The sequence below is a fragment of the Chelatococcus caeni genome, from assembly GCF_014196925.1.
Lineage (GTDB): Bacteria > Pseudomonadota > Alphaproteobacteria > Rhizobiales > Beijerinckiaceae > Chelatococcus_A > Chelatococcus_A caeni.
In genome coordinates this window covers 558,777-615,482 of record NZ_JACIEN010000002.1, presented here as the reverse complement: position 1 = coordinate 615,482, position 56,706 = coordinate 558,777, and the positions used below count along the sequence as shown (strand labels likewise).

49 protein-coding genes (1 of these 49 cut by a window edge) are annotated in these 56,706 nt (G+C 70.2%); 20 read left to right on the top strand and 29 right to left on the bottom strand.

Annotated elements, in window-relative coordinates; translation table 11 throughout:
- The first annotated feature begins 29 nt into the window (after positions 1-29).
- Positions 30-731 (top strand): response regulator transcription factor CtrA, encoded by a 702-nt coding sequence (gene ctrA / locus GGR16_RS11580; protein WP_019401585.1) that lies wholly within the window; start codon positions 30-32, stop codon positions 729-731.
- A 120-nt stretch (positions 732-851) separates the two neighbouring features.
- On the opposite strand, the gene GGR16_RS11575 is transcribed toward ctrA, so the two are convergent.
- The 6 genes from GGR16_RS11575 to chpT form a co-directional block, all read right to left on the bottom strand.
- Positions 852-1,682 (bottom strand): CheR family methyltransferase, encoded by an 831-nt coding sequence (locus GGR16_RS11575; RefSeq protein ID WP_019401586.1) that lies wholly within the window; start codon positions 1,680-1,682, stop codon positions 852-854.
- Positions 1,675-2,712 (bottom strand): chemotaxis-specific protein-glutamate methyltransferase CheB, encoded by a 1,038-nt coding sequence (gene cheB, locus GGR16_RS11570; protein ID WP_183316680.1) that lies wholly within the window; start codon positions 2,710-2,712, stop codon positions 1,675-1,677. The genes GGR16_RS11575 and cheB overlap by 8 nt, the downstream gene beginning before the upstream one ends.
- An 82-nt stretch (positions 2,713-2,794) precedes the next feature.
- Positions 2,795-3,160 (bottom strand): response regulator, encoded by a 366-nt coding sequence (locus GGR16_RS11565; protein ID WP_019401588.1) that lies wholly within the window; start codon positions 3,158-3,160, stop codon positions 2,795-2,797.
- A 61-nt stretch (positions 3,161-3,221) separates the two neighbouring features.
- The gene (locus tag GGR16_RS11560; RefSeq protein ID WP_183316679.1) at positions 3,222-3,707 is read right to left on the bottom strand and encodes a chemotaxis protein CheW; all 486 of its coding nucleotides are present in this window, start codon (positions 3,705-3,707) and stop codon (positions 3,222-3,224) included.
- On the bottom strand, positions 3,704-6,256 hold the full coding sequence (locus tag GGR16_RS11555) for a hybrid sensor histidine kinase/response regulator (RefSeq protein WP_183316678.1): 2,553 nt from the start codon (positions 6,254-6,256) through the stop codon (positions 3,704-3,706). Before GGR16_RS11555 ends, GGR16_RS11560 begins: the two co-directional genes overlap by 4 nt.
- A 135-nt stretch (positions 6,257-6,391) precedes the next feature.
- Positions 6,392-7,039 (bottom strand): histidine phosphotransferase ChpT, encoded by a 648-nt coding sequence (gene chpT / locus GGR16_RS11550; protein WP_019401591.1) that lies wholly within the window; start codon positions 7,037-7,039, stop codon positions 6,392-6,394.
- A 193-nt stretch (positions 7,040-7,232) separates the two neighbouring features.
- Here chpT and GGR16_RS11545 point away from each other — a divergent pair, with 193 nt between their 5' ends.
- The 3 genes from GGR16_RS11545 (at position 7,233) to GGR16_RS11535 (ending at position 10,174) form a co-directional block, all read left to right on the top strand.
- Positions 7,233-8,084, top strand: coding sequence for a 3'(2'),5'-bisphosphate nucleotidase CysQ family protein (locus GGR16_RS11545; RefSeq protein ID WP_183316677.1), 852 nt, complete (start codon positions 7,233-7,235; stop codon positions 8,082-8,084).
- A gap of 207 nt (positions 8,085-8,291) precedes the next feature.
- Positions 8,292-8,882, top strand: a complete 591-nt coding sequence (locus GGR16_RS11540; RefSeq protein WP_019400228.1) for a DUF1134 domain-containing protein — start codon at positions 8,292-8,294, stop codon at positions 8,880-8,882.
- A 125-nt stretch (positions 8,883-9,007) separates the two neighbouring features.
- Positions 9,008-10,174, top strand: a complete 1,167-nt coding sequence (locus GGR16_RS11535; protein ID WP_183316676.1) for a coiled-coil domain-containing protein — start codon at positions 9,008-9,010, stop codon at positions 10,172-10,174.
- 25 nt (positions 10,175-10,199) lie between these two features.
- On the opposite strand, the gene cysN is transcribed toward GGR16_RS11535, so the two are convergent.
- The 8 genes from cysN to GGR16_RS11495 form a co-directional block, all read right to left on the bottom strand.
- Positions 10,200-12,119: a sulfate adenylyltransferase subunit CysN gene (cysN, locus tag GGR16_RS11530; protein ID WP_183316675.1), complete on the bottom strand. Its 1,920-nt coding sequence runs from the start codon at positions 12,117-12,119 to the stop codon at positions 10,200-10,202.
- A complete protein-coding gene (gene cysD, locus GGR16_RS11525) occupies positions 12,119-13,084 on the bottom strand; it encodes a sulfate adenylyltransferase subunit CysD (RefSeq protein WP_183316674.1) in 966 nt (321 codons plus the stop codon). Before cysD ends, cysN begins: the two co-directional genes overlap by 1 nt.
- Positions 13,085-13,107: 23 nt before the next feature.
- Complete coding sequence (locus tag GGR16_RS11520; protein ID WP_183316673.1) at positions 13,108-13,632, bottom strand: DUF934 domain-containing protein; 525 nt, start codon at positions 13,630-13,632, stop codon at positions 13,108-13,110.
- Positions 13,632-14,384 carry a phosphoadenylyl-sulfate reductase gene (locus tag GGR16_RS11515; protein ID WP_019400223.1) on the bottom strand — a complete coding sequence of 251 codons (753 nt, stop codon included), beginning with the start codon at positions 14,382-14,384 and terminating at the stop codon, positions 13,632-13,634. Before GGR16_RS11515 ends, GGR16_RS11520 begins: the two co-directional genes overlap by 1 nt.
- Positions 14,371-16,032, bottom strand: coding sequence for a nitrite/sulfite reductase (locus GGR16_RS11510; RefSeq protein WP_183316672.1), 1,662 nt, complete (start codon positions 16,030-16,032; stop codon positions 14,371-14,373). Before GGR16_RS11510 ends, GGR16_RS11515 begins: the two co-directional genes overlap by 14 nt.
- A gap of 28 nt (positions 16,033-16,060) precedes the next feature.
- Positions 16,061-16,390 carry a DUF2849 domain-containing protein gene (locus tag GGR16_RS11505; protein ID WP_183316671.1) on the bottom strand — a complete coding sequence of 110 codons (330 nt, stop codon included), beginning with the start codon at positions 16,388-16,390 and terminating at the stop codon, positions 16,061-16,063.
- Positions 16,391-16,401: 11 nt separating this feature from the next.
- Complete coding sequence (cysG, locus tag GGR16_RS11500; RefSeq protein WP_183316670.1) at positions 16,402-17,832, bottom strand: siroheme synthase CysG; 1,431 nt, start codon at positions 17,830-17,832, stop codon at positions 16,402-16,404.
- An 85-nt stretch (positions 17,833-17,917) separates the two neighbouring features.
- Complete coding sequence (locus GGR16_RS11495) at positions 17,918-18,100, bottom strand: hypothetical protein (RefSeq protein WP_019400219.1); 183 nt, start codon at positions 18,098-18,100, stop codon at positions 17,918-17,920.
- A 517-nt stretch (positions 18,101-18,617) separates the two neighbouring features.
- Here GGR16_RS11495 and GGR16_RS11490 point away from each other — a divergent pair.
- From GGR16_RS11490 to GGR16_RS11465, 6 genes are all read left to right on the top strand, one after another.
- A complete protein-coding gene (locus tag GGR16_RS11490; protein ID WP_183316669.1) occupies positions 18,618-19,424 on the top strand; it encodes a MetQ/NlpA family ABC transporter substrate-binding protein in 807 nt (268 codons plus the stop codon).
- A 102-nt stretch (positions 19,425-19,526) separates the two neighbouring features.
- On the top strand, positions 19,527-19,739 hold the full coding sequence (locus GGR16_RS11485) for a hypothetical protein (protein WP_019400217.1): 213 nt from the start codon (positions 19,527-19,529) through the stop codon (positions 19,737-19,739).
- Positions 19,740-19,774: 35 nt separating this feature from the next.
- Positions 19,775-20,887 carry a methionine ABC transporter ATP-binding protein gene (locus GGR16_RS11480; RefSeq protein ID WP_019400216.1) on the top strand — a complete coding sequence of 371 codons (1,113 nt, stop codon included), beginning with the start codon at positions 19,775-19,777 and terminating at the stop codon, positions 20,885-20,887.
- On the top strand, positions 20,877-21,542 hold the full coding sequence (locus GGR16_RS11475) for a methionine ABC transporter permease (RefSeq protein WP_019400215.1): 666 nt from the start codon (positions 20,877-20,879) through the stop codon (positions 21,540-21,542). The genes GGR16_RS11480 and GGR16_RS11475 overlap by 11 nt, the downstream gene beginning before the upstream one ends.
- Before the next feature lie 40 nt (positions 21,543-21,582).
- Positions 21,583-22,365 (top strand): MetQ/NlpA family ABC transporter substrate-binding protein, encoded by a 783-nt coding sequence (locus GGR16_RS11470; RefSeq protein ID WP_019400214.1) that lies wholly within the window; start codon positions 21,583-21,585, stop codon positions 22,363-22,365.
- Between the two features lie 136 nt (positions 22,366-22,501).
- Complete coding sequence (locus GGR16_RS11465; RefSeq protein WP_019400213.1) at positions 22,502-24,079, top strand: adenylate/guanylate cyclase domain-containing protein; 1,578 nt, start codon at positions 22,502-22,504, stop codon at positions 24,077-24,079.
- A 32-nt stretch (positions 24,080-24,111) separates the two neighbouring features.
- Here GGR16_RS11465 and efp read toward each other — a convergent pair whose 3' ends face one another.
- Positions 24,112-24,678, bottom strand: a complete 567-nt coding sequence (efp, locus tag GGR16_RS11460; protein ID WP_019400212.1) for an elongation factor P — start codon at positions 24,676-24,678, stop codon at positions 24,112-24,114.
- Positions 24,679-24,852: 174 nt separating this feature from the next.
- Between efp and epmA the strand changes: the two genes are divergently transcribed.
- Positions 24,853-25,917 (top strand): EF-P lysine aminoacylase EpmA, encoded by a 1,065-nt coding sequence (gene epmA, locus GGR16_RS11455; protein ID WP_019400211.1) that lies wholly within the window; start codon positions 24,853-24,855, stop codon positions 25,915-25,917.
- Positions 25,914-26,987 carry a lysine-2,3-aminomutase-like protein gene (locus GGR16_RS11450; protein ID WP_183316668.1) on the top strand — a complete coding sequence of 358 codons (1,074 nt, stop codon included), beginning with the start codon at positions 25,914-25,916 and terminating at the stop codon, positions 26,985-26,987. The genes epmA and GGR16_RS11450 overlap by 4 nt, the downstream gene beginning before the upstream one ends.
- Here the strand turns inward: GGR16_RS11450 and GGR16_RS11445 are convergent.
- The 4 genes from GGR16_RS11445 to mscL all read right to left on the bottom strand — a co-directional run bounded on the left by GGR16_RS11445 (position 26,975) and on the right by mscL (position 30,324).
- Positions 26,975-27,304, bottom strand: coding sequence for a DUF5983 family protein (locus tag GGR16_RS11445; protein WP_156332696.1), 330 nt, complete (start codon positions 27,302-27,304; stop codon positions 26,975-26,977). The genes GGR16_RS11450 and GGR16_RS11445 overlap by 13 nt on opposite strands.
- Positions 27,305-27,438: 134 nt before the next feature.
- Positions 27,439-28,491: an AbrB family transcriptional regulator gene (locus tag GGR16_RS11440; RefSeq protein WP_183316667.1), complete on the bottom strand. Its 1,053-nt coding sequence runs from the start codon at positions 28,489-28,491 to the stop codon at positions 27,439-27,441.
- 107 nt (positions 28,492-28,598) lie between these two features.
- Positions 28,599-29,771, bottom strand: coding sequence for a pyridoxal phosphate-dependent aminotransferase (locus tag GGR16_RS11435; RefSeq protein ID WP_343059672.1), 1,173 nt, complete (start codon positions 29,769-29,771; stop codon positions 28,599-28,601).
- Between the two features lie 130 nt (positions 29,772-29,901).
- Complete coding sequence (gene mscL, locus GGR16_RS11430; protein WP_019400206.1) at positions 29,902-30,324, bottom strand: large conductance mechanosensitive channel protein MscL; 423 nt, start codon at positions 30,322-30,324, stop codon at positions 29,902-29,904.
- A 209-nt stretch (positions 30,325-30,533) separates the two neighbouring features.
- Here mscL and GGR16_RS11425 point away from each other — a divergent pair, with 209 nt between their 5' ends.
- Positions 30,534-34,058, top strand: coding sequence for a hybrid sensor histidine kinase/response regulator (locus GGR16_RS11425; RefSeq protein ID WP_053193376.1), 3,525 nt, complete (start codon positions 30,534-30,536; stop codon positions 34,056-34,058).
- Positions 34,059-34,061: 3 nt separating this feature from the next.
- Here GGR16_RS11425 and GGR16_RS11420 read toward each other — a convergent pair whose 3' ends face one another.
- The 5 genes from GGR16_RS11420 to GGR16_RS11400 all read right to left on the bottom strand — a co-directional run bounded on the left by GGR16_RS11420 (position 34,062) and on the right by GGR16_RS11400 (position 40,806).
- Positions 34,062-34,682, bottom strand: a complete 621-nt coding sequence (locus GGR16_RS11420) for a 2-hydroxychromene-2-carboxylate isomerase (protein ID WP_019402547.1) — start codon at positions 34,680-34,682, stop codon at positions 34,062-34,064.
- A gap of 34 nt (positions 34,683-34,716) precedes the next feature.
- On the bottom strand, positions 34,717-35,307 hold the full coding sequence (locus tag GGR16_RS11415) for a thioesterase family protein (protein ID WP_019402548.1): 591 nt from the start codon (positions 35,305-35,307) through the stop codon (positions 34,717-34,719).
- Between the two features lie 146 nt (positions 35,308-35,453).
- On the bottom strand, positions 35,454-37,670 hold the full coding sequence (locus GGR16_RS11410; RefSeq protein ID WP_183316666.1) for a 3-hydroxyacyl-CoA dehydrogenase NAD-binding domain-containing protein: 2,217 nt from the start codon (positions 37,668-37,670) through the stop codon (positions 35,454-35,456).
- Positions 37,671-37,677: 7 nt separating this feature from the next.
- Positions 37,678-38,886, bottom strand: a complete 1,209-nt coding sequence (locus GGR16_RS11405) for an acetyl-CoA C-acetyltransferase (RefSeq protein WP_019402550.1) — start codon at positions 38,884-38,886, stop codon at positions 37,678-37,680.
- 129 nt (positions 38,887-39,015) lie between these two features.
- Positions 39,016-40,806 carry an acyl-CoA dehydrogenase C-terminal domain-containing protein gene (locus GGR16_RS11400; RefSeq protein WP_183316665.1) on the bottom strand — a complete coding sequence of 597 codons (1,791 nt, stop codon included), beginning with the start codon at positions 40,804-40,806 and terminating at the stop codon, positions 39,016-39,018.
- 276 nt (positions 40,807-41,082) lie between these two features.
- Between GGR16_RS11400 and GGR16_RS11395 the strand changes: the two genes are divergently transcribed.
- The 3 genes from GGR16_RS11395 (at position 41,083) to GGR16_RS11385 (ending at position 46,102) form a co-directional block, all read left to right on the top strand.
- Positions 41,083-44,190 (top strand): SEL1-like repeat protein, encoded by a 3,108-nt coding sequence (locus GGR16_RS11395; protein WP_183316664.1) that lies wholly within the window; start codon positions 41,083-41,085, stop codon positions 44,188-44,190.
- 191 nt (positions 44,191-44,381) lie between these two features.
- A complete protein-coding gene (locus GGR16_RS11390; RefSeq protein WP_019402553.1) occupies positions 44,382-45,308 on the top strand; it encodes a sulfite exporter TauE/SafE family protein in 927 nt (308 codons plus the stop codon).
- Positions 45,305-46,102, top strand: a complete 798-nt coding sequence (locus GGR16_RS11385; protein ID WP_019402554.1) for a TIGR02186 family protein — start codon at positions 45,305-45,307, stop codon at positions 46,100-46,102. Before GGR16_RS11390 ends, GGR16_RS11385 begins: the two co-directional genes overlap by 4 nt.
- Before the next feature lie 6 nt (positions 46,103-46,108).
- Here GGR16_RS11385 and pdeM read toward each other — a convergent pair whose 3' ends face one another.
- From pdeM to GGR16_RS11370, 3 genes are read right to left on the bottom strand one after another with little or no spacing between them, the layout of a single operon-like run.
- The gene (pdeM, locus tag GGR16_RS11380) at positions 46,109-46,807 is read right to left on the bottom strand and encodes a ligase-associated DNA damage response endonuclease PdeM (RefSeq protein WP_019402555.1); all 699 of its coding nucleotides are present in this window, start codon (positions 46,805-46,807) and stop codon (positions 46,109-46,111) included.
- A gap of 5 nt (positions 46,808-46,812) precedes the next feature.
- Positions 46,813-49,314 (bottom strand): ligase-associated DNA damage response DEXH box helicase, encoded by a 2,502-nt coding sequence (locus GGR16_RS11375; protein ID WP_183316869.1) that lies wholly within the window; start codon positions 49,312-49,314, stop codon positions 46,813-46,815.
- Between the two features lie 48 nt (positions 49,315-49,362).
- On the bottom strand, positions 49,363-50,292 hold the full coding sequence (locus GGR16_RS11370; RefSeq protein ID WP_183316663.1) for a class I SAM-dependent DNA methyltransferase: 930 nt from the start codon (positions 50,290-50,292) through the stop codon (positions 49,363-49,365).
- Between the two features lie 149 nt (positions 50,293-50,441).
- Here GGR16_RS11370 and GGR16_RS11365 point away from each other — a divergent pair, with 149 nt between their 5' ends.
- From GGR16_RS11365 to GGR16_RS11355, 3 genes are read left to right on the top strand one after another with little or no spacing between them, the layout of a single operon-like run.
- Positions 50,442-51,491: a ligase-associated DNA damage response exonuclease gene (locus GGR16_RS11365; RefSeq protein WP_183316662.1), complete on the top strand. Its 1,050-nt coding sequence runs from the start codon at positions 50,442-50,444 to the stop codon at positions 51,489-51,491.
- A complete protein-coding gene (locus GGR16_RS11360) occupies positions 51,488-53,176 on the top strand; it encodes a cisplatin damage response ATP-dependent DNA ligase (protein ID WP_183316661.1) in 1,689 nt (562 codons plus the stop codon). Before GGR16_RS11365 ends, GGR16_RS11360 begins: the two co-directional genes overlap by 4 nt.
- Positions 53,173-53,661, top strand: a complete 489-nt coding sequence (locus GGR16_RS11355) for a secondary thiamine-phosphate synthase enzyme YjbQ (RefSeq protein WP_019402560.1) — start codon at positions 53,173-53,175, stop codon at positions 53,659-53,661. The genes GGR16_RS11360 and GGR16_RS11355 overlap by 4 nt, the downstream gene beginning before the upstream one ends.
- On the opposite strand, the gene GGR16_RS11350 is transcribed toward GGR16_RS11355, so the two are convergent.
- On the bottom strand, positions 53,640-55,151 hold the full coding sequence (locus tag GGR16_RS11350) for a hypothetical protein (protein WP_183316660.1): 1,512 nt from the start codon (positions 55,149-55,151) through the stop codon (positions 53,640-53,642). The two genes, GGR16_RS11355 and GGR16_RS11350, sit on opposite strands and share 22 nt — an antisense overlap.
- 194 nt (positions 55,152-55,345) lie before the next feature.
- Between GGR16_RS11350 and GGR16_RS11345 the strand changes: the two genes are divergently transcribed.
- Positions 55,346-56,029, top strand: a complete 684-nt coding sequence (locus GGR16_RS11345) for a response regulator (RefSeq protein WP_019402562.1) — start codon at positions 55,346-55,348, stop codon at positions 56,027-56,029.
- Between the two features lies 1 nt (position 56,030).
- On the opposite strand, the gene GGR16_RS11340 is transcribed toward GGR16_RS11345, so the two are convergent.
- Positions 56,031-56,706, bottom strand: partial view of an alpha/beta hydrolase gene (locus tag GGR16_RS11340; RefSeq protein WP_026015200.1) — the 3' portion only. The gene runs 266 nt beyond the window's last position; 676 of the gene's 942 nt are visible here — the last part of the coding sequence; the start codon falls outside the window, past its right edge; the stop codon is at positions 56,031-56,033.

Genomic DNA, 56,706 nt, shown 5'->3' with positions numbered 1-56,706 from the left:
GGGCCTCGGGGCGAGGTTGGGGACCTGACATGCGCGTATTGCTCATCGAAGACGACAGCGCCACCGCGCAGAGCATCGAGCTGATGCTCAAATCCGAGAATTTCAACGTCTACACGACCGATCTCGGCGAGGAGGGCGTGGATCTCGGCAAGCTCTACGACTACGACATCATTCTCCTCGACCTCAACCTGCCGGACATGTCCGGCTACGAGGTGCTGCGGAGCCTGCGTGTCGCCAAGGTCAAGACGCCGATCCTGATCCTGTCGGGCCTCGCCGGCATCGAGGACAAGGTCAAGGGCCTCGGCTTCGGCGCCGACGACTACCTGACCAAGCCCTTCCACAAGGACGAGCTCGTCGCGCGCATCCACGCCATCGTGCGCCGCTCCAAGGGCCATGCCCAGTCGGTCATCACGACCGGCGACCTCGTGGTCAACCTGGACACCAAGACGGTGGAGGTGGCGGGCAACCGCGTGCACCTCACCGGCAAGGAATACCAGATGCTGGAGCTCCTCTCCCTGCGCAAGGGCACCACGCTGACCAAGGAGATGTTCCTCAACCATCTCTACGGCGGCATGGACGAGCCGGAGCTCAAGATCATCGACGTGTTCATCTGCAAGCTGCGCAAGAAGCTCGCCAACGCCTCGAGCGGCAAGAACTACATCGAGACCGTCTGGGGCCGTGGCTACGTGCTGCGCGAGCCCGGCGAGATCGAGGAGCGCATCTCCGCCTGAGGCCGCCTCCCGACCGGCAAGAGGCGCCACGACGAAAAGCCCCGCATCGCGGGGCTTTTTTCTTGTCCGCCTCTCATCATGGAGGCCGGCAGCGACGATGGCCCCTGCCGGCTGCCCTGTTCACGCAGCCCGGGTGGCGCCGCGCCGCCGCGGCACGTAGACGCCGCGCAGGGTGGGATGCATCTCGACCTCGTCGCCAAGGCCGATCACGGTTTCGGCCGCGCCGAGGAACAGGCATCCGTCCGGCGCGATCTGCCGCCCGATCCGTGCCAGAATGTCCGCCTTCATCGCCATGTCGAAATAGAGCAGCACGTTGCGGCAGAAGACGATGTCGAAGGTGCCGAGCGGCGAGAAGTCGCGCATCAAGTTGAACGGCCGGAAGGTGATGCGCTGGCGCAGCTCCGGCGCGATCTGCCACGAGTCGCCAGTTTGCGTGAAATAGCGCAGGAGGAGCTGGACGGGCAGGCCGCGCTGCACCTCGAACTGGCTGTAGAGCCCGGCGCGGGCACGCTCCAGCGCCTGGGTGGAGAGGTCCGTGCCCAGGATCTCGATGCGCCAGCCGGCAAGCCGCTCGCCCATCTGGTCGAGCATCATGGCGAGCGAATAGGGCTCCTGGCCCGTGGAGGCCGCCGCGCACCAGATGCGCAGCGCCCGCGTGCTCGCCCGCGCCTCCAGAAGCCGGGGCAGGATGTCGTTGCGCAAGGTATCGAAGGGTGTCTTGTCGCGGAAGAAGAAGGTCTCGTTGGTCGTCATCGCCTCGACGACGGCGCGCTCGAGCTCCGCATCGCCGGCCCGCAACGCCCTTACGAGCGCCTCCAGCGTCTCGAAGCCGCGCTTGCGGCCGAGCGGCTGCAGCCGGCTTTCGAGGAGATAGCGTTTCTCCGGCGTCAGCGCGAGGCCGGAACGGGCGCGGACGAATGTGCACAGGTAATCGAAATCGGCGTCAGTCATCGGCGCCCCCCTCCATGAAAACGCAAATCGCCGGCGCGATGCCGTCGAGCGGCAGAATGGCGCGCGCCAGCCCCTCGCGCGCGATCGCACCCGGCATTCCCCAAACGGTGCTGGTCGCCTCGTCCTGCACGATGACGGGCGCGCCGGCGGCAGCGAGGCTGCGCGCCCCGGCGAGCCCGTCCCGCCCCATGCCCGTGAGCACGACGGCGAGCGCCGCCGGGCCGTAGACGGCGGCCGCCGTCTCGAACAGGACGTTGACGGCCGGCCGGCAGACGTTGGTCGGCGGGCCGTCATGGACATGCAGGAAAACGTCAGCCCCCCTTCGCACGAGCCCGGTGTGCCGCCCGCCCGGCGCGACGTGGATCACCCCCGGCCGCACGGCCTCGCCGTCCTCGGCCTCGCGCACCTCGCAGCCCGCGATGGCGGCCAGATGCTCGGCGAAGACGGCAGTGAAGATCGGCGGCATGTGCTGCACCACGACGACCGGCAAGCGCCGCAGCACCGATGCCGGCAGCTGGCTGAACAGCCGCATGACGGCCCGCGGGCCGCCGGTCGAGGCGCCGACGACGAGGCAGGCAGGCCTCGCGGCCGCAGCCGCGGGCGCGGCAAGGCGCGGGGGCACGACGATGTCGGGCTTCTGGCCCCGCCCCGCAACCGCACGGATCTTCTCGACGAGTTCGCTCCGGAAGGTGGCGAGCGCGTCCGCGTCCCCGCGCGAGGAGGGCTTCGGCACGTAGTCCGCCGCGCCGAGCGCCAGGCAGTGCAGGGAGATCTCCGCATTGCGTCGCGTGAGCGTCGAAACGACGAGAACGGCGACGCCGGGCCTTGCCGCCAGCAGTTCCGGCAGGGCCGTCAGCCCGTCCATGTCCGGCATGTCGAGATCGAGCACGATGACGTCGGGAGCGGCGCGCGCGACGAGCGCTAGCGCGACGCGGCCGGTCTCGGCCTCCGCCACCACGTCGATGCCCGGCTCCTCGCTCAGCCAGCGCAGCGCAAGGGCGCGCGCAACGGCCGAATCGTCGACGACCATGACCCGTATCACGACACCGCCCCCGCCGATGCTCCGGCACCCGGGCCGGCCGCAGCCGTTCCCGCCGCCCGCGCGCAGCGCCTCAGACCAGCCCGACCTCCTGGAACTTCGCTTCCACGATGTCCTTGTCGAAGGGCTTCATGATGTATTCGTCCGCGCCGGCCTGCAGGGCCTTGGCGATATGGGCGACGTCGTTCTCGGTGGTGCAGAAGATGACCTTCGGCCTGTCGCCGCCGGGCAGCTGGCGCAGCGCCTTCAGGAACTCGTAGCCGTCCATCACCGGCATGTTCCAGTCGAGCAGCACCGCCTCGGGCATCGCCTCCTGGCATTTGGCGAGGGCCTGGGCGCCATCCTCGGCCTCGCTCACCTCGAAGGCGAGCGCCTCGAGGATGCGGCGTGCCACCTTGCGAATGACCGCCGAGTCATCGACGACAAGACAATGCTTCATGTTGCGAGACTCCCAGTCAACGCTCGATCATAGCCGGCCATGGCGCCGCGCGGGACAAAGATCAACCGCCCCCTCCATCGCCATCGAAGGAAAGCACCGCATCCACATCGAGCACGACGAGAAGGCGGTCGTGCAGCCTGTGGATGTGCGACGCGAGAGATGCCCAGCGGCCGTCGAGATGGGGCGGCCTGGGTTCGCGCGTGTCGGCCGGCACGCGCAGCACCTCGCCCACCCCGTCGACGATCAGGCCGAAGCTCTCGTCGCCCTGCTCCAGGCCGACGGCCATCACCGTCCCCACCGTCCGCTCCCGTGCCGGTAGGCCGAGGCGCCGGCGCATGCACACCGCGGTGACGACGCGGCCCCTGAGATTCACGAGCCCCCGGACCTCGGGCGGTGCGAGCGGAACGGGCGTCAGCCCGCCGACGACGAACACGTCGCGCACCCGTGCGATGGGGATGCCGAACAGCTGCTCCCCGACGGTTACCGTGACGTATTGGATGCCGTCGTCGACGGCGCTGGCGCTGATGGCGGGATCGATCGCGCTCATGCCGCCGCTCCATAGCCGTCGATGCTCGCCGCGAGCGCGGCGAGAAGACCGCCGCGGTCGAACTTCGCCACGAATTCCACGCCGCTGTAGCGTCTCGCCCGCTCGACGATGGCCGGGCTGATGTAGGAGGACAGCGCGATCACCGGCAGATGCCGCGTGCGCTGGTCGATGCGCATGCTCTCGATGAGATCGAAGCCCGTCTTACCGGGCATTTCGATGTCGCTCACCACGACGTCGATGATGCGTTGCGAGGCGAGCACGTCGAGGGCTTCGTCAACGCTGCCGGCAAGGGCCAGGCGATAGCCGGCCGCCCTGAGGACCGGGGCCAGCATGCCGCGGAAGAAGTCGGAATCGTCGACGAGCAGCACGGTGCGCACCGGCGCGTTGGGCACCGCCGCCCGGCGCAGCCAGTCCTCGTGCGCGAGCGGCAGGAAATACGCGACGTTGATGAGTTCGGTCGCCTGCCCGCGCACGACGGCCGAGCCGACCAGGTCCGGCCGCTGGGGCACCGGGTCGATGGTGAGCCGCTCGTCGACGATGTCGACGATCTCGTCGACGATCAGCCCCATGGCGCGTTCGGCATCGGAGAAGACGAGGATGGGCTGCATGCCCTCCTTGCGGATCACGAGGCGCTCGTGCGCGGTGACGAGCGGCATCAGCCGGCCCCGGTACTGCACGAACGGGCGGTCGCCGATCCACTCGATCCGGGTCGCATCGATCTCCTCGAGCCGCGTGACGAGGGACAGCTGCACCGCCTTCTGCCCCGGCCCGCCGGCCCGGAAGACGAGGAGCGCCGTGGCCTCGATCTCCTCTTCCCGCTCCTCCTCCATTTCCGCCAGGGCATCGGCAAAGGCCGCCGCATCGACGCCTTGCGCGCCGAGGATGCGCGAGACGCCGTTGGGATCGATGATGAGGACCACGGCCCCGTCGCCAAGGATGGTATTGCCGGAGAACACCTGCAGATGCCGCAGCTTGCGCGACATCGGCTTGACCACGATCTCCTCCGTGTGGAAGACGGCGTCGACGAGAAGGCCGAAGCGCTGCCGCCCGACCTGGATGACGACGATGAAGCCGTCGTCATCCTCCTTTGCCCCGGCGCGGCCGAGCAGGCGCGCGAGGGACATCACCGGCAGGAGCCGCTCGCGCAGCCTGAGCACGGGCGCGCCGTTGACGGTCTCGATGCGCTGCTCGGAGCCGGGGCGCACGCGCACCAGTTCGAGCACCGCCATCTGCGGAATGGCGAAGCGCTGGTCGCCGACGCTGACGATGAGCGCCGCGATGATGGCGAGCGTCAGCGGGATCTTCACCGTGAAGACCGTGCCGCGACCGGGCTCGGAATGGATGTCGATGACGCCGCCGATGAGCTCGATGTTGGTCTTGACTACATCCATGCCGACGCCGCGCCCCGACACGGCCGTCACCGCCTCGGCGGTCGAGAAGCCGGGATGAAAGATGAACTTGGCGACCTGCGCCTCGCTCATGCGCTCCACCTCGGCCGCCGGCGCAAGGCCGCGGGCGATCGCCTTGGCCCTGATGGCGGCGAGGTCGAGGCCGCGCCCGTCGTCGGCGATCTCGATGGTGATCGTGCCACCCTCGTGATAGGCGCCGAGGCGGATGGTGCCGCGCTCCGGCTTGCCGAGCGCCCGCCGCTCGGCAAGGCTTTCGAGCCCGTGGTCGGCCGCGTTGCGCACCATGTGCGTCAGCGGATCCTTGATGACTTCGAGCACCTGGCGGTCGAGCTCCGTATCGGCGCCGCGCATCACGAGGTCGATCGGCTTGCCGAGCTCGGACGAGAGGTCGCGCACGAGCCGCGGCAGCTTCTGCCAGGCGCTGCCGATGGGCTGCATGCGCGTCTTCATGACGCTCTCCTGCAGCTCGGCCGTCACGTGCGACAGGCGCTGCAACGGCACGTTGAAGGTGTTGTCCTCCTGGCGGCGGGCGATGTCGAGCAGCTGGTTGCGGGTCAGCACCAGCTCCGAGACCATCGTCATCAGATGCTCGAGCGTGTTGACCGCCACGCGGATGGTCTGCTGCCGTGTGCCGGCCGCGGCGTCCGCACCTTCGGCGGCGGCTGCGCCCTGCGGCGACGGCGCCGGTCGCTCCTCGCCGGGAGGCTGCGCCTCGGGCTCGTCGAAGGCGGCCAGGATGGCGGGATCGATGCCGCGCCGCCCGGGGCCGCCGCTGGAGCGTTCGAGCGGAAGGATGAGGTCGTCGTCGCGGCCCGGCGGCTCCACCGACGTGCGCTCGAGCTCGGTGATGATGTGCTTGATCCGGTCGATCGTGGCCAGGATCAGCGTGACGTCGCGGCTCGTGACCGCCTGCTCGCCGTCGCGGAAGCGCCCCATCAGCGTTTCTGCGGCATGGGCGAGCGCCTCGAGCCGCGGCAGGCCGAGGAAGCCGCAGGTGCCCTTGATGGTGTGAACGAGGCGGAAGATGTTGCGCAGGATGGCGCTGTCGTTCGGGTTGCGCTCAAAGCGCACGAGTTCCACGTCGACGGTGTCGAGATACTCGCTCGTCTCCGTCAGGAACTCGCGCAGCAGTTCATCCATGACGCACACCCGAAAAGCGCGCGCACGGCCGATGATGGCCGCCCGCGCCTCTGCGATCCGACGGGCAGTGTCAGGGGTAAGAGTTTAAGTTAGGTTGAAATCCCGCGCCATCCTGCACGGATGGCGCGCAGGCGCTCAGCCAGCCACCGGGCCGGCCTTGATCAGCACCGTGTCGTCCTCGAGCGAGAAGCGCGCATCCATGCCGGCCGCCCGCGCCACGAGCCCGGTGTAGAACGGCTGGATCGCATGCGCGTCGACGCTGCCGCCTTCCGCCTTGCCGGCCAGAAGCTGCTCCGCATGGGTCGGAATGCGCGCGCTCACGCCCTTGGCGGCGATGGTGAAGCGCGCATCGTCGCCGTCCACCTCGGCATCGACCGTGATGGAGCCGCCGCGCGGGATCGCATTCGTGGCGAGAAGGATGAGGTTGAGCAGCAGCTTGACCTTGTTCTTCGGCAGCAGCAGGCGCGGCACGTTCCAGACGAGGGAGACCTTGTCGTCCTGGATGAAGCCCTTGGCGACGTTCTCGGCATCGCCGAGATCGATCGAGGCCCCGGCGGAGCCGGCCGCGCCGAAGGCGAGGCGCGCGAACTGGAGGCGGGCCGAGGCCTGCCGGGCGCTCTTCTTGATGAGGTCGAGCGCGAATTCCTGCATCGAGGTGTCGTTCTCGTCCTCGAGCACCTCGAGCCCGTTGACGATGGCCCCCACCGGGCTGATGACGTCGTGGCACACGCGGCTGCACAGGAGAGCGGCGAGATCGAGCGCATCGAGCGTAACGGCGGTCATGGCGGCTCCGCGGAAGGGGCTAACGCGAGGTGAATGCACCCCGGAACGGGGCGCGAACGATTTTCGGTGATACACTGCTTCGCGCGGGGCAGGAAGCCCCGAGACCACCGAGCATCGCACCCGGTGCGCTGCTTGCAATTCGTTGCCGTTTTGCGCACAACCGCCCTCGTTCCGTCACGACCCAGCGCCCCTGATGCCGCCCTTTTCTCCCGACGCCGACGCCCTCGCCATCACCCTCGCCGCCATCGCCCACGGCGCCGGCGCAAGGATCCTCGAAAGCCGTGCCAAAGGCTTCGCCACCCGCACGAAGGAGGACGGCAGCCCCTGCTCGGATGCCGATATGGCGGCGGAGGCGTTCATCGCCGCCGCGCTGGCCCGCGCCTTCCCGCAGGTGCGCGTGATCTCGGAAGAGAGCGCCGATACGGCGGCACCGGTCGGCCGGGAAGAGGCCTTCTTCCTCGTCGACCCGCTCGACGGCACGCGTGATTTCGTGGCCGGCGGGTCGGAATTCACGGTCAACATCGCCGCCATCGTCGCGGGCCGCCCGATCGCCGGCGTCATCCACACGCCCGCGGACGGCCGGTTCTGGATCGGCGGCGCAGCCGCCTACGCGACGATCGCGCCGGCCGGCGGCCCGCCGCCGGCGCGGGATAGCCTGCGGCCCATCCGCACCCGGCCGGCCTCCCGCAAGGCGCTGACGGCGCTCGCCAGCGCCCGCCACGGCGATCCGGAAACGGACCGCTTCCTCGCCGCCCTTGCCCCGCACGAGCGGCGCAATGCCTCCTCGGCCCTCAAGTTCTGCCTCGTCGCTGCGGGCGAGGCGGACGTCTATCCGCGCTTCGGGCGGACCATGCAGTGGGACGTCGCGGCGGGCGACGCCCTGGTCAGCGCGGCGGGCGGCATGGTGACGACGCCGGACGGCACGCGTGTCACCTATGGCGACATGACGGACGGCTTCGCCAACGGCCCGTTCATCGCCTGGGGCGATCCGGCCCTCGCCCGCGACACGGCGCTGCTCGCCGCCGCAGTCGGCGGCCGGACCTGAGCGGGCGCCGCCTGCGCCCGCCTTCGCCCCGACATTTTTGACGCAGAACGTCCCGCCGCGATTCGCTGCGGCACCGCCTCCGGGTAGGCTGCCGCGGGCGGTTATTTCCGGGAAATGAGCAGCTTTCCGCTTCCGTTTAGCAATCTCGTTAACGATTTGTGTTCCATGATGGGGAGCGGGCGGGCTTTAGTGCATGGAGTATTGCTGATGCGAGCCAGCTGGAAAGCGGCCTGGCGTGCCGCCATGACGATCGTCGCGGCGCTCCTTCTCGTCGCGCCCGGTGTCGCCCTCGCCCAGGGCGCGCCGGCACAGCAGGACACGTTCTCCCCCCAGGAACTCGTCCAATCGGGCCATAAGGCCTTCGGCAACGTCTCGCGCGGGCTCGCGCTGACGATCGAGGAGGCCGTGCGCCGCTGGGGCGAGCCCAACGGCTACATCGTCGGCCAGGAGGCCTCGGGCGCCTTCGTCGGCGGCCTGCGCTACGGCGAGGGCGTGCTCTACACGCGCAACGCCGGCGACCAGCGCGTTTACTGGCAGGGCCCCTCGGTCGGCTTCGACTTCGGCGGCGACGGCGCGCGCACCATGATGCTCGTCTACAACCTGCCGACGGTGAACTCGCTGTTCCAGCGCTTCGCAGGCGTCAACGGCTCGGCCTATCTGGTCGCCGGCTTCGGCATGACGGCGCTGAACGCCAATGGCATCACCATCGTGCCGATCCGCACCGGCGTCGGCGCCCGCCTCGGCCTCAACCTCGGCTACCTGAAGTTCACGCCGGAGGCGACCTGGAATCCCTTCTGAGCGTTCAGCCGGAGCGATTCGAATGACGGGTCCTTGACTGGAAAGACCGGTCAAGGCGTGCCATTTTCATGAAAAGCCGGCTCGGGGCCGGCCGGCTGCAACGGGCGTGAAGGGGAAGCGGGGCCGTGATCGAAGCGCTGATGATCTTCGCGCTCGGGTTCCTCGCGGCCACGCTCCTGGCGATCGTCGTGCTTCCCGCCGTCAACCGCCGCGCCGAGCGCCTGATCCGCCGCCGGCTTGAGGCGCAGTTTCCCCTCTCGATCGCGGAGCTGACGGCCGAGAAGGACCATCTGCGGGCCGAATTCGCCGTCGCGCTGCGCCGTCTCGAGCAGCAGCTCGAACGGGCGCGGGACCGGCATGCGTCGGCGCTCGCGGACATCGGCCGGCGAACGGCGGAGCTGAAGCAGCTCGAGGACGAAGGCGCGACCCTCGCCGCCACCATCGCCGATCTCGAAAGCCGCCTCGCCGAAACCCTCGCCACGCTCGAGGCGACGCGCGCGGAAGCGGCGCGGCTCGAGGCGGCCCTCAAGGAGACGACCGACAGGCTCGGCGCCCGCGACGAGGCCTACCGTGTGCTCGAGACGGCCCACAAGGACGCGCTGATCGACATCGATACGAAGCGCATCGCCGTCGCGGGGCTCGAGACCCAGCTCGCCAACCACGTCGACCGCATCGCCGACCTCGAACAGGTGCTCGCCGCCACGCGGGCCGATCTCGTCGCCGCGCAGGCCGGCCTTGCCGAGCGCGACAAGCTGCTGGAGAGCGCGCGCACGCACGAGGAGGTGCTGTCGGCCCGCATCCGTTCGCTCGACGACATGCGCCGCGAGCAGGCGACGCGCATCGAGGTGCTGGAGGCGAGCGAGGTCGATTATGCCGCACGCCTGACCGAGGCCTCGGCCGCCGCGTCGCGGCGCGAGACCGTTGTCGCCGAGCGCGATGCGGATCTGGCCCGTGCGCGCGATCTCATCGCGAAGCTCCGGGCCGAGGCGGCGGCGACTGACGAGAGGGAGCGGTCGACGGCCCGCGCCCTGGAAGAGGAGGTCGAACTGATGCGCGCCGAGAAACTGTCGCTCGAAGGGGCGTTGCAGCAGGCCCGCGCCGACCGTGCCCGCCTGCAGCGGGAGCTCAACCGCCTGCAGCGCGACATTCGCAAGCTGCCGGCCGAAGCGGGCGATGATGCCTCGCTGCTGCAGCGGATCGATCAGCTGGCCGATGCGATCATGGCGGCTCCGCAGCCGGAACCCGACCGGGCGGACGAGGAGAAGAAGCCGGTCGCCCGGCAGACGGCGTAAGGCCGCTCCCGCGGGCCGGCGACGCTCACAGCGCCGCCGAATCCTCCGCCGTCAGGCTCGCGCCCGTGATGCGCGGCTCGATGAAGGCGACGACCCGCTCCGCGAGCGCCTCCGCATCGGCCGCGGCCGCATCGAGCAGCAAGTCCGGCGACAGCGGCGGCTCGTAGCCTTGGCCAACGCCGGTGAAGGTCGCGATCTTGCCGTCCTGCGCCTTCGCGTAAAGCCCCTTGGGATCGCGCGCGGCGCAGACCTCCGCCGGCGTATCGACGAAGACCTCGACGAACTCGCCCGGCGCGAAGCGCTCGCGCAGCCGCTCCCGGTCCGCCCGCACGGGCGAGACGAAGGCGCAGAGCACGACGAGGCCGGCATCCAGCATCAGCCGCGCCACCTCGCCGGCCCGGCGCACGTTCTCGGCGCGGCTCGCAAGGTCGAAGCCGAGATCGGCATTGAGCCCCTGGCGCAGGTCGTCCCCGTCGAGCACCGTCGTGTGACGGCCGAGGGCGTGCAGCTTGCGCTCCACCAGATTGGCGATGGTCGACTTGCCCGACCCCGGCAGGCCGGTGAACCAGACGGCAAGCGGGCGCTGGTGCTTGAGACCCGCGCGTGCCGCCCGGTCAACGTCGAAGCCGTGGCGGTGCACGTTCGTGGCCCCGAGGGCCTCGACCGCCATGCCCGCCGCGACGGTGGCGTTGGTGAACCGGTCGATGAGGACGAAAGCGCCCGTGGCGCGGTTCTCGTCATAGGGGTCGAAGGCCACCGGCGTCACGGTGTCGATCTCGACGACGCCGATGCCGTTGAGGGCGAGACTGCCCGCCTCACGCTCGTCGAAGGTCTCGACGTCGATGGCGTTGCGGATCGCCCGGACGGTGGCCGGCACGGTGCGCGTGCCGAGCTTCATGAGATAGGACCGGCCCGGCGCCAACGTGTCCTCGCTCATCCACACGAGCCGGGCGGCGAGGCGGGAGGCGACCGCCGGCCGCGCCTTCGGGTCGGCCAGCACCTCGCCGCGCGGGGCGTCGATCTCGTCGGCAAGCACCAGCGTCACGGCATCGCCGGCGCGGGCCGTCTCCCGGTCGCCGTCGAAGGTGACGATGCGCGTCACGCGGCTCGTCTTGCCGGAGGAGGCGGCCACCACCTCGTCGCCGACGCGCACGACGCCGCCGGCGAGCGTGCCCGAGAAGCCGCGGAAGTCGAGGTTCGGCCGGTTGACCCACTGCACGGGAAAGCGCAGCGGCCCGTCCGTGCGCGCCGCCTCGACCTCCACCTCCTCGAGATGGCCGACGAGCGTCGGGCCGTCGTACCAGGGGGTGTTGGCGCTCGGCGCGGCGATGTTGTCGCCGAAGCGCGCCGAGACCGGGATCGGCACGATGGACGAAAAGCCGAGCTTGCCGGCGAAGGCGGCGTAGTCGGCGACGATGGCGTCGAAGCGCTTCTCGTCGAAGCCGACGAGGTCGATCTTGTTGACGGCGAGGATGACGTGCCGGATGCCGGTGAGCGCCGCGATGACGCTGTGGCGCTTCGTCTGCGTCAGGACGCCCTTGCGGGCGTCGATGAGGATGATGGCGAGCTCGGCGTTCGAGGCGCCGGTCGCCATGTTGCGCGTGTACTGCTCGTGGCCGGGCGTATCGGCGACGATGAAGGAGCGGCGCGGCGTCGAGAAATAGCGGTAGGCGACATCGATGGTGATGCCCTGCTCGCGCTCGGCCTCGAGCCCGTCGACGAGCAGCGCGAAGTCGATGTCGCCGCCCGTCGTGCCGTGGCGGCGCGAATCCTTCTCAAGTGCCGCGAGCTGGTCCTCGAAGATGGCGCCCGTCTCGTGCAGCAGCCGCCCGATCAGCGTCGACTTGCCGTCGTCCACCGAGCCGCAGGTGAGGAAGCGCAGGAGGCCGCGCGCGGGCGCAGCCGGCAAGGGCGCGGGGCGGGCGAGCGTTGCGACGGCGTTCATCAGAAATACCCCTCGCGCTTCTTGCGCTCCATGGAGGCCTTGTCGTCCCGGTCGATGACGCGACCCTGCCGTTCCGACGCGCGCGAGGCCATCAGCTCGTCGACGATCGCCTCCAGCGTCTCGGCATCGGATTCGACGGCGCCGGTCAGCGGATAGCAGCCGAGCGTGCGGAAGCGGACCTTGCGCAGCTCCGGCTTCTCGCCGGGGTTGAGCGGCATGCGCTCGTCGTCGACCATGATGAGCGCGCCGTCGCGTTCCACCACCGGCCGCTCCTTGGCGAAATAGAGCGGCACGACGGGAATGTTCTCGGCGAGGATGTAGTGCCACACGTCCCGCTCGGTCCAGTTGGAGAGCGGGAAGACGCGCATCGATTCGCCCGGGTTGATGCGGGTGTTGAAGAGGTTCCACAGCTCCGGCCGCTGGCTGCGCGGCTCCCAGCCGTGCTGGGCGTTGCGGTGGGAGAAGATGCGCTCCTTGGCGCGGCTCTTCTCCTCGTCGCGGCGCGCCCCGCCGAAGGCGGCGTCGAAGCCGTACTTGTCGAGCGCCTGCTTCAGGCTTTCCGTCTTCATCACCTGGGTGTGCAGGGACGAGCCGGAGCGGAACGGATCGATGCCGCGCGCCTTGCCCTCCGGATTGACATGAACGATCAGCTCCCAGCCGAGCTCGCGCGCCGTCTGGTCGCGGAAGGCGATCATCTCGCGGAACTTCCACGTCGTGTCGACATGCATCAGCGGGAACGGCGGCTTGCCCGGGAAGAAGGCCTTGCGGGCGATGTGCAGCATCACCGACGAGTCCTTGCCGATCGAATAGAGCATCACCGGGTTGCGGAACTCGGCCGCCACCTCCCGCATGATGTGGATTGCCTCCGCCTCGAGGCGGGCAAGATGCGGCGTGAGGCCAAGGCGGGGCGCCTCGGCCCGGGCCGGTTCGAGGACGGAGAGAGCGGCGGCGTCGGAGCGATACATGGTCGTTGACGTCTTTCGCGAAATCAGAGCCGGCCGGCGGAGCTGCGGCGCCAGGGATGCCCGCCGGCGACCGGCGGGGCGGCCTCGTCGCGGCTCGCGGGCTGGTAATGCAGGGAGACGAGATTGATGCGGCCGTCACTGAGCGCCGCGATCGTGCCTTCGTGCGTGATCTCGAGCGCATCGAAGCCGCAGCGCAGCATGAAGCGCAGCTGGTCGCGCAGCACGTTGCCGGTGGCGCGCAACTCGCCGCGATAGCCGAAGCGCTCGCGCAGGATGCGCGCCGTCGAGTAGTTGCGCCCGTCGGTGTATTTCGGGAAGGTCAGGACGACGAGCGACAGGCGGTCGATGTCGTCCTCCAGCCCGTCGAGCCCCTCCCCCGCCTCGATGACGACGCCGAGCGGCGCATTGCGCCCGGCGAGCCCGTCACGTTCGGCGATGAAGCGCGCCTTGGGCAGCGCCACCGGCCCCTCGGCCGGCAGGGCCTCGTCCGCGCCGAGGATGCGCCAGGGATCGTCCGCGACGAAGGAACCGTTCCTGTAGAGGGCCATCAGGCGCTCCTCCTCTCGACACCCGCCTTGGAGACGTGGATGCCGCATTCGATCTTGGCCGAGCCGCGCCAGCGCCCGGCGCGCGGGTCCTCCCCCGCGGCGACCGGCGTGGTGCAGGGCGCGCAGCCGATGGAAGGATAGCCGCGGCCGACGAGCGGATGGACCGGCAGGTCGTGCGCCCGGAGATAGGCGCGCACCTCCTCCATGCCCCAGGCGGCGAGCGGCGTGACCTTGATATGCGTCGCATCGGCCTCGAAGACCGGCATCGCCGTGCGCGTCGCGGCCTGGTAGCGCTTGCGGCCCGTGATCCAGGCCTCGAACGGCGCGATCGCGCGCGCCAGGGGCTCGACCTTGCGCAGCCGGCAGCACTCGTCCGCGTCGATGGCGAACATGGCGCCATAGGGGTCGAGCCGCTCCATCGCGGCCGCATCGGGCCCGACGGTGCGCACGTCGGTGAGGCCGAGGAGATCGACGAGTTCGTCGCGGTAGGCGAGCGTCTCCGGGAACAGCCGGCCGGTATCGACGAAGGTCACCGGCAGGTCGCGGTCGATGGTCGCCGCCATGTGCAGCAGCACAGCCGATTCGGCGCCGAAGCTCGACACGAGCGTGATGCGCTCCGGGAAGAGCTTGCGGATGGCGAGGCGCATGATGGCGAGCGCGCCGAGGTCGCCATGGGCGGCCTCGAGCTCGCTCGCCCGCGCGGCGAGCGCGGGCGGGGCACTGCCGGGCGCCAGCTCCTCAAGCGTCGGCATAGAGCGCCTCCCGGAACGGGGTCTCGCCGAGCCGGCGGAAGGCGGCGAGGAAGGTCTCCTGCGGTCCCTCGCGCAGCCTGAGATAGGTCTCGACGATGGTTTCCACCGCGCCGACGACCTCCTCCGACGAGAAGCCCTTGCCGACGATCTCGCCGATCGAGCAGGTCTCGTCGCCCGAGCCGCCGAGCGTGATCTGGTAGAACTCCTCGCCCTTGCGGTCGACGCCGAGGATGCCGATGTGGCCGACGTGGTGGTGGCCGCAGGCGTTGATGCAGCCGGAGATCTTGATCTTGAGGTCGCCGATCTGCTTCTGCCGCTCGATGTCGGCGAAGCGCTCGGCGATGCGCTGCGCCACCGGGATGGAGCGGGCGTTCGCCAGCGCGCAGTAGTCGAGCCCGGGGCAGGCGATGATGTCGGTGACGAGCCCGGCGTTCGGCGTCGCGAGGTCGGCCTCGGCGAGCGCCGCATGGACGGCCGGGATGTCGTCGAGCCTGACATGCGGCAGCACGAGGTTCTGCTCGTGGCTGACACGCACCTCGTCGAAGCTGTAGCGCTCGGCGAGGTCGGCGATCAGCTCCATCTGCTCCGCCGTCGCATCCCCGGGCGGGGCACCGATGGCCTTCAGCGAAATGGTGACGATGCCGTAGCCCGGCACCCTGTGCGGGGCCACGTTGCGCTCGACGAAACGGGCGAAGCTGCGGCTGTCGGCCTTCGCCGCCTCGAAGGCGGACGAGCGCGCGGACAGTTCCGCGAAGGCCGGCGGCGCGAAATAGGCGCGGATGCGGGCGATCTCCTCCTGCGGCATCGTCAGGGCGCCGCGGGCGCGGATGTCCTCGTATTCGGTCTCGATGTCGCGCGCGATCTCGTCGACGCCCGTCTCGTGCACGAGGATCTTGAGACGCGCCTTGTACTTGTTGTCGCGCCGGCCGTGCATGTTGTAGACGCGCAGGATCGCCTCGCAATAGCTGAGCAGCTCCGCCTCGGGCAGGAAGTCGCGCACCTTGCGGCCGATCATCGGCGTGCGGCCGAGGCCGCCGCCGACCCAGACGGCAAAGCCGGTCTCGCCGGCCTCGTTCCGCTTCACCTGCAGGCCGATGTCGTGCACCTGGATGGCGGCGCGGTCCGCCTCCGCCGCCACGACGGCGATCTTGAACTTGCGCGGCAGGAAGGTGAACTCCGGGTGCAGCGACGACCACTGCCGGAGGATCTCGGCATAGACGCGCGGATCGGCGATCTCGTCCGCGGCCGCGCCGGCGAAATGGTCCGCCGAGACGTTGCGGATGCAGTTGCCCGAGGTCTGGATGGCGTGCATCTCGACCTCCGCGAGCTCCTTGAGGATCTCCGGCACCTCTTCGAGCTTGATCCAGTTGAACTGCAGGTTCTGCCGCGTCGTGAAATGGCCGAAGCCGCGGTCGTAGCGCCGCGCGATATGGGCGAGCCGCCGGAGCTTGCGGGAATTCAGCGTGCCGTAGGGAATGGCGATGCGCAGCATGTAGGCGTGCAGCTGCAGATAGACGCCGTTCATCAGCCGGAGCGGCTTGAACTCGTCTTCCGTCAACTCGCCCGAGAGGCGGCGCGCCACCTGGTCGCGGAATTCCTCCACGCGCTCGGCCACGAACTGCCGGTCGAATTCGTCGTAGCGGTACATGGGACTGTCGTCTCCGGATGCGCGGGGTTCAGGCGGCGATGACGGACGGATCTTCGCCCGGCATGACGATGGTGGGGCGCCGTGCGGCGCGGATCGCCTCGCGCAGCAGCACCGGCACGAGCCGGCCGTCGTCGCCCTCGGTCATGGCGACGAGATAGACATCGACGACGAGGTTACGGGCGCCGTCCGCCTCGCCCAGGGCGAGCAGGGCATCCGCCGCTTCCTTCGTCTCGGCCACCTCGGCCTCGGCGATGTCGGTCGACCAGCGCCCGTCCGCCGTGCGGAATACGACGAGGCCGCTGTCGAGGGCATTGGCGGTCACGACCTTGGGACCGGCGCCCTTGGCATCCTTCTTCATCAGGCTCTCCTTCAGGCGGCGCCGGCGAGCGCCGGCTGCCTGCGGGGGATCGGTTCGGCGATGGGTTCGGCCGCCTCAAGATCGCCCTGGGCGAGCGCGGGGCCGACGAGAATGAGGACGGGGCCGTCAACGTCGGCCCGCGCCGACAGCGCCGGCAGGTCGGCGAGCATGCCGGCGAGCAGCCGGCGCGTCACCCGCCCGGCGTTCTCCACGGCGACGACCGGCGTGTCCGGCGCGACGCCGGCGGCGAGGAAACGCGCCTGCGTCTCCTCAGCCACCGTGCGCCCCATGTAGACGGCGACGGTGCCGCCGGCAGCGGCGATGGCCGGCCAGCCGGCCGGCTCGCCGCCCTCGGCGCCGTGGCCGGTGGCGAAGGTGAGCGAAGAGGCGACGCCGCGCAGCGTAAGCGAGGCCTGCGCATCGGCGGCGGCCGCGAGCGCGGCGGTGACGCCGGGCACCACCTCGGCGCGGATGCCGGCGGCTCTGAGCGCGGCGAGCTCCTCGCCGGCCCGGCCGAAGACGAGCGGATCGCCCGCCTTGAGGCGCGCTACCCGCTTGCCCTGGCGGGCGAGGCGCACGATGAGGCCATCGATCTCCGACTGTGAAATGGAATGGCGCCCCTTGGCCTTGCCGACGGCGATGCGCTCGGCATCGCGGCGGCCCATATCGACCACCTCCTGCGGCACGAGCCCGTCATGGACGATGACGTCGGCCTCGAGCAGCAGGCGCTGCGCCCGGAGGGTCAGGAGATCGGCGGAGCCGGGGCCGGCGCCGATGAGCCAGACGACGCCGTCTTCCCCGGCGCTGGCGGACAGGGCCGTGAGGGCGGCCCGGCGTGCCCCGCCGAGGTCGCCGGCGAGCGCGAGCCGCCCGGCCGGGCCGTCGAACAGGCGGTTCCAGAACCTGAGGCGCGCGCTGTTGGTGGGAATGGCCGCCGTCACGGCGGTGCGCAGGGAGCGGGCGAGCTCGCCGAGCCGGCCGAATTCCGGCGCCAGCATCGCCTCCACGGCGGCGCGGATGCGCTGGGCGAGGACGGGGGCAAGCCCGTCCGTCGAGATGGCGACGGCGACGGGGGCCCGATCGACGATGGCCGGCACGGCGAAATCCGACAGATGCGGCCGGTCGACCACGTTGACCGGCACGCCGGCGGCGCGGGCGTGGGCGGCGAGCCGGGCGTCCTCGCCCTCGTCTCCCGTGCCGATGAAGACGAGCGCCGCCTCGGCGAGATCTTCGGCGGCGAGATCGCGGGCGCGGTGATCGATGCCGTTCGTTTCAACGAACGCGGCAAGGGCCGGTTCCAGCGCCGGCGCGACGAGCCGCAGCCGCGCCTGCGACCGTCCGAGCAGCCGCAGCTTGGCGAAAGCCTCGTCTCCGCCGCCGACAATCACGACCAGCCGGTCGCCGACATCATAGGAGATCGGAAAATAGCGCAGGCCGCTCACGAATTCACCGTCAAGTTGCGTGAATTTGATCTTTAAACACAGTACCACGTGATAATTGGATTAAAAATACAAAACTGATATGTTATTAATCTCGTTGCGAGATGGCCTGGGCTGCAGCCGCCGGACCCAGGCCCATGGCAGCATGACCATCGCCACCCGGCCGCGGCGCCCAATAGGCCAGCAGCAGGAAGGCGAGCCAGGCGCCCAGGACGATGGCCGCATGACGGAGCAGCGAGAGCTGTTCGGGCGAGAGCACGATATTCCACATCCCAATCCGATATTTGTTCGATCGTACAATTCTTTCCGTCTCTCGTGAATAGGATAATTTCACTGAAATTATAAGTGGTATGTTTCTTAGAAAGGCACAAATCGTCCGGTTTAGCGGAATTTTTCGATTGACAGGCCGATCGGCCAGACCGATAGTGCGCCCCGTGCCGGCCGCCCGTGCGGTCGCACCGCGGTGATTTGACCCATGCAGCTTGCGCCGCGTCACCAAACGCTAAAGCGCCACGAACGGTCTTCGTGGCTCGAGGATCGGAGATGACGATGACGCCCCTGGCGAAGTTCCATGACGAAGCGACACACCGGCCCTGCCGGCGAATGTGTTGTCGCTCCATGATGGGCTGACGGACCCTTCCGCAGCCGGCCCGGTGCGGCCGTTTTCTGACACTACCCTTCTTTCATCAGCCGGAATCGCGCCTTCTCAGCCGATCCGCTCATCCGTGACATTTCGGGTGCCTCGCCGGCTTTGGCGAGACCGGCACGGACAACGCACGAGGACAATCATGACCCGTTTCGCTCTCGACCGCCGCGCCTTCGGGGCGCTCGTCGCAGCCGGCCTCCTCCTTGGCTCCACAGCCCTCGCCGCCGCCGAGACCATCAAGCTCGGCGTCATCGGCGGCGACGAGGAGGAGATCGCGGAGGTCGCCAGCAAGGTCGCGGCCAAGGACGGCCTGACCATCGAGATCATCGCCTTCTCGGACTACACGCTGCCCAACGAGGCGCTCGACCGCGGCGACATCGACGCCAACGCCTTCCAGCACAAGCCTTATCTCGATGCGCAGATCGCCGCCCGCGGCTACAAGATCGTGCCGGCCGGCTACACCATCGTCGAGCCGATCGGCTTCTATTCCGCAAAGCACAAGGAATTCGCCGCCCTGCCCGAGGGCGCCAAGATCGGCATCCCCAACGATCCGAGCAACGGCGGCCGTGCGCTGCACCTCCTCGCCGGCAACGGCCTCATCAAGCTCAAGGACGGCACGGGCCTGACGGCGACGCCGCTCGACATCGCCGAGAACCCGAAGAAGGTGAGCTTCGTCGAGACCGACGCCGCCCTCCTGCCGAAGCAGCTGCCGGACCTCGACGGCGCGGTCATCAACACCAACTACGCGCTCGGCGCCGGCTTGAACCCCACCGACGACGCGCTGGTGCAGGAGAGCCGCACGGACAATCCTTACGGCAACTTCGTCGCCGTGCGCGCCGCCGACAAGGACAAGCCCTTCGTCGCCAAGCTGGTCGCCGCCTACCAGTCCAAGGAGGTGGCCGACTTCCTCACCGAGCGCTTCAAGGGCGCGGTGCTGCCGGCCTGGTGAGGCCGGGCGATCCTCGCCGAGCCGGACCGTCCCTCTCCGCGCAACGTTGGGAGAGGGGCTGCGGTCCCGCCGCTCGCATGCACCACGCCCCGGGAGAACGCCATGTTCCACGCCTACATCATCGAGGTGGGCGGCGAGGCGGCCGGCATCCTGGCGCGCGAGGGGGAGCGGTTCCGCTTCCACGCCACGGCGCGCGCCTACGAGCCGCTCGAAGGCCGCATCTTCGCCGACCCGTGGACGGCCCAGCGCGCCGCCCGTCTCGCGCTGAAGGATGATCAACGGGGGGCTCGCGCCCGCGGCCGAATGACGGCATAAGGCCGCAAGGCCACCGCACGCCCCCGGAAAAGAGAATGACCGTGAACGCCCATTCCCCCATCGCCGCCGACGCGGCGATCCCCGCGAGCGACGAGGCGGAGGATGCCATCATCCGCTTCGAGGGGGTCGCCAAGTCCTTCCCGGCGCGCAAGAGTTCGGCCGCCGTGCATGCGCTCGCCGGCATCGACCTTGCCGTGCCGCGCAGCTCCGTCGTCGGCGTCATCGGCCGCTCCGGCGCCGGCAAGTCGACGCTGATCCGCCTCGTCAACGGGCTCGAGAAGCCCACCGCCGGGCGCGTCATCGTCGACGGCACGGACGTTGCCGGGCTCGGCGAGGGCGCGCTGCGCTCCGTGCGCCGCTCGATCGGGATGGTGTTCCAGCACTTCAACCTCCTGTCGTCGCGCACGGTCTTCGACAACGTCGCCCTGCCGCTCGAGATCGCGGGCACCGACGCCGCGACGATCAAGGCGCGGGTCACGCCGCTGCTCGATCTCGTCGGCCTCGCCGACAAGCGCGGGCGCTATCCGGCCGAGCTCTCCGGCGGGCAGAAGCAGCGCGTCGGCATCGCCCGCGCGCTCGCCACGCAGCCCAAGGTGCTCCTGTCCGACGAGGCGACCTCCGCGCTCGATCCCGAGACGACGCGCTCGATCCTCGACCTCCTCGGCACCATCAACCGCGAGCTCGGCCTCACCATCCTGCTCATCACCCACGAGATGGCGGTGATCCGCGCGATCGCGCAGCGCGTCGCGGTGCTCGATGCCGGCCGCATCGTCGAGCAGGGCGACGTCTTCGACCTGTTCACCCGGCCGCAGCACGAGACGACGCGGAGCTTCCTCGCCGCCGAATCCGGACGCGAGTTGCCGGCCTTCGTCGCCGACCAGATCCAGGCCGAGCCGATCCCCGGCGGACAGGTGGTCGTGCGCATCGTCTTCCGCGGCCCCTTCGCCACCCATCCCGTGCTGTCGCAGGTGACGCGCGAGCTCGGCATCGACGTCAACATCCTCGGCGGCGCGGTCGATTCCATCGCCGGCCGTCCGTTCGGCACGCTCATCGTCGGGCTGCCGAACGACGGCACGTCGCTCGACAAGGCGCTCGCCTTCCTCAAGGAGCGCGATCTCGATACGGAGGTGCTCGGCCATGTCGCCTGAAATCGCCCGTCTCATCCTGCAGGCGACCGCCGACACGCTCTATATGGTGCTCGTCGCGACGGCGCTCGGCACGCTTTTCGGCCTGCCGCTCGGCGTCTTCCTCGCCACGAGCCGCCGCGGCGAGCTATTGTCGGCGCCGTGGCTCAACGGGGCGCTCGGCTTCATCGTCAATGCCACGCGCTCGACGCCCTTCATCATCCTCGTCGTCGCCATCATTCCCTTCACGCGCCTCGTCGCCGGCACGTCGATCGGCACCACGGCGGCCATCGTGCCGCTGACGGTGGCGGCGACGCCCTTCATCGCCCGCCTGATCGAGGCGGCGGTGCGGGAGGTCGACCAAGGGCTTATCGAGGCGGCTCGCGCCATGGGCGCCTCGCCCCTGCAGATCGTCGCCAAGGTGCTCGTGCCCGAGGCGCTGCCCGGCATCGTGCTGGGCCTCACCCTCGCCATCGTCAGCCTCATCGGCTACTCGGCCATCGTCGGCGTCGTCGGCGGCGGCGGGCTGGGCGACCTCGGCATCCGCTACGGTTACCAGCGCTTCATGCCCGAGGTGATGGCGGCCGTCGTCATCGTGCTCATCGTCCTCGTGCAGGGCGTGCAGAGCCTCGGTGATCGCCTGGCGCTCAGGCTCAACAAGCGCCTGCGCCACGCCTGATCTCGTTTCCGCAGTTCCACACCACTGGGGGTTATTCCTTATGTCCATCCGCATTCTCACCGCCGCCCTTGCCGCCGCCATCGGCCTCGGCGCGGCCTCCGCCCAGGCGGAGACGATCAAGATCGGCGTGACGCCCGGCCCGCACGCCCAGATCCTCGAGGCGGTGAAGCCCGTCGCCGCCAAGAAGGGCCTCGACATCGAGATCATCGAGTTCTCGGACTATGTCGTGCCGAACACCGCGCTCGACGCCGGCGAGCTGCAGGCCAACTCGTTCCAGAACCAGCCCTATCTCGACAACCAGGTGGCCGACCGCGGCTTCAAGATCGAGAGCGTCGGCCTCACGGTGAACTTCCCGCTCGGCATCTACTCGAAGAAGCACAAGTCGTGGGACGAGGTGCCGGACGGCGCCACCATCGCCATCCAGAACGACCCGACGAACGGCGGGCGCTCGCTCCTCCTCCTGCAGGACAAGGGCGTCATCAAGCTGAAGGACGGCGTCGGCTTCAAGCCCACCGTCGCCGACATCGTCGAGAATCCGAAGAAGCTGAAGTTCCTTGAGGTCGACGCCGCCCAGACGCCGCGCTCGCTGGACGACGTCGCCGCCGCGGCGGTCAACACGAACTATGCCGTCTCGGCCGGCCTCACGCCGCAGGATGCCATCCTGCGCGAGGACGCCAAGGGTCCCTACGTCAACCTGATCGCCGTGCGCAGCGCCGACAAGGACAAGCCCTGGGTGAAGACGCTGCTCGAATCCTATCACTCGCCGGAGGTGAAGACCTTCGTCGAGGAGACCTTCAAGGGCGCCGTCCTGCCGAGCTGGTAAGCGCCTGTCTTTTCCTCCCGAGCCTTGCCCCGGCCCCTGGCCGGGGCTTTTTTGTCTGGCGCCCTCGAAGGCGCAGGCGTTGCACCGTGCGCCGGGGGCTCTATCCTGCCGCAGGAAGGCAATGGGGAGGCAACACTTGTCGATCGCGCGGGTCCTGGCCTGGTCGCTCGCCTATTTCGTGCTGGCGTACTACGCGCAGATGTTCGCCGGCGGCGCCGACGGCATCGTGCCGGTCTGGCCGGCCATCGGCATCGCACTGTTCCTCGTCCTCCGGCACGGGCCGGCCGGCCTCCTGCCGGTGGCCATCGGCGGCGCGGCAACGGTCGCCAACGCCTACGCGGAGCCGCTGCGCCTCGCCGCCGAGCTCCTCCTTGTCGGGGCGACGATCGTCGGCGCCCTCGCCGCCCGCCATGCCTGCCGCCTCGCCGGCGGTGCCGCCGACATGTTCGGCCGCACGCGGGACATGGTCGTCTTCCTCATTGCCGGCTGCCTCGTCATCTCCGCCGTCGCGGCCCTGATCGGCGTTCTCGTCCTCTACCTGACCGGCGCCTTCCCGGGCACAGAGCGCCTCGTCGACCTGCCGCCGCGCTTCATGACCTGGTTCATCTCGGACCTTGCCGGGACCGTGCTCGTCACGCCGCTGCTGATGGCCTGGAACGGCCGCGAGGAGTTCGGCCGGCCATCACTCGTCAGCCTCGCCTGCTGGCTGGCGCTCATCGTCGCCGCCATAACCGCCTGGCTCGTCGACTTCACGCCCGATGTCGAGAACGCGGCGATGCTGCTCCTGTTCGGGCCGACACTCGCCGCGGCGGCACTGACCACGAAGCCGCGCGCCTTCACGGCCATCGTCCTGTCCGGCGCCTTCATCGCCGTGACCGTGGTGGTGGACAACATCTATGAGACGCAGCAGGGCCTGCGCCGCGAGACCGTGGCGCTGCTTCTCGTGCAGCTGTACCTCGTCTCCATCGTGGAGACGCATCTCGTGCTCTATGCCGCGATCACGGAAAGCCGCCGCTCGATCGCCGAGCGGGTCAATCTCTCCAAGCACTTCTCGCCCAACATAGTCGATCTCATCGCCCGGCTCGGCCGCCCCTTCGAGAAGCCGCACCGCCAGCCGGCCACGGTCCTGTTCTGCGATCTGCGCAATTTCACCCGCCTGTCGGAGGCGGAGGGGCCCGAGGCGACCATCGCCCTCCTCAGGGATTTCCACGCCACCATGACGGATATCGTCTTCCGCCACGAGGGGACGCTCGACCGCTATCTCGGCGACGGCCTCATGGCGGTGTTCGGCATGCCCGAGCCCTCGCCCGACGATGCGCTGCGCGCGATCGCCTGCGCGCGCGAGATGCAGGAGGCGCTCGCCGGCATCAACGAGCGGCGGCGCACGCGGGGGGAGGCGCCGCTCGACATGGGCATCGGCCTGCATACGGGCGAGGTGATGCTCGGCGACATCGGCTCGGAGACGACGCGGTCGGTGACCGTCATCGGCGACACGGTAAACGTGGCGAGCCGGCTGCAGAGCCTGAGCAAGGAAATCGATGCCGCCATCGTGCTGAGCACGGAAACGCGGGCGGCGGCGCTGAAGGCCTGCAGCGGCGATACGGGCCTGCTCTCCGGCCTCGTCCACGTGGGCGCCATGACACTGCGCGGACACAGCCGGCCGACCGATACCTGGTCGCTGCCGCGAATGCACCCGGCGGTGCCCGCCGCCTGAGCGGCGGGCCCAATTGCCGGATCTCGCGCCCGTCAGTCCTTGGCGCGTTCCACGTAGGAGCCGTCGGCCGTCATGATGACGATGCGAGTGCCGGTGCCGATGTGCGGGGGCACCATGGTGCGCACGCCGTTCGACAGGATGGCCGGCTTGTAGGAGGACGAGGCGGTCTGGCCCTTCACCGTCGGCTCCGTCTCGACGACCTCGAGCGTCACGCGCTGCGGCAGGTCGATGGCGACCGCGTTGCCCTCGTAGATGGAGAGCATGCAGGCCATGCCTTCCTGCAGGTAGACGGCCTGATCACCGATGACGTCGCCCGACACGGGCAACTGGTCGTACGTCTCCGGGTTCATGAAAATGTAGTTGTCGCCATCCTGATAGAGATAGGTGTGCTCGCGATCCTCGACATAGGCGCGCTCGACCTGCTCGGTCGTCTTGTAGCGCTGGCTCGTCTTGGTGCCGTCGGACAGGCGGCGCATGTCGATCTGCGTGGTGGGCGTGCCCTTGCCGGGAAAGAAGCTCTCGGCCGAAAGGACGACGTAGAGCTGACCGTCCACCTCGAGAATGTTGCCCTTGCGCACGGAGCTGGCGATGACCTTCACTGATGTAACCTCTGTTGTCGCTTGTCCTTGGGCAGCCCCGGCTCCAATATCCGGCCGGCCCGTGAAACGTCGGCGCGCACCATAGAGCATCGGAGCGAAAAGTGGGAACCGCTTTTCGCTTCCTCCCCGCCGCGCGGCTTCTCACGCTCGTCCAGCCGCGCTAGAAGTCCCGCCATGCCGAACACGACCGCCTGGTGGCGCCCCCATTTCCATGCCGATCGCCGGCCGCTGCTGCTCACGCGCGGGCGTGTGAAGGAGGCCCTGCGCCGCCTGTTTGTCGACGAGGGCTTCACCGAGGTCGAAAGCGGCATCCTGCAGGTCTCGCCGGGTAACGAGACGCACCTGCACGCCTTCGCCAGCGCCCTTCTCGGCGCCGATGGCGTGCCGCGCCCGCTCTATCTGCACACCTCGCCGGAATTCGCCTGCAAGAAGCTGCTGGCGGCGGGGGAGACGCGGATCTTCGACTTCGCCCGCGTCTTCCGCAACCGCGAGCGCAGCGACCTGCACCATCCCGAGTTCACCATGCTCGAATGGTACCGGGCCGAAACCGACTATCGCGCCATGATGGCGGACTGCGCCCGCCTCCTGCCGCGCGCCGCCGAGGCGGCGGGCGCCACGCGCCTCGCCTTCCGCGGCCGCGAGGCGGACCCCTTCGCGAAGCCCGAGGAACTCACCGTCGTCGAGGCCTTCGCGCGCCATGCCGACATCGATCTTGCCCCGACCCTCGGGCCGGACGGGGCGGACAACGACCGCGACCGGCTCGCGGCGCTTGCCGGCGAGCGCGGCATCCGCACCGCCACCGACGACACCTGGTCGGACATCTTCAGCCGCATCCTGTCCGAGCGCATCGAGCCCGGGCTCGGCTGCGGCCGGCCCACCCTCCTCACCGACTATCCGGCGAGCGAAGCGGCGCTGGCCCGCCGCAAGCCGGACGACCCACGCCTTGCCGAGCGCTTCGAGCTCTATGCCTGCGGCGTCGAGCTCGCCAATGCCTTCAGCGAGCTGACGGACCCACACGAGCAGCGCCGGCGCTTCGAGGCCGACATGGCCGAGAAGGAGCGCATCTACGGCGAGAGCTACCCCATCGACGAGGAGTTCCTTGCCGCGCTTGCCCTGATGCCGGCAGCGAGCGGCTGCGCGCTCGGCTTCGACCGGCTGGTGATGCTGCTCGCCGGCGCTCGGCGCATCGAGGACGTCATCTGGACACCGATGCCGCGCGAAGAGGAGAGCCGGCCATGACCGCTCCGTTCAGGCGCCCGCTCACGCGGGCCCGGCAACTCGTCGACGCCGGTCTTGCGCCCCCGGAGAAGCTCGAAGCGCTCGAGGCCGTCGCCGCGCGCTATGCCGTCTCCATCACGCCGACCGTGGCGGGGCTGATCGACGCGGACGATCCCGACGATCCCATCGCGCGCCAGTTCGTGCCCGATGCGGCCGAGCTCGTCACAAGCCCCGAGGAGAGGGCCGATCCCATCGGCGACGATGCCCACAGCCCCGTCGAGGGCATCGTCCACCGCTATCCCGACCGGGTGCTCCTGAAGCTCGTGCACGTCTGCCCGGTCTATTGCCGCTTCTGCTTCCGCCGCGAGATGGTGGGCCCCTCCGGCCACGGCACGCTCTCGGGCGACGCGCTCGCCGCGGCCCTCGGCTATATCCGCGACACCGAGGCGATCTGGGAGGTCATCCTGACCGGCGGCGACCCGCTCGTCGCCTCACCCCGCCGTCTCGCTGAGGTGATGCAGGCGCTGGCGGGCATCGATCACGTCAAGGTGGTGCGCTTCCACAGCCGGGTGCCCGTGGTGGAGCCCGGCCGCATCGACGATGCGCTGGTTGAAGCCCTCAAGGCGTCGGGCAAGGCGACCTATGTCGTCGTCCACGCCAACCACCCGCGCGAACTGGGCGAGGAGGCATGCCAGGCCCTCGCGCGGCTGGCGGATGCCGGCATCGTGCTGCTCAGCCAGACGGTGCTGCTCGCCGGCGTCAATGACGATCCCGCCGTTCTCGGGGCGCTGATGCGCCGCTTCGTCGAGAACCGCATCAAGCCCTATTACCTGCACCACGGCGATCTCGCGCCGGGCACCGGCCATTTCCGGACGGGCATTGGCGAGGGGCAGGCCCTGATGCGGGCCCTGCGCGGGCGCTGGTCGGGCCTGTGCCAGCCCACCTATGTGCTCGACATCCCCGGCGGCCACGGCAAGGTGCCGGTCGGCCCGTCCTATATCGAGACATCCCCTGACGCAGAACGGTTCACCATCAGCGACCCCAACGGCGGCACGCACAGCTACCCGCCCGGGACGGATCAGGAAGGGTAAAGCGGCAGGGCCGGAATGGCCGCGCCGTCCTCACTCAGAACCACGTAGCGAAAGCCGGCCTGCCGGGCGTGGCCGAGCACGAACGCGAGGTCCGGCGCGGCAGCGCACAGGGCGGAATCCTCAAGCGCCGTAACGGGAAAGGCATGGCCGTCCTTGACCGAGATGACGGACCACAGCCGCGGATCATAGTCGGCGATACGCCGCCGCGTCTCGGCGCACAGGTGCAGGATGGAACAGACCAGCGTGCCCCTGCGCATCCGCTTGCGCCGGCCAGCCGGGCGGCCGCGCTCATGGGCCGAAGTCGAGGCCGAACTCATCACCGGCGCCTCCCCTTATGAAACATCTGGGGGGAACTGAGCACGCGCCGTGCCAGACCGGCCGTGCGAGGCCACACCGGCATCGGGACAGGCGAGGAAACGGGAGGCGAAGGTGGATTGCCGTGTGCGGGCGATCACGCGCGCCGGCGGCGACCCATCCAGCTGACGATCATCGGCAGCGCGATGCCGATGCCGAGGAAGCGGGCGAGGTGGTGCGACCCGACGAAGATCGGATCAAGCCCCATGATGAGGGCGAGCACCGTCATCGCCTCGAGCCCGCCGGGCGCGAAGGCGACCAGTGCCGTGCCGAAGGGCACATGGGCGAGGCCCGCCGCCGCGAAGGCGAAGACCGAGGCGACGATGATGGACAGGACGAAGGAGGCGAAGGCGGCCGGCATGCTGGCGACGAGCGCGTGCCGGTCGACTGAGCGGAAGCGCGCACCGATGAAACAGCCGAGCAGCACGAGGCCGAAGGTGGTGATGCTGGGCGGCATCAGCCCATCGACGATGGAGAGCGCATGCGCCGTGCCGCTGACCAGCGTGGCGCCGAGCAGCAGCGGCGCGGCCATGCGCAGCCGGCGCAGGACCTCGCCGACGCCCCAGCCGAGGAGGAGCACCACGCCGAGCGACAGGGCACTCATCGCCATGCCGCCGAAGACGATGCCGCCCTGCCCGCCCTCGAGCGCGAAGAGCACGCTCGGCAGGACGACGACGAGGACGGCGAGGCGGAAGGACTGGACGACCGCGATGGGGCCGACGCTGGCGTTCCTGTCGGCCGCGACGGCCATGACGGTGGACAATGCACCCGGCATGGAGGCGAGCAGCGCATCGAGCCGGTTCCACCGCGACAGCCGCACCAGCCACAGGCCGGATGTGATGACGACGGCCGCGACGCTCAGCGCCAGCAGCATGAGGCTCGCCGGATAGCGGGCGAAGGCGGCCATCGCTTCCGGCGTCGCGGCCGCCCCCATGGAGGTGCCCGCGAGCAGCATGGCCGCATCGGCGAGGCCGGGCGCCATCGGCACCGCGCGGCGGGCGGCGCACAGCAGGCCGACCGCGACGACGGAGCCGGACAGCCAGGCGGCCGGAACGTCGAGGAGATGGAAAACGAAGCCGCCGGCCGCCGCAACGAGGATCTGGCCAACCTGCCGAAGGCCGTTTCGCACCGTCTCGCGATCGCGCAGCATCCGCCCGTCCGTCTCCCTGTCTCCGGCGATGCCCCTTCAATGCACCGCCCGGACGGCTTCGCCAAGGGCGCCCGGCGCAGGGCGGCCCTGCCGAGGGCGAAGGACGCTCAGGTCAGCGCGCGGGCGAGGCGGGCGACGGCCTCCTCGAGATCCTCCGCCTTGCGGGCGAAGCACAGGCGCAGGAAGCGCTCTCCACCGGCACCGAAGGCCGTGCCGGGCGCAAGGCCGACATTCGCCTCGTCGACGAGGCGGATGGCGAGGCGGCGCGTATCATCCTCGCCGTCGACGCTGAAGAAGAGATAGAAGGCGCCGGCCGGCTCCGCGAAGCGCACGCGGCCCGTCGCGGAAAGGCCGCGGCAGACGATGTCGCGCCCCGCCTTCGCCCGCGCGGTCTGGTGGGCGATGAAGCCTTCGCCCTGGTCGAGCGCGGCGATGCAGGCGCGCTGGATGAAAACGGCGACGCCCGAGGTCGCATATTGGATGAGGTTCTCGATCACGTCGCCGAGGACGGGCGGCGCCTCGAGCCAGCCGACGCGCCAGCCGGTCATGGCCCAGTTCTTCGAGAAGGTCTGCACGAAGACGATGCGGTCCTCCGCATCCATCACGTCGCGGAAGGACGGCGCGCGCTCCGAGCCGTCGTAGACGAAGCGGCCGTAGATCTCGTCGGCGATGATCCACAGGCCGTGCCGGCGCGCGAGGGCAAGGATAGCGGCGAGCTCCTCGCGGCTCGCAGTCCAGCCGGTCGGGTTGGCGGGGGAATTGATGCAGATGACTCGCGTCGCCGGCGTGATCGCACGCGCGAGGCGGTCGAGGTCCAGCGTCCAGCCGGCATTGCTGAGCTGCATCGGCACGGGGACGGGCGTCGCGCCGGCGATGCCGATGGCTGCCTCGAAATTCGGCCAGGCCGGCGTCGGCACGACGACCTCGTCGCCGCTGCCGACCAGCATGCGCACGGCGATCTGCAGCGCCTGCATGCCGGAGCCCGTGACATAGAAGCGCTCGGCCTCGTAGGTCTTGCCGTAGAGGCGCGAGATGTAGCGCGCGAGGGCCTCGCGCAGCTCGGGGATGCCGCGCTGCCAGGTGTAGAAGGTCTCGCCCGCCGCGAGCGAGCGTGTCGCCGCCTCGGCGATGAAGGCCGGCGTCGGCATGTCGCCCTCGCCGACCCACAGCGGGATCAGGCCGGGCCGCGTGCGGCCGTGGTTGACGACGTCGACGATGCCGCTGGCGGGAGCCTCGCGGGCTTCGCGGCGCAGGCTGGACAACAGGGAAAGATCGGTCACGACGGGACGCTCGCCGGCAGTTTGGACTGCCGCGCTCCTACACCATCGCAGCGCCACGAGCCATGAATTGTGGCGATGAACCGATCAAACTTCATGAAGGATGCGCAGGCGAGGGCCGCCGCGCACGCCCTCAGACGCTCCGGCTCCTGAGGAGGTCGCGGATCTCGGTGAGCAGCTTGACGTCCGCCGGCGGCTCGGGAGCCGTCTCCGGCGCCTTCTCCTGCTGGCGCTTCAGCCGGTTCATCGCCTTGACGACCATGAAGAGCACCCAGGCGATGATGACGAACTTGAGCGCGATGGTGAGGAAATTGCCCCAGGCGAGCACCGCCCCCTGCCTCCTCGCCTCCTCCAGCGAATTGGCCGTCACCTCGGATGCGAGCGGCAGGAAATAGTTGGAGAAATCGAGCCCGCCGGTGATGGCGCCGACGATCGGCATGATGATGTCGTCGACCATCGACGACACGATCGCGCCGAAAGCCGCGCCGATGATGACGCCGATGGCGAGGTCGACGACATTGCCCTTGAGCGCGAATTCCCTGAATTCCTTCAGCATCCTGCCCCTCCCTGCCGAAAGCGATGCAGTGTCGTGATGCGCCGCAGGTTACCGCAAGCGCGCAGGCGATACACGGGGAAATTGCAGATCCTGCACCATGGGCCGCCACCCGCGGTGCGCTTTAGTCCAATGGCCTTCGCCGCGCGGGGGCGGTAGGCTCCCCGAAGGTCGCGCGGCGCGACCGGATGTCGTTGGAGGCGTCGTCGGACATGCTGGCCGGCTGGGTGGTCGTTCTCGCAGCCCTCGTCTATCTGTGCGGTCTCTTCGCCGTCGCCCATGCCGGCGACACCTTCGCCCGGGGCGTGATGGACGGGCGCATGCGCGCCACGATCTACGCGCTTGCCCTCGCGGTCTACTGCACCAGCTGGACCTTCTTCGGCTCGGTCGGCCTCGCCGAGCGCTCGGGGCTCGATTTCCTCACCATCTATATCGGGCCCATCCTCGTCATCGGGCTCGGCCATCGCCTCGTCGGGCGCATCGTGCAGCTCGCCAAGGCGCAGAACATCACCTCGATCGCCGACTTCGTGGCCGCGCGCTACGGCAAGAGCGACCGCGTCGCCGCACTCGTCGCCGTCATCGCCGTGGTCGGGGCCGTGCCCTACATCGCCCTGCAGCTCAAGGCGGTGTCGTCCTCGCTCGAGGTCTTCCTCGCGGCCACGGAAGACCACGGGCTCGGCCGCTCGATCTTCGGCGACCTCGCCCTCCTCGTCGCCGGCGTGCTCGCCGCCTTCGCCGTCGCCTTCGGCACGCGCCAGATCGATGCGACGGAGCATCACGACGGCCTCGTCCTCGCCATCTCGCTCGAGAGCGTCGTCAAGCTCTTCGCCTTCCTTGCCGTCGGCTTCTTCGTCACCTTCTGGATGTTCGACGGCCTCGGCGAGCTGTGGCGGCGGGCGGGCGAAGCCGCGGATCCCGGCATCATCTCGCGCACGTCCGAACCGGTGAGCTTCCTCACCCTGACGGTGCTTGCCGCCGGGGCCGCCATCCTCCTTCCGCGCCAGTTCCACATGACGATCGTCGAGAACCGGCACCCGGCCGACATCCGGCGCGCGGCCTGGATGTTCCCGCTCTATCTCGTCCTCATCAATCTCTTCGTCATCCCCATCGCGCTCGCCGGCGAGGTGATCTTCCCGCGCGGCTCCATCGACTATGACATGACGGTGCTGGCCCTGCCGCTCCACGACGGCGCGGTGCTGATGGCGCTCGTCGCCTTCATCGGCGGCCTCTCGGCCGCCACCGCCATGGTCATCGTCGATTCGGTGGCGCTCGCCATCATGATCTCCAACGACCTCGTCATGCCGCTCGTGCTGCGCCGGCGCGGGCGCCGCGGCGAGGACGAGCGGACGGATGCGGGCGACCTCGGCCGCTTCGTCGTCATGGTGCGGCGCATCGCCATCGTCGCCGTCATCCTCTTCGCCTATGTCTATTACCGCGCCTCGGGCGAGGCGGCGCTCGCCGCCATCGGGCTCCTGTCCTTCGCCGCGGTGGCGCAGATCGGCCCGGCCTTCTTCGGCGGCCTCGTCTGGCGGCGCGGCACCGCGCTCGGCGCGAGCGCCGGCCTCGCCGCCGGCTTCGCCATCTGGGCCTATACGCTGCTCCTGCCGAGCCTCGCCGGCAGCGAGGGGATCTGGCACGACCTCGTCCGCAACGGGCCCTTCGGCCTTGCCGCCCTCAGGCCCACGGCCCTGCTCGGCACCGACCTGCCGCAGCTTACGCACGGCGTCGTCTGGAGCCTCGCCGTGAACGTCGCCGCCTATGTCGGCTTCTCGCTCATGCGCCCGGCCAACCCGATGGAGCGGCTGCAGGCCAACGTCTTCATCGCCCGCGACAGCGCACCCATGGCCCAGGCCTTCCGCCTGCGCCGCTCGGCCGTCACGGTCGACGACCTGCGCTCCACCGTCGGCCGCTATCTCGGCACGGAGCGCACGGACGCCGCTTTCGCGAGCTTCGCCGCGAGCCGCGGCGTCACCCCGAACGGCAGCGCCGAGGCGGACATCCACCTCCTGCGCTTTGCCGAGCACCTGCTCGCCTCGGCCATCGGCGCGGCCTCCTCGCGCCTCGTGCTGTCGCTGCTGCTGCGCCGGCGCAACGTCTCCACCAAGGCGGCCCTCAAGCTGCTCGACGACGCCTCGGCGGCCATCCAGTACAACCGCGACCTGCTGCAGCATGCCCTCGACCACGCGCGGCAGGGCATCACGGTGCTCGACAAGGACCTGCGCCTGATGTGCTGGAACCGGGCCTTCCGCGAGCTTTACGACTTGCCGGAGGAGCTCGTGCACGTGGGCGTCGGCCTCGAGGAGATCGTGCGCTTCAACGCCGAGCGCGGCTCCTACGGCAAGGGCAACCCGGATGACCTGATCGCCGCGCGCCTCGAGAGCTTCGTCAACGACACCGAGCCGGTCCGGCTGAGGCTCTATCCCTCCGGCAAGGTCATCGAGATCCGTTCCAACCACCTGCCCGACGGCGGCCTCGTCACCACCTACGCCGACATCACCGAGACCGTCGGCGCCGAGGAGGCGCTGGAGCGCGCCAACGAGACGCTGGAGCGGCGCGTGCGCGAGCGGACGGAAGAGCTCATGCGCCTCAACGAGGAGCTGCGCGGCGCCAAGGCCGCCGCCGACGAGGCCAATGCCTCCAAGACCCGCTTCCTCGCCGCCGCCAGCCACGACATCCTGCAGCCGCTCAACGCGGCGCGCCTCTATGCCACCTCGCTCGTCGAGCGCGACCGCAAGTCCGGCGACGCCGCGCTCGCCGAGAACATCGACGGCGCCCTCGACGCGGTGGAGGAGATCCTCACCGCCCTCCTCGACATCTCCCGCCTCGACACCGGGGCGCTCAAGGCCGAGCCGTCGCTCTTCCGGCTCGACGACATGTTCCGCGCCCTCAGGCGCGAGTTCGGCCCGATGGCGCGCGAGAAGGGCCTCGAGCTTGCCTTCGTCAACACCTCCGGCACGGTCAGGACCGACCGGCGGCTGCTGCGCCGCCTTCTGCAGAACCTCATCTCCAACGCCATCAAATATACGCCCACCGGCAAGGTGCTCGTCGGCTGCCGCCGGCGCGGCAACGGGCTGCGCATCGAGGTGTGGGACACGGGCCTCGGTATCCCGGCCTCGAAGCAGAAGGTGGTCTTCCGCGAGTTCCTGCGGCTCGAGCAGGGCGCCCGCGAGGCCCGCGGCCTCGGCCTCGGCCTCTCCATCGTCGAGCGCATCTCGCGCGTGCTCGACCACCCTCTGTCGCTGCGCTCGATCCCCGGCCGCGGCTCGGTCTTCTCCGTCGAGCTGCCGCTCGTCACGCCGCTGCCGGCGGGCCCGGCCGCCACCGAGGTGGAGCCCGCGCCGGCAGCACCGCTCAATGGCCTCGTCGTCCTCACCATCGACAACGAGAAGCAGATCACGGAGGGCATGCAGGTGCTGCTCGGCGGCTGGGGCTGCACCGTCCTTGCCGCGTCCGGCCTGAAGCAGGCGCAGGACGTGCTGCGCCGCAAGGGCACCCGGCCGGACGTCATCATCGCCGACTACCACCTCGACGAGGGCGACGGCATCGAGGCGATCGTCGCCCTGCGCTGGAAACTGGCGCGCGAGCTGCCGGCGGTGCTGCTCACCGCCGACCGCTCGCCCTCCGTGCGCGCCGAGGCCGCCGCCAAGGACATCCACGTGCTGCACAAGCCGCTGAAGCCGGCGGCCCTGCGCGCGCTGCTGACGCGCTGGAAAGCGCTCAGGATCGCCGCGGAATAGGGCTCAGACGTCGCTCGAATAGGCCGGCCGACCGCTCGCCAGCATGTCGGCGACAAGGTCGATCCGGTCCTGACCCCAGAATACCTCGCCGTCGACCACATAGGACGGCGAGCCGAAGACGTCTGCCGCGAGGGCATCGGCGATGTTGCCGGCATAGGTGGCCTTGGCCGCCTCTCCGTGCGCACCCGCCAGCATCGCCCCGGCATCGACGCCGACCTCCGCCGCGATCGCCGCCAGCACCGCCTCGTCCGCGAGGTTCTCGTCCCGCGCCCACACGCCCGCGAAGGCGCGCGAGGTGAAGGCCGCCGGATCGATGCCCGCCGCCTGCAGGGCGATCACGCAGCGGTCGGCGAGCGACACCTCGAAGGGCCAGAACTTCGGATGGATGTTGAGCGGCACGCCCCGCTTCTCGCGCCAGCGCTGCAGCTCGACGAGCCGGTAGCGCTGGCGCACCGGATGGCGCCTGGCGAGCGGCAGCCCGCCCGTCTCGGAAAAGACCTCGCCGAGGAAGACGGGCTTGTAGGTGACGGCGCACCCGTGCCGCTCGGCCGTGGCGAGGAAGGGCGCGTGGCCGAAATAGGCCCAGGGGCTGACGAGGGAGAAGTAATAGTCGATCTTGCGCATGCTGCCGGGCCTCCCGATTCCATTCGGGGACAGGTTAGCCGCCCGGTGCCTCGATGCCAGCCCGCTTCGGCGCATGCCGGGCTGCGTTTTTCATCGCCTCCTCCGCAGCGATGAAGGCCCTGACCTCCTCCGGCGGCTCGGGCGAGGCGGCGCTGACGCCCACCGTCTCGAGCAGCTGCGCCACGGGCACGAAGGCCTTCGCCCGGCGGTCGTAGAGCCCGCCGCGCAGCAGCGCGACGGCTGCCACCATCTCCTCGCCGCGGCGGTTGCGCGCGATGAAGCGCTGCTCCATGACGAACCAGCTGTCGGACCACGCGACGATGCGGCTGTCGAGCCGGAAGCGGCGGAACAGCCGCAGCTCGCGCCGGTAGCGGATGCTCGCCGCGGACAACACGGGCGTCCATTTGTTGGCGAGCACCGCCCGCCACAGCCCGCTGCGCAGGAGAAGGTCCATGCGCCCGAGATCCATGAGCGTGAGATAGCGGCCGTTGTTCATGTGGCCGTTGGTGTCGAGATCGAGGAGCCCGACGCGGAACGACAGGCGCGAGACGCCGTCGGGCATCGCGAGCCGCTCGCGGAACGGCGTCGTCAGGAGGAGCCAGAGAAGGCGCAGCCAGAGGTTCATGGAAAATAGCCGCCGGGCTATGACACCTGCATCGCGGCGTCATGCCCGCGCTTATCGCGGGCATCCACGCCTTTGCGGGCTGAGCAACGACAAGGGCGTGGATGGCCGGGACACGCCCGGCCATGACGACCCTACGCTACCTTCTCTTACGCTGCCTTCTTCCGGGCCAGTTTCTCGGCGGGCGCCGCATAGAAGCTCGTGCGCTCGCGGGCCATGCGCACCAGCAGGCGGCAGGGCTTGAAGCGCTCGCCGTGCTTCTTCGCCAGCACCTTGGCGAGGTCGACGAAGGCGGCGACGCCCATGCCGTCGATGTAGGACAGCGTGCCGCCGGTGAACGGCGCGAAGCCGAAGCCGAGGATGGAGCCGACGTCCGCCTCACGCGGGTCGGTGATGACCTTCTCCTCGACCGCCCGCGCCGCCTCCAGCGCCTGCGCCACGAGGAAGCGCTGCTTCAGCTCCTCGATGTCGATGGCGTCGGGATCGAGCCTCGTCTCCTGCAGCTCGACGAGCCCCGGCCACAGGCGCTTCTTGCCGCCTTCGGGATAGTCGTAGAAGCCCTTGCCGTTCTTGCGGCCGAGGCGGCCCTTCTTCTCCACCATCTCGACGAGGAGCTTCTCCTGCGCCGGGTCGATGGCCTCGGGGCCCACCTGCGCCTTCGTCGCCTTGAGGATCTTGAGCGCAAGATCGAGCGCCACCTCGTCGTTGAGCGACAGCGGGCCGACCGGCATGCCCGCCATGCGCGCCACGTTCTCGATCATGGCCGGCGGCACGCCCTCGAAGAGCATCTGGTGCCCCTCGCGCACATAGGCCATGACGCAGCGGTTGGCGTAGAAGCCGCGCGCATCGTTGACGACGATCGGCGTCTTCTTGATGGCACGCACGTAGTCGAGCGCCACGGCGAGCGCCCGGTCACCCGTCTTCTTGCCGAGGATGACCTCCACCAGCATCATCTTCTCGACCGGCGAGAAGAAGTGGATGCCGACGAACTGCTTCGGCCGCTCGGAGTTCGCGGCAAGGCCGGTGATCGGCAGGGTCGAGGTGTTGGAAGCGAAGATGGCGCGCGGGCGCATCGCCGCCTCCGCCTTGGCGATGACCTCGGCCTTGACCTTCGGGTCCTCGAACACCGCCTCGATGACGAGGTCGCAGTCCTTCAGGAGCCCGTAGTCGTCGCTCGGCGTGATGCGGGCGAGCAGCGCCTCGCGGTCGGCCGTCTTGGCGCGGCCCTTCATGATCTGGTCGCTCATCAGCTTGTGCGAATGGGCCTTGCCCTTCTCGGCGGCCTCCACGCTCTGGTCGATGAGCACGACCTCCATGCCGGCGAGCGCGGTGACATAGGCGACGCTCGCCCCCATGAAGCCGGCACCGATGACGCCGACGCGGCGCAGCTTCGCCTGCGGCACGTCCGCCGGCCGGCGGGCGCCCTTGTTGAGCTCCTGCATGGAGACGAAGAGCGTGCGGATCATCGCCGCAGCCTCCTTCGAGCGCAGGATCTTCGCGAAATAGCGGCTCTCCACTTCGAGCGCCAGGTCCATCGGCAGCTGCAGGCCCTCGTAGACCGCCTGCAGGATGGCCTTCGCCGCCGGATAGTTGTCATGCGTCTCGCGCCGGTAGATGGCGTTGGCCGCCGGCCACACCTGCATGCCGGCGGGCGAATAGACGCGGCCCGACGGGTTCTTGAAGCCCTTCTCGTCCCACGGCGCCACGGCGCTGCCGCCGGCGCGCAGCCATTCCTTCGCCGTCTCGACGATCTTGTCGCGCGGCGCCACGGCATGGACGAGACCCATGTTGCGCGCCATCAGCGGGCGGATCTGCTCGCCCTTGAAGAGCATCTGCAGGGCGTCGCCCGTCTGCATCAGCCGCGCCACGCGCTGCGTGCCGCCGGCGCCGGGGAAGAGGCCGACCTTGACCTCCGGCAGACCGACGCGCGTCGCATCGACATCCGAAACGACGCGGAAGTGGCAGGCGAGCGCCAGCTCGAAGGCCCCGCCCAGGCACACGCCGTGGATCGCGGTCGCGAACGGCTTGCCGCAGGTCTCCAGCCGCCGGTAGAGCTGCGACAGCTTGCGCGATTCGGCGAAGAAATGGGCGACGGCCGCCTCTTCGCCCTTCGTCCTGGCGAGCTTCGCATAGTCGGCGCCGAGGCCCTGCAGCATGGTGAGATCCGCGCCGCCGGAGAAGGCTTCCTTGCCGGAGGTGATGATGCAGCCCTTGATGGCGGCATCGGCCGCCACCGTCTCGATGATGGCGGAGAGCTCCTCCATCACCTGAGGCGTGATGACGTTCATCGAGCGGCCGGGCATGTCCCAGGTCGCGACCGCGATGCCCTCGGCATCGGTCTCGAAGCGGAAGTTCTCGAACTTCATCTTGTCCTCACACCCGTTCGATGATGGTGGCCGTGCCCATGCCGGCGCCGATGCACAGCGTCACCAGGGCCGTCTCCTTGCCGGTGCGCTCCAGTTCGTCGAGCACCGTGCCGAGGATCATGGCGCCCGTGGCGCCGAGCGGATGGCCCATGGCGATGGCCCCGCCGTTGACGTTGACCTTGGCCGGATCGAGTTCGAAGGCCTGCATGTAGCGCAGCACGACGGAGGCGAAGGCCTCGTTGATCTCGAAGAGGTCGATGTCGGCGATGGTCATGCCGGCGCGCTTCAGCACCTTCTTCGTCACGTCCACCGGCCCGGTGAGCATCAGCGCCGGCTCCGAGCCGATGTTGGCGAAGGCGCGGATGCGCGCCCGCGGCTTCAGGCCGGCCGAGCGGCCGGCCTTGCGCGAGCCGACGAGCACGGCCGCCGCCCCGTCGACGATGCCGGACGAATTGCCGGCGTGGTGCACGTGGTCGAGCGCCTCGACCTCGGGATGGGCATCGATGGCGACGGCTGAAAAGCCGCCCATGTCGGCCATCTGCACGAAGGAGGGCTTGAGCTGGCCGAGCGTCTGCATGTCCGTGCCCGGCCGCATGTGCTCGTCCTTGTCGAGGAGGACGATGCCGTTGACGTCGGTGACCGGCGCGACGGAATTCTTGAAATAGCCCTTCTCCCAGGCCTTGGCGGCGCGTTTCTGGCTTTCCACCGCATAGGCGTCGCAGTCGTCGCGGTTGAAGCCGTATTTCGTGGCGATAAGATCGGCCGAGACGCCCTGCGGCATGAAATAGGACTTCACCGCGATCTCCGGCTCGACCGGCCAGGCGCCGCCCGAGGCGCCGATGCCGACGCGGCTCATGGATTCGACGCCGCCGCCCACCACCATGTCGTGCTGGCCGGACATGACCTGCGCGGCGGCGAAGTTCACCGCATCGAGGCCGGAGGCGCAGAAGCGGTTGATCTGCACGCCGGGCACATGGTGGCCGTAGTCGGCATTGAGCGCCGCCGCGCGAGCGACGTCGCCGCCCGCCTCGCCGACCGGATCGACACAGCCGAGCACCACGTCGTCGACGAGGCGCGTGTCGAGGTCGTTGCGCTCGCGCAGCGCCTTGAGCGCCGTCGTCGCGAGTTGCAGCGTCGTCACCTGGTGCAGCGCACCGTCCGCCTTGCCGCGGCCGCGCGGCGTGCGCAGATGGTCGTAGATGTAAGCGTCAGGCATGAAGGCCTCCCGGCATTGGGCTCTCCTCCCCTTGGGGAGGAGCAGGGCTTGGGGTGGGACCGGCAGAGCCCGGCGTCCAACCCCGCTCGCTTGGCTCACTGCGCCTCTCCGCAATGGGAGAGGTCGAACTCAGAACATCTCCGCCGGCAGCGCCATCATCGTGTCGGCACCGGACGAGATCCGGGCAAGATGCGCCGCGCTCTCCGGCATCGTCCGCTCCATGAAGAAGCGGCCGGCGAGCAGCTTCGCCTCCATGTCCGCCGCATCGCCGCCGTTCGCCTTCTTCGCGAGCGCCGTCCTGGCGATCTGCGCCCACATGTAGCCGAGGGCCACGAGCCCGAAGAGATGCATGTAGTCGTAGGACCCGGCGCCCGCATTGTCGGGCTTCGCCATGGCGTTGTTCATGAACCACATGGTCGCCTGCTGCAGGTGGCCGAGCGCGGCCTCGAGCGGCTTCACGTAAGGCGCCATGGCCTCGTCGCCGGCATGCTCCTTCACGAAGCCGCCGACCTCGTTGAAGAAGGCCATGATCGCCCGCCCGCCGTCGCGCGGCAGCTTGCGGCCCACGAGGTCGAGCGCCTGGATGCCGTTGGCACCCTCGTAGATCATGGCGATGCGCGCATCACGCACGAACTGCTCCATGCCCCACTCGGCGATGTAGCCGTGGCCGCCGAACATCTGCTGCGCCTTCACCGCATTGTCGAAGCCGACATCGGTCAGGACGCCCTTGAGGACCGGCGTGAGCAGGCCGAGCTGGTCGTCCGCCGCCTGCTTTTCGGCCGCATCGCCCGAGCGATGCGCGACGTCGCTCTTCAAGGCCGTCCACAGCACGAGCGCCCGCGCCGCCTCGTTGAAGGCGCGGATGGAGAGAAGGTTCCGCCGCACGTCGGGGTGGACGAGGATGGGGTCGGCTGGCTTGTCCGGATCCTTGGCGCCGGTGAGCGAGCGGCCCTGCAGGCGCTCGCGCGCATAGGCGACGGCGTTCTGGTAGGCGACCTCCGACTGGGCGAGGCCCTGGATGGCGACGCCGAGCCGCGCCTCGTTCATCATCACGAACATGGCGTTGAGGCCCTTGTTCTCGGCCCCGACGAGCCAGCCCTTGGCCCCATCGTAGTTCATGACGCAGGTGGCGTTGCCGTGAATGCCCATCTTGTGCTCGATGGAGCCGCAGGACACGCCGTTCGCCGCGCCGAGCGAGCCGTCGCCATTAACGAGCCGCTTCGGCACCACGAAGAGCGAAATGCCCTTGGTGCCCTCCGGCGCGCCCTCGATGCGGGCGAGCACCAGGTGGACGATGTTTTCGGTGAGATCGTGCTCGCCGGCCGAGATGAAGATCTTGGTGCCGGTGATGGCATAGGAGCCGTCGCCGTTCGGCACCGCCTTCGTCTTGATGAGGCCGAGGTCCGTGCCGCAATGCGGCTCCGTGAGGTTCATGGTGCCGGACCAGGTGCCGGCGATCATGCTCGGCAGATAGGTCTTCTTCTGTTCCTCTGTGCCGTGGGTCATCAGCGCCGCGATGGCGCCCATGGTCAGGCCCGGATACATGGCGAGCGCCATGTTGGCCGAGGAGGCGAATTCGTTCATCACCGCGGCGAGCGTATAGGGCAGGCCCTGGCCGCCATAGTCCGGATCGGCCGCGAGCCCGATCCAGCCGCCCTCGGCGAAGGCGTCATAGGCCGCCTTGAAGCCCTTCGGCGTCGTCACGCGCCCGTCGTCGTGGCGGGTGCAGCCTTCGAGATCCCCGGTACGGTTGAGCGGCTGCAGCACCTCCTCGCACAGCTTCGCGCCTTCCTGGAGAATGGCCTCGATCAGGTCCGGGCTCGCCTCGGCGAAGCCCGGCAGATTGTTGTAGCGCTCGATCCCGAAGACGTCCTCGAGCAGGAAACGGACATTCTCGACTGGTGCCTTGTAGCTCGGCATTCCGTGGCTCCTCCCGCGTTGCGCCCACCCGGCAACCGCCGGCGGCGCGGCGGGCAGGGCACATCATGGTTCACATATAAACCATCTCGGCGCCTTTCGAAAGGGCGTGCGCCGTTCCGCTTTCATCGCGCTGCCTTCCGGTGCCCCGTGCGCCGCGGGCAGGCGGCATGCGCATCCTGTCTGTTATGGTTAACGGCTTCTTTACCATAATCAGGAGAATTTGACCCACCGGCAGCATCGCGCAGGACGTGCCTGCGGCAGCGCAGTGGGATCACGATGGCACAGACCGCCCCCTGGAGTGTGAAGGGCATCGACCCGCAGGCGCGGGACGCGGCCAAGGAGGCGGCGCGCAAGGCGGGAATGACGCTCGGCGCATGGCTCAGCACCATCATTGCCGACCAGGCGGCCGACGGCGACAGCGGCACGCCCCCGCCAGGACGGGATTCCCTCGCCGCCGTCAGCGAGCGCCTCGCCCGGTTTGCCCGCGAGCACACGCAAACCGCCGCGCCCCCGCGCCGTCCCCAGGCCGGCGCCGGTCTCGACATGCCGAGCCTCGACGAGATCGTGGCCCGCGTCAGCGAGCGCAGCCTCGCCGAGACGCGGGCTGCCGCGGCCCGCACGGCCAGCGCGCTTGATTCGGTCGCCCGCTGGATGGAGCGCACCGAGACGCACGTCGCGGAGAGCGCGCGCGCGATGGCCGACCGGCAGGACGAGACGGCCGGCGCCATCGGCAAGGCCCTCATCGCCATTGGCCGGCGGCTCGGCGACATCGAGCAGCACCTCGCCGCCGACAGGGCACCCAATGTCGCCCCGCGCTGGCATGAGGATGCCGACGCGCTGCGCGACGCGCTCGACGATGTCGGGGAGCGGCTTGAGGCCATCGCGGCCACGGCCGGAGATGAAGCCGGCGAGGAGGAGACCGTCGGTCCGCTGATGTCCGAGGAACGGGCGGCCCGCCGGCGGCTCGAGGCGGCCGTCGCCGAAATCCGGCGCCGGCAGCGCGAGCTCGACAACAGCCCGACCCTCGGCGAGCGCTTCGCCGCCATGAACCGGCGGCTCGACGAGCGCCCGCGCCGCAACCACGCACCGATCGCACGAGAGGCCGCGGCGCACGACCGCACCGCCCCGAGCCTCGGCGAAGAGGCCATCATCGTCCGGCTGGAAGCCCTGTCGCGCAAGATCGACGAGGCCTTGCGGCCGGTGGCGGCGATGCCGATCGGCGACGTCCTCGCGCGCCTCGACCGCCTCGACGAGCGCCTGGAGCAGCCCGCCGCTGCGCCCGACCTGGCGCGCATCGAAGGCATGATCCACGCCTTGACGGCACGCATCGAGGAGGTGCGCACCGCCGAGACCGACACGGCCGGCCTCGACGCCCTCGAGCGGCAGATCGGCCAGCTCGCCGAGCGCATCGATGCGGTCGGCGCGGCGCCGGCCCTTGCCGAGCGCGAGCGCATCGCGCACGGCATGGCCTCGCTCGAAAGGACGATGGCCGATCTCCTCGCCGACATGCGCCACCAGCTGCGCGAGGAGATGCGCGAGCTGCAGGACGGCACCGCCGAAGCCATCGAGCAGGCGGCCCGGCGCGCGGCCGAGGCGGCCCGCACCGCGCTGCCCGATGCCTATGAGGCCGTGCCCGCCGAGATCGGCCAGCTCAAGCGCGACCTCGCCGAGCTGAAGACGACCCAGGCGAGCACCGACCTCCGGACGCAGGACACGCTGGAAGCCGTGCACGAGACGCTGGAGCGGATCGTCGACCGGCTCGCCCTGCTCGAGGAGGACATGACGGACGGGCCCTCCGCAACGGGCGCCCCGTCGCGCCTGTCCGAGGACGATCCGGCCGATTCGGTCGAGTTCGAGGACCTGCGCACCAGCCTCGACGCCCTGCTCAGGGCCAACGAACCTTCCCGCAGCCGGGGGGACGAGGTCGCACCGCCGGCGCGCCCGGCTGCAGCCGATGCGCCGACGCCGCGCGCCGCCCTCGCCGCGCTCCTCGCGGCGCAGCCGGCAGAGGACGCCCCGCCTCCAGCGAAGGACGCGAAGCCCGCCGCGCCGGCGTTCGATGAGGCGCCCACCGCAGCGGTCAAGGCGAGCTTCATCGCGGCGGCCCGGCGGGCCGCGCAGGCTGCCGCGGCGGAAACGGCCGCCGCGCTGCCGGACACCACCTCGCGCGCCAGGGAGACCGAGGCCGCCGAAAGGACCGAGGATCCCGTCCGCGCGCTCCGGGCGGAGCCGCGGCCGACGGCGGCTACGCGCCGCAATGCCGCCGCTTCCCCGGTCGCGCGGCTCAGGAACGGCGTCGCCGCCCGGCGCAAGCCCCTGCTGATCGGCCTCGCCGCCATCGTCATCGCCGTCGGCGCGGCGCAGGTGCTGAGCGGCCTCGCCGGCAAGTCCCTCCCCACCGGCGACGCGGAACCCGCAGCGGCCCATGACGCCACCGCGCCCGCTCCGCGGGAGGAGGCCGAGGCGCCGTCGTCACGGCCGGCGCAGGCAGACGCTCCCACCCCCGACGCCTTCAACCCCTTCGCCGCCAACCCCTTCGCACCCGACACCGGCCCGGCGACGACGGGCTCCCTCCCGGCGACCCCGGGCATCCCCGACAGCGCGCCGCCGCCGGCCCCCGCGCCGGAGCAGAATTCGCGCCTCGACGAGGGCCTGCCGGCCTCCCTTCTCATCCCGCCGAGTTATGTCGCCGACCTGCCGGCGGAAGGCCTGCCCGCCCCGTTGCGCAAGGCGGCGGCTGCGGGCGAGACCGCCGCCGTCTACGAGGTTGCGACCCGCCTCGCGGAAGGCCGCGGCGTGCCGCGCGACGTTGCCAAAGCCGCCCGGCTCTTCGAGGCCGCGGCGACGGGTGGCCTCGTGCCGGCGCAATACCGCATCGCCAGCCATTACGAGAAGGGCATCGGCGTCGCGCGCGACGTCGGCACGGCGCGCATGTGGTACGAGAAGGCGGCCGAGGCCGGCAACGCCAGGGCGATGCACAATCTCGGCGTGCTCTACGCCGAGGGCATCACCGGCAAGCCCGACTATGAGACAGCCGTGAAATGGTTCAGCAAGGCGGCCGAGTTCGGCGTACGCGACAGCCAGTTCAACCTCGCCGTCCTCCTCGCGCGCGGCCTCGGCACCGAGCGCAATCTCGTCGCCTCCTACACCTGGCTGTCGGTCCTCGCCCGCGACGGCGACAAGGACGCCGCCGCCAAGCGCGATGAGCTCGCCCGCAGCCTGACGGCGAGCGAGCTCGCCATCGGCAAGGCGGCCTTCGCCCGCTGGCAGGTCAAGGTGCCCGTCCGCGCCGCCAATGAGGTGCCCGCGGGCGGCTGGGAGCTGAGCGCCGCCGCCCCGTCGCCGGGGGCGCAGAAGCCCCCCGGAAAAGTGTCGCGGCTCTGACAGCTCCTGCGCGACCCGGTGCCTTTCGCACGGCGACCAAGGGGTCAGTACACGGCCCTGTGCACAACCGTAGCTGTCATGCCTTGGTTTTGACCCCACGTTAAGGGACGCTTCCCTAGACTGACGAAGCAGCCGCGTGCCGACGGCCCGCGGCCGCTGTCGCATTCGACCGAGCGTCCGAGTACCGTGCCGTGCACATCTACCTGCCCATCGCCGAAATGTCCGTCAACATGTTCACCCTCCTCGCCATGGGCGCGGCGGTGGGCTTCATCTCGGGCATGTTCGGCGTCGGCGGCGGCTTCCTGATGACGCCGCTCCTGATCTTCCTCGGCATCCCGCCGGCGATCGCGGTCGCCACCCAGGCCTCGCAGATCACGGCTTCCTCGGTCACCGGCGCCCTCGGCTACTGGCGGCGCAAGGCGCTCGACTTCAAGCTCGGCGGCGTGCTGGTCGCGGGCGGCTTCGTCGGCACGCTGCTCGGGGTGTGGTTCTTCAACGTCATGAGCCGCCTCGGCCAGCTCGAGTTCGTCATCGTCGTCAGCTACGTGACGCTCTTCGGCATCATCGGCTCGCTGATGCTGGCCGAAAGCCTCAAGACCATGTGGGCGACGCGCCGCGGCGTCGTCCCCCTCTCCCGCCGCTCGGGCGAGCATCCGTGGTATCTCGGCCTGCCGTGGAAGATGCGTTTCCACCGCTCCAAGCTCTACGGCAGCGTCATTCCCATCGTCACGCTCGCCATGCTCATCGGTTTCGCCGGGGCGGTGCTCGGCATCGGCGGCGGCTTCATCCTCGTCCCCGCTCTCATCTATCTCTTTCGCATCCCGGCCGCCGTGGTGGTCGGCACGTCCCTCTTCCAGATCCTCTTCACGATGATGGCGGCGACGCTGCTGCACGCCTTCACCAACCAGTCGGTGGACGTGGTGCTGGCGATGCTGCTCATCATCGGCGGCGTCATGGGGGCGCAGTTCGGCGCCCGCGCCGGGCAGAACCTCAAGGGCGAATCGTTCCGCCTGCTCCTCGCCATCCTCGTTCTCGGGGTCGGCATCCGCTTTGCCATCGATCTCGTGGTGAGGCCGCAGGAGCCCTTCTCGCTCGTCACCGTGGGAGCACGGCCATGACGAGGACGGGGCCAACAAGAACGGCGACGTCCCGGCTGCTGCTCGCCGCGGCCGCCCTCGCAGGGCTCTTCGCCTCGCTCGCGCCGGCGGCGGCCGAGACGCTGATCTTGTCCCTGTCGACGCACCGGGTCTCGATCACCTCGACCTACACGGGTTCCTCCATCGTCGTCTTCGGCGCCATCGAGCGTGACGAGCGCACCGTGGCGCGGGCCGCGCCCTATGACGTCGTCATCACCGTGCGCGGTCCGCGGCGCACCACGATCGTGCGCGAGAAGGAGCGGGTCGGGCCGCTCTGGCTGAACACCTCGCAGCGGCGCTTCGTCGACCTGCCGACCTATCTGGCCGTCCTCTCGTCGCGACCGATCGACGAGATCGCGGGCGGGGCCTTTCTCACCCGCTACCGGCTTGGCCTCGGCATGCAGATCACCACGCCGGGCATGGAGCACCTGACGAGCGAGGAGCCGTTCCGCGAGGCCCTGCTGCGGCTCAAGAACGACCAGAGGCTGTTCGCCGAGGAGCCGCGCGGCGTCACCTTCCTGACGCCGTCCATCTTCCGTGCGCCCATCACCCTGCCCGCCGTCGCCCCCACCGGCAATTACGACGTCGAGGTCGCGCTCTTCGTCGACGGGGCGCAGCTCGCCCGGCAGACCACCAATTTCGAGGTGGTGAAGACCGGCTTCGAACAGGCGACGGTCACCCTCGCCCACGACCACGCCATCTTCTACGGCCTCGGCGTCGTCACCATGGCGGTGCTCTTCGGCTGGCTCGCGACGATCATCTTCCGGCGGGACTGACGAGGCTCAATCCGGCAGCAGCAGCGGCCAGCCGATGGCGTAGAGCCGCTGGCCGAGCACGTGGGCCGTGACGCCCTCGGGAAAGAGCGGCCGGAAGGCGGCATCGCGCAGGTTGAGCCCGCCCGTCAGGGCGCCGAGCGCCGGCATGACGATGCGCCGTGCCCCAGCGGCGAAGCAGCGGCGGCGCACGGAGCGGCCGGTGAGCCGCACCTTGGCGGCTGGATGCATGTGCCCGACGATCTCCGCCGTGCCGTCGTCGGCAGGCTCGTGCCGCAGCACCACGTCGGCGAGGCGCAGTTCGGCGGCGCTTTCCCCGCCGGCCGCGCGCGGCACCTGCGGATCGTGGTTGCCGGTCACCCACAGCCAGTCGCGGCCGCGCTGCAGCGCTGCGAGCGCCTCGCTGTCACGCGTGTCGAGGCGCCCATGCGCACCGGCATCGTGGAAACTGTCGCCGAGCGCGACGACGGCCCGTGGCGCATAGCGAGCGACGAGGCGCGCCACGGCGGCGAGCGTGGCGCGCGTGTCGTAGGGCGGCAGGAAGACGCCGCGGCCGGCGAAGGACGAGGCCTTCTCGAGATGGAGGTCGGCGACGACGAGCAGCCCCTCGTCCGCGACGAAGAGCGCGCCGGCGGGATCGGCGACGAGATCGAGCCGCCCGAGGCGCAGAACCTGCGCCGCGCCCGCTGTGCCAGCCTCGCCACCCATCGCGTTCACTGCATCGCCTCTTCCATCATCGCCGCCTCGGCCTCCGCCAGCATGTGCTCGGCGGCCTCGCCATAGACCATCTCGCGGCCGATCTCGAGCATCACCGCCACCGAGAGCGGCGAGAGGTGATCGAGCGGCGCGTGCACGATTCGCCCCGCGACACGCACCAGCATATCGCCGAGCCTGCGCACGTCGAGCAGCCCCGTTGCGGCATCGGCGCGCGCCGCGCGCAGGAGGACGTGGTCCGGCTCGTGCCGGCGCAGCACGTCATAGACGAGGTCGGTCGACATGGTGACCTGGCGGCCGGTCTTCTCCTGGCCGGGAAAGCGCCGCTCGATCATGCCGGCGATGATCGCGCAATGGCGGAAGGTGCGCTTCATCAGCGCCGATTCCGCCAGCCAGTCCTCGAGGTCGTCACCCAGCATGTCGGGGGCGAAGAGCTCGGCGAGCGACAGGCGCCCCTGGGTGACCGCGAGGCCGATGTCGGCGATGCCCCAGGCGGCGAGGCCGTAGTCGTTGGCGACGAAGCCGAGCGGCTTGAGACGTGCCCGCTCCAGGCGCCGCGTCAGCAGCATGCCGAGCGTCTGGTGCGCGAGCCGCCCCTCGAAGGGATAGGCGACGAGATAGTGGCGCCCGCCGCGCGGGAAGGTCTCGACGAGCAGCTCCCCCGGCCGCGGCAGGCGCGACTTCATCTTCTGTGCCATCAGCCAGTTCGCCACGGGCTTCGGCAGGCGGTGCCAGTCGCCCGGGCTCGCGATCATGGCGCGCACGCGGCTGGCGAGGAAGCTCGACAGCGGGAACTTGCCGCCGGCATAGGACGGCACCTTCGGGTCCGTGCCCGCCGCCGTGCGCGAGGTGATGACCTCGTTCTCGTAGATGCCCTCGAAGCGCAGCACCTCGCCGGCGAAGACGAAGGTGTCGCCCGGCGTCAGCCCCTCCGCGAAATATTCCTCCACCTCGCCGAGCACGCGGCCGCCGCGCACGACGGTCATCCCGCCCGCCCGGCGCGGGCGAGCGAGGCGCACGCGCAGCATCGGCTCCTCGACGATGGTCCCGACGTTGAGCCGGTACTGCTGGGCAACGCGCGGGGTGGTGACGCGCCACAGCCCGTCCTTGCCCTTCACGATCCGCGCGAAGCGCTCGTAGCTCCTCAGCGCATAGCCGCCAGTGGCGACGAAGGCGACGACATCGTCGAAATCCCGGCGCGGCAAGCCGGCATAGGGCGCGGCGCCGCGCACCTCCTCGTAGAATGCATCGGCATCGAAGGGCCCGGCGCAGGCGCGGCCGAGAACATGCTGGGCAAGCACGTCGAGGGCGCCGGTGCGCGCGTCCGGCGTGTCCTGCGCCGCCTCTGCGACGGCGTCGAGCGCCGCCCGGCATTCCAGCACCTCGAAGCGATTGGCCGGCACCAGGAAAGCCTTCGACGGCTCGTCGAGGCGATGGTTGGCGCGGCCGATCCGCTGCATCAGCCGGCTCGCGCCCTTCGGCGCGCCGACATTGATGACGAGGTCGACGTCGCCCCAGTCGATGCCGAGGTCGAGCGTCGAGGTGCAAACCACGGCCTTGAGCCGCCCCTCGGCCATCGCCGCCTCGACGCGCCGGCGCTGGCCGGCGTCGAGCGAACCGTGATGCAGCGCGATGGCGAGGCCGTCGTCGTTCATCCGCCACAGCTCCTGGAAGACGAACTCGGCCTGCATGCGCGTGTTGACGAAGACCAGCGACAGGCGATGGTCGCGGATCGCCCGGTAGATCTCGTCCATGGCATGCAACGCCGTATGGCCGGCGAGCGGCGGCGCGAGCCGGCTTTCGAGGATGCCGATCTGCGGCCGCGCGCCCTCCTTCACCGTGATGATGTCCGGCGAAGGCAGGCCCGCGCGCTGCGGCACGAGATAGCGCGCCAGCACCTCCGGCTCGCGCACGGTCGCCGAGAGGCCGACCGTCGTCACCTGCGGCGCGAGAGCGAACAGCCGCATGAGGCCGAGCGACAGGAGGTCGCCGCGCTTCGACGTCACGAGCGCGTGCAGTTCATCGAGCACGACACGCCGCAGGCCGGAGAAGAACGCCTCGGCCTCGCGATGCGCGATGAGCAGCGCGAGTTGCTCGGGCGTGGTGAGGAGGATGTGCGGCGGGCGCTCGATCTGCCGCGCGCGCTTGTGGGCCGGCGTGTCGCCGGTGCGCGTCTCGACCTTGACCGGCAGCCCCATCTCCGTGACCGGCGCCTCGAGGTTGCGCGCGATGTCGACGGCGAGCGCCTTGAGTGGCGAGATGTAGAGCGTGTGGAGGCCGGCCCGGTCCGGCGCCTCCGCGAGCTCGACGAGGCTCGGCAGGAAGCCGGCGAGCGTCTTGCCGGCCCCCGTCGGGGCAACGAGCAGGGCCGAGCGCCCGGCCCGCGCGCTCGCGAGGAGATCGAGCTGGTGCGCGCGCACGTGCCATCCGCGCCCGGCGAACCAGGCGGAGAAGGCAGGCGGCAGGGCAGCCGCGGCGGGCGACGGAAGATGCGGCGTCACCCCCAAGAGGTAGCGCCTCGCGCGCGATCCGTCATCCTGCGGCTGCTGTCAAAGCGGCCGGACCGGCTTCTGCGCCGCGACGACGAAACCGGGCACCGGCCGGCCGCCGTCGTGGCGCAGGACAGCGGGATCGCACGCCACGACATCGAGCCCGACCGCGGCGAGCAGCGCCTCCACATGGCCGGTGCTGTGGGCGAAGCGCATGTCCTCGCCGAGGACGAAGCCGAGCGGCGCCTCGGTGACGTCCTGCACGGTGAACAGGAAGAGCCCGCCGTCGCCGATCGCCCGGGCGACCGCATCGAAAACGGGTGCGAGGTCGCCGACATAGATGAACACGTCGGCCGCGAGCACCAGGTCGGCGCAGCCCGGCGCCTCGCCTTGCAAAAACGCGGTCAGCTCGGCGACTGCGAGCCGGTCGTAGCAGCCGCGCCGGCGCGCCCGCTCCACCATGCGCGGGGCGATGTCGCATCCGGCGAGCGTGACGGCATAGGGGCGCACGGCCTCGCCCATCAGCCCCGTGCCACAGCCGAGGTCGAGCGCCAGGCGGAAATGCGGCGGCCGGCCGGTCGCCCCGCAGATGCCGCGCAGCGTCTCGAGAATGAGATCGGGGCCACGATAGGCCAGCTTCTCGACGAGGTGGCGGTCGAAATGCCCCGCATATTCGTCGAACAGCGCCCGCACATAGCCGGCCGACATGGCGCCGGTCGCGGGCAGCACACCGAGGCGGGCGAGCCGCAGGCCGGCGCCGAGCTCGTCCTCGGGCGACAGCCTGAGCGCCGTCGTGAAGGCGTCCAGCGCCTCATCCCTCCGGCCGAGCGCCTCGAACGCCTCGCCGAGGCTGATCCAGGCCGGCGCCCAGTGCGGCGCGAGGCGGACGATCTCGCCGATGAGCCCGGCGGCCGCCTCCCAGTCCTTCTCCCGCATCAGGCTTTCGGCAAAGGTGTAGCGTCGGTCGACGATGAGGTCGCCGGAGGTCATCAGCTTCGTTGGCCGCATGGGGCGTGGGGGACACTAAGGTTGGAGGGCGGCGGAAAGAACGCCGGGCGCTCGTCTTCGTCAAGCCGAAAGTGACGGCACCCGGGCCTCGCGGGCTTAACCGGCCGGGAGGGAGCAACTATCTTGCCTCCATGCAGGCGCGCGACATTCTCTCGCTCACACCGGCCGGGCTCTATTGCCCCCTCGCGGACGTCCATATCGACCCGCTGCGGCCGGTGCCGCGTGCGCTGATCACCCACGGCCATTCCGACCACGCCCGCGCCGGCCACGGCGCCGTGCTCGCGACGGCGGAGACGCTCGCCATCATGGCGGCGCGCTATGGCGAGGGTTTCTGCGGCACCGCCCAGGCGGTGCGCTACGGCGAGGCGGTGACGCTCGGGCCCGTGCGCGTCACCTTCCTGCCGGCGGGCCACGTGCTCGGCTCGGCGCAGATCCTCATCGAGGCGGGCGGCCTGCGCATCGTCGTCTCCGGCGACTACAAGCGCGCTAGCGACCCCACCTGCGCGCCCTTCGAGCCCGTGCGCTGCGACGTCTTCATCACCGAGGCGACCTTCGGCCTGCCGGTCTTCCGCCATCCCGATGCCGCCGGCGAGATCGACAAGCTGCTGCATTCCCTGACGCTCTTTCCCGAGCGGGCGCACCTCCTCGGCGCCTATCCCCTCGGCAAGGCGCAGCGCCTCGTCGCCCTCCTGCGCCAGCGCGGCTATGACCGGCCCGTCTACCTGCACGGCGCCATGGAGCGGCTGATGCAGCTCTATGGCGAGCTCGGCATCGCCCTCGGCGACCTGCGCAAGGTCGAGCCCGGCGGCCGCGAGAGCCTCGGCGGCGCGGTCGTGCTGTGCCCGCCGGGCGCCCTGCAGGACCTGTGGGCGCGGCGCTTCCCCGATCCGGTCGCCGCCTTCGCCTCGGGCTGGATGCGGGTGCGCGCCCGCGCCCGCCAGCGCGGCGTCGAGCTGCCGCTCGTCGTCTCCGACCATGCCGGCTGGGACGAATTGTGCGCGACGATCCGCGAGACCGGGGCGGGCGAGGTCTGGGTGACGCACGGCGAGGAGGAGGCGCTGGTGCACTGGTGCACGCGCGAGGGGCTCGCGGCACGTCCCCTCAACATGCTCGGCTACGGCGACGACGAGGCGGAGGCGGAAGCCGTCGCGGAGGAAGCCGTCGCGGAGCCTTCGGCATGAACGACTTCGCCGAGCTGCTCGACCGCCTCGCCTTCGAGCCGCGCCGCAACGCCAAGCTGCGGCTGATGGAGGACTTCTTCCGCACGACGCCGGACCCCGAGCGCGGCTATGCCCTCGCCGCCCTCACGGGCGGGCTCTCCTTCCGCAACGCCAAGCCCGGCCTCGTGCGCGCGCTCATTGCCGAGCGCACCGATCCGGTGCTCTTCGCCCTCTCCTATGACTATGTCGGCGACCTGTCCGAAACCGTCGCCCTCATGTGGCCGGCGCCATCGCAGGCGGGCACTGGCCACAACGCCTCGCCGCCGCGCCTCGCCGACGTGGTCGAGGGCCTCTCCATGACGGCGAAGACCGAACTGCCCGGCCTTCTCGCGCGCTGGCTCGATGCGCTCGACGAGACCGGGCGCTGGGCGCTGCTCAAGCTCATCACCGGGGCGCTGCGCATCGGCGTCTCCGCCCGCCTCGCCAAGACGGCCGTCGCCGGGCTCGGCGGGGTCGATCCCAATGCGGTCGAGGAATTGTGGCACGGCCTGACACCGCCCTACGAGCCGCTCTTCGCCTGGCTCGAAGGCCGGGCGGAGCGGCCGGAGGGGCTCGTCGTCGCCCCCTTCCGCCCGCCGATGCTGTCGCACCCGCTCGACGAGGAGGAGTTCTCGCGCCTCGACCCGGCCGAATTCTGTGCCGAATGGAAATGGGACGGCATCCGCATCGAGGCCGTGCGCGAACTGACGCTGGAGGGCCGGCGTATCGTCCGGCTCTATTCCCGCACCGGCGAGGACATCACCGGCTCCTTTCCCGACCTCTGCGAGGCCCTCATCGCGGAAGACGCCTTCGTCGGGGCGCTCGACGGCGAGCTTCTCGTCCTGCGCGGGGGGCGCGTCGAGAGCTTCAACGTGCTGCAGCAGCGCCTCAACCGCAAGGCGATCACGCCGCGCCTGATGCAGGAATTCCCCGCCCATATCCGCGCCTACGACCTGCTGGGCGAGGGCGAGGAGGACCTGCGTCCCCTGCCCTTCGCGGAGCGGCGCCGGCGGCTCGAGGCGCTCGTCGCGCGGCTCGCCGGCGGGCGCGTCGACCTCTCCCCGCTGGTGCCCTTCGCCAGCTGGGAGGAACTGGTCGCCGCGCGCGCCCGGCCGGAAGAGGCCGGCGCCGGCATCGATGCCGAGGCCGTCGAGGGCGTCATGCTCAAGCGCCGCGACAGCCCCTATGTCCCCGGCCGGCCCAAGGGCCTGTGGTACAAGTGGAAGCACGACCCGCACCTCGTCGACACCGTGCTGATGTATGCCCAGCGTGGCCACGGCAAGCGCTCGTCCTATTATTCCGACTACACCTTCGGCCTGTGGCGCAGCGGGCCCGAGGGCGAGGAGCTCGTGCCCGTCGGCAAGGCCTATTTCGGCTTCACCGACGAGGAGCTGAAGGAGCTCGACCGCTTCGTGCGGCGGGAGACGGTCAACCGCTTCGGCCCGGTGCGCGAGGTCGTCCACACGGGCGAGCGCGGCCTCGTGCTCGAGGTCGCCTTCGAGGGCGTCCAGCAGTCGACGCGCCACAAGTCCGGCGTCGCCATGCGCTTTCCGCGCATCAGCCGCATCCGCTGGGACAAGCCGCCGCGCGAGGCCGACCGGCTCGACTATCTCGCCGGCCTCTTGCCGCGCGAGGGAACGATGAAGACGAGGGCGGGGAAGACATGACGCAACGCGACGCCATCGAGACGACGCCGCTCGGCGCCGGGCCCGTGACGCGCCAGGCGAGCGCGCGCCTCGTGGTCCGCACGCGCGGGCCCGGCTTCACCGACATCACCCATGCCGTCCGGCGGTGGCTCGCGACGAGCGGCATCGCCGACGGGCTCCTCACGGTCTTCTGCCGGCACACCTCGGCCTCGCTGACCATCCAGGAGAATGCCGATCCGGACGTGCGCGCGGATCTCGCGACGGCCCTCGACCATCTCGCCCCGCGCAACCGAACCTATGTGCACGCCATCGAGGGGCCGGACGACATGCCGGCCCATATCCGCACCATGCTGACCGACGCCTCGCTCGCCGTGCCCGTCGTCTCGGGGCGGCTGGCGCTCGGCACCTGGCAGGGCATCTACCTCATCGAGCACCGCGACCGTCCGCACGCGCGGGAGGTGCTCGTCACGGCGATCGGCGCCGCTCAGGACGATGCGAGCGCCTGACCGGCGGTGCCGCCCCGCCAGCGCGACAGCGCGAGGCCGAGCGTCATTACGAGGACGGCCCAGGCCGCCGCCCACAGGGGCGCCGCTTCCCCGAGCCGCGCGGCGGGCCAGGCGAGTGCTGGCGTGCCGGCGATGAGGGCCGGCGCCAGCGCGGGCAGCTCGGTCGAGGCGACGATCGCCGCGCCGCCGAGGATGGCGAGCGCGGCCGCCCAGCCCCGCCCGCCGGGCAGCAGCGCGAAGAGGAGCGCCGGCAGGAGAGCGCCGGCCGAGACACCGAGGACGAGGTTCACCGCCACCGCCGGCGCGACGTTGCCCGCGAGCGGAACGGCTGCCGCGGCGGCCCCCAACGCCGCGAGCACGGCGAGCCGCGCGATCACGGTCTTGCGGGCGGTGGAGGCCCGCGGCGCGTTGACCCGGTAGACGTCGCGCGACAGGATAAGGCCGAGAAGGAAGCCGAGGGCGGCGACGCCCGCCAGCATCGTCGCCAGATGCGCGACGGCCGACATCTGCCTGAGCAGCCATGAGCCTTCGAGCAGCGCCCCCGGAAGATAGACCACGGCGGCATCGACGATGAGGACGAGCGCTGCGAGCACCACCGCCGCCCGCAGCGAGACACGGCCGGCAAGGCCCCTGCCCGGCAGGGCCGCGGAAAGGCCGGTCACGAGGGGCAAGGCCGCGACGCCCAGCATCGCGACGAGGAAGGGCACCAGCATGCCCTCCTCCGCCGGCCCGCCCGCGAGCCAGGCAAGAAGCGGCGCGACCGCCCCGGCAAAGGGCATCACGGTGTCCGCCCCCGAGCGCACGCTCTCGACGAAGGCGTGCCACCAGGCCGCGGCAAGGGTCGCGGCCAGCAGTCCGGCAAACCCCGCCACCAGCCCGCCCTGCACGGCGAGCGTCGCAGCGACGGCCCTCAGCCCGCCCACCATGGCGACCACCGCGGCGAGAACAAGAAGGAGGCGCAGGGTGGCGGGATAGCCGAGGGCGAGCGATTGCGCGAGGACGACGGCCGCATCCTGCAGCATCAGGGCGAGCGCGATGAAGGTGACGGGCACGAGGACGACGACGGCGGCGAAGCGCGCCGGCGCGCCGAAGCGCCCGGCGAGGGTGCCTGCAGGCGTCGGGGCGGCGATATCGTGGAGGAAGGGAGCGAGGACCGCATGCAGCACGAGCCCGGCGACGGCGCCCCAGCGCAGGGCGGGCGCATTGCCGGCCAGCACGACGAGTGCCAGCACGACGACCGGCAGGGCGAGGGTCGCCACCGCCGCCGGCAGGCTGCGGTCGGCGGCATCGAAGGTGGCGAGGCTCATCGTCCGCGCCCCGAGTCCGACGAGGAGGAAGAGCACGAGCGGCAGGCTGAGCAGCACGGGCGTCAGCAATGATTCGGGCACGCCGATGCGCTCGAGCAGCCACATCAGCCCGATCACGGACGCCATCGCCGCCGCGAGCAGAAGGCGCTGCGCCTGCCCCCCCGGCCTGCCGCCTGCCATCATGTCCCGAGGCTCCCGCTCCCGCCATTGTCCGCAGCATCTTCGTGTGACATGACGCACCGCACATGGCAAACTTCTGCTCGGCTCAGTCCCGCAAAGTTCAGCGGTTGTGCGGATTTTGCCTTGACGGGTGCGGGACCGACGAACGCAGGGCTTGCCGTCTCGCCGCCCCGGGGCGAAAAATGGCACGGCAGAGCATGGGGTGGGCCGTGAGCGATTCCGCAGCACGCATCATCATAGCGGACGACCATCCGCTGTTCCGCGGCGCCTTGCGCCAGGCGCTGGCGGGGGTGGTCGCCGACGCGAGCATCGTCGAGGCCGGCTCCTTCGCCGACATGTGCGCCGCGCTCAATGCGGACGCCTCCGCCGATCTCGTGCTGCTCGACCTCGCCATGCCCGGCGTGCAGGGGTTCTCCGGGCTGATGTACCTGCGCGCCCAGCATCCGGACATCCCGGTCGTCATCGTCTCGGCCAACGACGAACCGTCGGTCATCCGCCGCTGCATCGATTTCGGCGCCGCCGGCTTCATCCCCAAGGCGCTCGACGCCGAGGACATGCGCACGGCCATCCGCACCGTGCTCGCCGGCGGCAACTGGACGCCGGCCGACATCGACCTCGCCGCCCCCGTCGACCGCGAGACGGGCGAGCTCGTCAAGCGCCTCGCCAGCCTCACGCCGCAGCAGGTGCGCGTCCTGATGATGCTGTCGGAGGGCCTGCTCAACAAGCAGATCGCCTACGAGCTCTCCGTGTCCGAGGCGACCGTCAAGGCCCATGTCTCGGCCATCCTGCAGAAGCTCGGCGTCGAGAGCCGCACGCAGGCGGTGATCGCCGCGGCCAAGATCGCCGCCGCCGGGCAGGTGCCCGCGCCGAGCGCGGCCTGATCTAGAGCGACGCCACAAAACCTTCCATCCGCGCCAGCGCCTCGCGCGTCAGGCCGATGTCGAAGCGCGTGAAGACATGGCAGCCGCCCGGCCAGACGGCGAGTTCGCTGCGGTTGCCGGCCGCCGCCCAGCGCCCTGCCATGAAGAGCGAATCGTCGATGAGCGGATCGCGCGTGCCGATGGTGAAGAGCGCCGGCGGCAGGCCGGAAAGATCGGCATGGATCGGCGAGACGTCGGGAGCGCGCATATCCCCCTCCCGGCGCAGGAAGCCTTGCACGAAGAGGAAGATGTCGCGCGTGTTGAGGATGAGCTTCTCCTCCCCCCAGCGCCGCACGCTCGGCGTCAGCGCAAGGTCGTAGACGCCCGCGATGAGATTGGCGCCGGCAAAGGGCGTGAGGCCGTGCCGCTCCCTCAGGCGCAGCATCGTCACCACCGACAGGTGCGCCCCGGCGGAATCGCCGCCGATGATGAAGCGCTCGGTGCCGAAGCGCTCGCGCCCCTCGCGCACCAGCCACAGCGCCGCCGCCTCGCAATCGTCCGGCCCCGCCGGGTAAGGATGCTCGGGCGCGAGGCGATAGTCGACGGACACGGCGGCGAAGCCGAGCCGCTCGGCAAAGAACTCGAGGAAGGGATCCTGCTCGTCGGCAGCGCCCAGCATCCAGCCGCCGCCGTGGATG

Bases quoted from the DNA above. Each gene is read 5' to 3' on its own strand.
- ctrA (WP_019401585.1), top strand. From the start codon at position 30: ATGCGCGTATTGCTCATCGAAGACGACAGCGCCACCGCGCAGAGCATC.
- GGR16_RS11575 (WP_019401586.1), bottom strand. From the start codon at position 1,682: ATGACTGACGCCGATTTCGATTACCTGTGCACATTCGTCCGCGCCCGT.
- cheB (WP_183316680.1), bottom strand. From the start codon at position 2,712: ATGGTCGTCGACGATTCGGCCGTTGCGCGCGCCCTTGCGCTGCGCTGG.
- GGR16_RS11565 (WP_019401588.1), bottom strand. From the start codon at position 3,160: ATGAAGCATTGTCTTGTCGTCGATGACTCGGCGGTCATTCGCAAGGTG.
- GGR16_RS11560 (WP_183316679.1), bottom strand. From the start codon at position 3,707: ATGAGCGCGATCGATCCCGCCATCAGCGCCAGCGCCGTCGACGACGGC.
- GGR16_RS11555 (WP_183316678.1), bottom strand. From the start codon at position 6,256: ATGGATGAACTGCTGCGCGAGTTCCTGACGGAGACGAGCGAGTATCTC.
- chpT (WP_019401591.1), bottom strand. From the start codon at position 7,039: ATGACCGCCGTTACGCTCGATGCGCTCGATCTCGCCGCTCTCCTGTGC.
- GGR16_RS11545 (WP_183316677.1), top strand. From the start codon at position 7,233: ATGCCGCCCTTTTCTCCCGACGCCGACGCCCTCGCCATCACCCTCGCC.
- GGR16_RS11540 (WP_019400228.1), top strand. From the start codon at position 8,292: ATGCGAGCCAGCTGGAAAGCGGCCTGGCGTGCCGCCATGACGATCGTC.
- cysN (WP_183316675.1), bottom strand. From the start codon at position 12,119: ATGAACGCCGTCGCAACGCTCGCCCGCCCCGCGCCCTTGCCGGCTGCG.
- cysD (WP_183316674.1), bottom strand. From the start codon at position 13,084: ATGTATCGCTCCGACGCCGCCGCTCTCTCCGTCCTCGAACCGGCCCGG.
- GGR16_RS11520 (WP_183316673.1), bottom strand. From the start codon at position 13,632: ATGGCCCTCTACAGGAACGGTTCCTTCGTCGCGGACGATCCCTGGCGC.
- GGR16_RS11515 (WP_019400223.1), bottom strand. From the start codon at position 14,384: ATGCCGACGCTTGAGGAGCTGGCGCCCGGCAGTGCCCCGCCCGCGCTC.
- GGR16_RS11510 (WP_183316672.1), bottom strand. From the start codon at position 16,032: ATGTACCGCTACGACGAATTCGACCGGCAGTTCGTGGCCGAGCGCGTG.
- GGR16_RS11505 (WP_183316671.1), bottom strand. From the start codon at position 16,390: ATGAAGAAGGATGCCAAGGGCGCCGGTCCCAAGGTCGTGACCGCCAAT.
- GGR16_RS11495 (WP_019400219.1), bottom strand. From the start codon at position 18,100: ATGTGGAATATCGTGCTCTCGCCCGAACAGCTCTCGCTGCTCCGTCAT.
- GGR16_RS11490 (WP_183316669.1), top strand. From the start codon at position 18,618: ATGACCCGTTTCGCTCTCGACCGCCGCGCCTTCGGGGCGCTCGTCGCA.
- GGR16_RS11485 (WP_019400217.1), top strand. From the start codon at position 19,527: ATGTTCCACGCCTACATCATCGAGGTGGGCGGCGAGGCGGCCGGCATC.
- GGR16_RS11480 (WP_019400216.1), top strand. From the start codon at position 19,775: ATGACCGTGAACGCCCATTCCCCCATCGCCGCCGACGCGGCGATCCCC.
- GGR16_RS11475 (WP_019400215.1), top strand. From the start codon at position 20,877: ATGTCGCCTGAAATCGCCCGTCTCATCCTGCAGGCGACCGCCGACACG.
- GGR16_RS11470 (WP_019400214.1), top strand. From the start codon at position 21,583: ATGTCCATCCGCATTCTCACCGCCGCCCTTGCCGCCGCCATCGGCCTC.
- epmA (WP_019400211.1), top strand. From the start codon at position 24,853: ATGCCGAACACGACCGCCTGGTGGCGCCCCCATTTCCATGCCGATCGC.
- GGR16_RS11450 (WP_183316668.1), top strand. From the start codon at position 25,914: ATGACCGCTCCGTTCAGGCGCCCGCTCACGCGGGCCCGGCAACTCGTC.
- GGR16_RS11445 (WP_156332696.1), bottom strand. From the start codon at position 27,304: ATGAGTTCGGCCTCGACTTCGGCCCATGAGCGCGGCCGCCCGGCTGGC.
- GGR16_RS11440 (WP_183316667.1), bottom strand. From the start codon at position 28,491: ATGCTGCGCGATCGCGAGACGGTGCGAAACGGCCTTCGGCAGGTTGGC.
- mscL (WP_019400206.1), bottom strand. From the start codon at position 30,324: ATGCTGAAGGAATTCAGGGAATTCGCGCTCAAGGGCAATGTCGTCGAC.
- GGR16_RS11425 (WP_053193376.1), top strand. From the start codon at position 30,534: ATGCTGGCCGGCTGGGTGGTCGTTCTCGCAGCCCTCGTCTATCTGTGC.
- GGR16_RS11420 (WP_019402547.1), bottom strand. From the start codon at position 34,682: ATGCGCAAGATCGACTATTACTTCTCCCTCGTCAGCCCCTGGGCCTAT.
- GGR16_RS11415 (WP_019402548.1), bottom strand. From the start codon at position 35,307: ATGAACCTCTGGCTGCGCCTTCTCTGGCTCCTCCTGACGACGCCGTTC.
- GGR16_RS11410 (WP_183316666.1), bottom strand. From the start codon at position 37,670: ATGAAGTTCGAGAACTTCCGCTTCGAGACCGATGCCGAGGGCATCGCG.
- GGR16_RS11405 (WP_019402550.1), bottom strand. From the start codon at position 38,886: ATGCCTGACGCTTACATCTACGACCATCTGCGCACGCCGCGCGGCCGC.
- GGR16_RS11400 (WP_183316665.1), bottom strand. From the start codon at position 40,806: ATGCCGAGCTACAAGGCACCAGTCGAGAATGTCCGTTTCCTGCTCGAG.
- GGR16_RS11395 (WP_183316664.1), top strand. From the start codon at position 41,083: ATGGCACAGACCGCCCCCTGGAGTGTGAAGGGCATCGACCCGCAGGCG.
- GGR16_RS11385 (WP_019402554.1), top strand. From the start codon at position 45,305: ATGACGAGGACGGGGCCAACAAGAACGGCGACGTCCCGGCTGCTGCTC.
- pdeM (WP_019402555.1), bottom strand. From the start codon at position 46,807: ATGGGTGGCGAGGCTGGCACAGCGGGCGCGGCGCAGGTTCTGCGCCTC.
- GGR16_RS11370 (WP_183316663.1), bottom strand. From the start codon at position 50,292: ATGACCTCCGGCGACCTCATCGTCGACCGACGCTACACCTTTGCCGAA.
- GGR16_RS11365 (WP_183316662.1), top strand. From the start codon at position 50,442: ATGCAGGCGCGCGACATTCTCTCGCTCACACCGGCCGGGCTCTATTGC.
- GGR16_RS11360 (WP_183316661.1), top strand. From the start codon at position 51,488: ATGAACGACTTCGCCGAGCTGCTCGACCGCCTCGCCTTCGAGCCGCGC.
- GGR16_RS11355 (WP_019402560.1), top strand. From the start codon at position 53,173: ATGACGCAACGCGACGCCATCGAGACGACGCCGCTCGGCGCCGGGCCC.
- GGR16_RS11350 (WP_183316660.1), bottom strand. From the start codon at position 55,151: ATGATGGCAGGCGGCAGGCCGGGGGGGCAGGCGCAGCGCCTTCTGCTC.
- GGR16_RS11345 (WP_019402562.1), top strand. From the start codon at position 55,346: ATGGGGTGGGCCGTGAGCGATTCCGCAGCACGCATCATCATAGCGGAC.